Annotated in this window: 45 protein-coding genes and 1 pseudogene (1 of these 46 only partly in view); 30 read left to right on the top strand and 16 right to left on the bottom strand. The window is 63.9% G+C overall.

All coding sequences use genetic code 11. The features are described from left to right. Positions 1 to 213: 213 nt before the first annotated feature. The 4 genes from QCM77_RS10050 to QCM77_RS10065 all read right to left on the bottom strand — a co-directional run bounded on the left by QCM77_RS10050 (position 214) and on the right by QCM77_RS10065 (position 2,684). On the bottom strand, positions 214 to 471 hold the full coding sequence (locus QCM77_RS10050; RefSeq protein ID WP_279683193.1) for a DUF3297 family protein: 258 nt from the start codon (positions 469 to 471) through the stop codon (positions 214 to 216). Next, positions 468 to 944: a glutathione peroxidase gene (locus tag QCM77_RS10055; protein ID WP_279659525.1), complete on the bottom strand. Its 477-nt coding sequence runs from the start codon at positions 942 to 944 to the stop codon at positions 468 to 470. Before QCM77_RS10055 ends, QCM77_RS10050 begins: the two co-directional genes overlap by 4 nt. Before the next feature lie 2 nt (positions 945 to 946). After that, a complete protein-coding gene (locus tag QCM77_RS10060) occupies positions 947 to 2,347 on the bottom strand; it encodes an amidase family protein (RefSeq protein ID WP_279659524.1) in 1,401 nt (466 codons plus the stop codon). 79 nt (positions 2,348 to 2,426) lie between these two features. Then, positions 2,427 to 2,684, bottom strand: coding sequence for a DUF6894 family protein (locus QCM77_RS10065; protein ID WP_279659523.1), 258 nt, complete (start codon positions 2,682 to 2,684; stop codon positions 2,427 to 2,429). Positions 2,685 to 2,932: 248 nt separating this feature from the next. Between QCM77_RS10065 and pqqA the strand changes: the two genes are divergently transcribed. From pqqA to QCM77_RS10115, 10 genes are all read left to right on the top strand, one after another. Continuing rightward, positions 2,933 to 3,013 carry a pyrroloquinoline quinone precursor peptide PqqA gene (gene pqqA / locus QCM77_RS10070; RefSeq protein WP_007595659.1) on the top strand — a complete coding sequence of 27 codons (81 nt, stop codon included), beginning with the start codon at positions 2,933 to 2,935 and terminating at the stop codon, positions 3,011 to 3,013. A 118-nt stretch (positions 3,014 to 3,131) separates the two neighbouring features. Next, positions 3,132 to 4,061, top strand: a complete 930-nt coding sequence (gene pqqB / locus QCM77_RS10075) for a pyrroloquinoline quinone biosynthesis protein PqqB (protein WP_279659522.1) — start codon at positions 3,132 to 3,134, stop codon at positions 4,059 to 4,061. Continuing rightward, positions 4,058 to 4,837 carry a pyrroloquinoline-quinone synthase PqqC gene (gene pqqC / locus QCM77_RS10080; protein WP_279659521.1) on the top strand — a complete coding sequence of 260 codons (780 nt, stop codon included), beginning with the start codon at positions 4,058 to 4,060 and terminating at the stop codon, positions 4,835 to 4,837. The genes pqqB and pqqC overlap by 4 nt, the downstream gene beginning before the upstream one ends. A gap of 10 nt (positions 4,838 to 4,847) precedes the next feature. Then, positions 4,848 to 5,159: a pyrroloquinoline quinone biosynthesis peptide chaperone PqqD gene (pqqD, locus tag QCM77_RS10085; RefSeq protein ID WP_279659520.1), complete on the top strand. Its 312-nt coding sequence runs from the start codon at positions 4,848 to 4,850 to the stop codon at positions 5,157 to 5,159. Further along, a complete protein-coding gene (gene pqqE, locus QCM77_RS10090) occupies positions 5,156 to 6,355 on the top strand; it encodes a pyrroloquinoline quinone biosynthesis protein PqqE (protein WP_279683196.1) in 1,200 nt (399 codons plus the stop codon). Before pqqD ends, pqqE begins: the two co-directional genes overlap by 4 nt. Beyond that, a complete protein-coding gene (gene pip, locus QCM77_RS10095; protein ID WP_279683198.1) occupies positions 6,345 to 7,331 on the top strand; it encodes a prolyl aminopeptidase in 987 nt (328 codons plus the stop codon). Before pqqE ends, pip begins: the two co-directional genes overlap by 11 nt. 15 nt (positions 7,332 to 7,346) lie before the next feature. Then, entirely contained in the window at positions 7,347 to 8,024 is a 678-nt protein-coding gene (locus tag QCM77_RS10100; protein WP_279683201.1) for a DUF4286 family protein, read from the top strand. 236 nt (positions 8,025 to 8,260) lie between these two features. After that, positions 8,261 to 10,060, top strand: a complete 1,800-nt coding sequence (locus QCM77_RS10105) for an FAD-dependent oxidoreductase (RefSeq protein WP_279659516.1) — start codon at positions 8,261 to 8,263, stop codon at positions 10,058 to 10,060. Further along, positions 10,030 to 11,877, top strand: a complete 1,848-nt coding sequence (locus tag QCM77_RS10110) for a 2-oxoacid:acceptor oxidoreductase subunit alpha (protein WP_279659515.1) — start codon at positions 10,030 to 10,032, stop codon at positions 11,875 to 11,877. Before QCM77_RS10105 ends, QCM77_RS10110 begins: the two co-directional genes overlap by 31 nt. After that, positions 11,874 to 12,929 (top strand): 2-oxoacid:ferredoxin oxidoreductase subunit beta, encoded by a 1,056-nt coding sequence (locus QCM77_RS10115; RefSeq protein ID WP_279659514.1) that lies wholly within the window; start codon positions 11,874 to 11,876, stop codon positions 12,927 to 12,929. The genes QCM77_RS10110 and QCM77_RS10115 overlap by 4 nt, the downstream gene beginning before the upstream one ends. Before the next feature lie 4 nt (positions 12,930 to 12,933). Here QCM77_RS10115 and QCM77_RS10120 read toward each other — a convergent pair whose 3' ends face one another. Together QCM77_RS10120 and QCM77_RS10125 are read right to left on the bottom strand one after the other, a co-directional pair. Beyond that, entirely contained in the window at positions 12,934 to 13,377 is a 444-nt protein-coding gene (locus QCM77_RS10120) for a DUF4399 domain-containing protein (RefSeq protein ID WP_279659513.1), read from the bottom strand. 17 nt (positions 13,378 to 13,394) lie between these two features. Then, positions 13,395 to 14,951, bottom strand: coding sequence for an SUMF1/EgtB/PvdO family nonheme iron enzyme (locus QCM77_RS10125; protein WP_279659512.1), 1,557 nt, complete (start codon positions 14,949 to 14,951; stop codon positions 13,395 to 13,397). A 304-nt stretch (positions 14,952 to 15,255) separates the two neighbouring features. On the opposite strand from QCM77_RS10125, the gene QCM77_RS10130 reads away from it, so the two are divergent. The 6 genes from QCM77_RS10130 (at position 15,256) to QCM77_RS10155 (ending at position 18,098) form a co-directional block, all read left to right on the top strand. Further along, positions 15,256 to 15,876, top strand: coding sequence for a hypothetical protein (locus QCM77_RS10130; protein ID WP_279659511.1), 621 nt, complete (start codon positions 15,256 to 15,258; stop codon positions 15,874 to 15,876). 48 nt (positions 15,877 to 15,924) lie between these two features. Next, positions 15,925 to 16,374 carry a DsrE family protein gene (locus QCM77_RS10135; RefSeq protein ID WP_279683202.1) on the top strand — a complete coding sequence of 150 codons (450 nt, stop codon included), beginning with the start codon at positions 15,925 to 15,927 and terminating at the stop codon, positions 16,372 to 16,374. Positions 16,375 to 16,634: 260 nt separating this feature from the next. Continuing rightward, positions 16,635 to 16,958 (top strand): ArsR/SmtB family transcription factor, encoded by a 324-nt coding sequence (locus QCM77_RS10140; protein WP_279659509.1) that lies wholly within the window; start codon positions 16,635 to 16,637, stop codon positions 16,956 to 16,958. Continuing rightward, the gene (locus QCM77_RS10145; RefSeq protein WP_279659508.1) at positions 16,955 to 17,386 is read left to right on the top strand and encodes an SRPBCC family protein; all 432 of its coding nucleotides are present in this window, start codon (positions 16,955 to 16,957) and stop codon (positions 17,384 to 17,386) included. The genes QCM77_RS10140 and QCM77_RS10145 overlap by 4 nt, the downstream gene beginning before the upstream one ends. Before the next feature lie 56 nt (positions 17,387 to 17,442). Further along, positions 17,443 to 17,655 (top strand): hypothetical protein, encoded by a 213-nt coding sequence (locus QCM77_RS10150; protein WP_462676022.1) that lies wholly within the window; start codon positions 17,443 to 17,445, stop codon positions 17,653 to 17,655. Then, the gene (locus tag QCM77_RS10155) at positions 17,652 to 18,098 is read left to right on the top strand and encodes a DUF1801 domain-containing protein (RefSeq protein WP_279659506.1); all 447 of its coding nucleotides are present in this window, start codon (positions 17,652 to 17,654) and stop codon (positions 18,096 to 18,098) included. Before QCM77_RS10150 ends, QCM77_RS10155 begins: the two co-directional genes overlap by 4 nt. A gap of 231 nt (positions 18,099 to 18,329) precedes the next feature. Here QCM77_RS10155 and QCM77_RS10160 read toward each other — a convergent pair whose 3' ends face one another. The 4 genes and pseudogenes from QCM77_RS10160 to QCM77_RS10175 all read right to left on the bottom strand — a co-directional run bounded on the left by QCM77_RS10160 (position 18,330) and on the right by QCM77_RS10175 (position 24,053). Next, positions 18,330 to 19,865, bottom strand: coding sequence for a SpoVR family protein (locus QCM77_RS10160; protein ID WP_279659505.1), 1,536 nt, complete (start codon positions 19,863 to 19,865; stop codon positions 18,330 to 18,332). Next, complete coding sequence (locus QCM77_RS10165; protein WP_279659600.1) at positions 19,862 to 21,139, bottom strand: YeaH/YhbH family protein; 1,278 nt, start codon at positions 21,137 to 21,139, stop codon at positions 19,862 to 19,864. The genes QCM77_RS10160 and QCM77_RS10165 overlap by 4 nt, the downstream gene beginning before the upstream one ends. A 19-nt stretch (positions 21,140 to 21,158) precedes the next feature. Continuing rightward, positions 21,159 to 23,102, bottom strand: a complete 1,944-nt coding sequence (locus QCM77_RS10170) for a PrkA family serine protein kinase (RefSeq protein ID WP_279683203.1) — start codon at positions 23,100 to 23,102, stop codon at positions 21,159 to 21,161. Positions 23,103 to 23,401: 299 nt separating this feature from the next. Beyond that, positions 23,402 to 24,053 (bottom strand): annotated as a pseudogene (locus QCM77_RS10175) (STM3941 family protein). A gap of 306 nt (positions 24,054 to 24,359) precedes the next feature. On the opposite strand from QCM77_RS10175, the gene QCM77_RS10180 reads away from it, so the two are divergent. From QCM77_RS10180 to QCM77_RS10205, 6 genes are read left to right on the top strand one after another with little or no spacing between them, the layout of a single operon-like run. Then, on the top strand, positions 24,360 to 27,209 hold the full coding sequence (locus tag QCM77_RS10180) for a bifunctional transaldolase/phosoglucose isomerase (protein WP_279683205.1): 2,850 nt from the start codon (positions 24,360 to 24,362) through the stop codon (positions 27,207 to 27,209). A 13-nt stretch (positions 27,210 to 27,222) separates the two neighbouring features. Next, positions 27,223 to 28,221 carry a phosphogluconate dehydrogenase (NAD(+)-dependent, decarboxylating) gene (gnd, locus tag QCM77_RS10185; protein WP_279659501.1) on the top strand — a complete coding sequence of 333 codons (999 nt, stop codon included), beginning with the start codon at positions 27,223 to 27,225 and terminating at the stop codon, positions 28,219 to 28,221. A 38-nt stretch (positions 28,222 to 28,259) separates the two neighbouring features. After that, positions 28,260 to 29,771 carry a glucose-6-phosphate dehydrogenase gene (zwf, locus tag QCM77_RS10190; RefSeq protein WP_279659500.1) on the top strand — a complete coding sequence of 504 codons (1,512 nt, stop codon included), beginning with the start codon at positions 28,260 to 28,262 and terminating at the stop codon, positions 29,769 to 29,771. After that, on the top strand, positions 29,771 to 30,520 hold the full coding sequence (pgl, locus tag QCM77_RS10195) for a 6-phosphogluconolactonase (protein ID WP_279659599.1): 750 nt from the start codon (positions 29,771 to 29,773) through the stop codon (positions 30,518 to 30,520). The genes zwf and pgl overlap by 1 nt, the downstream gene beginning before the upstream one ends. Beyond that, on the top strand, positions 30,507 to 31,037 hold the full coding sequence (locus QCM77_RS10200) for a gluconokinase (protein ID WP_279659499.1): 531 nt from the start codon (positions 30,507 to 30,509) through the stop codon (positions 31,035 to 31,037). Before pgl ends, QCM77_RS10200 begins: the two co-directional genes overlap by 14 nt. A gap of 33 nt (positions 31,038 to 31,070) precedes the next feature. Continuing rightward, a complete protein-coding gene (locus QCM77_RS10205) occupies positions 31,071 to 31,883 on the top strand; it encodes an HAD family hydrolase (protein ID WP_279659498.1) in 813 nt (270 codons plus the stop codon). A 1-nt stretch (position 31,884) separates the two neighbouring features. Here the strand turns inward: QCM77_RS10205 and QCM77_RS10210 are convergent, their stop codons facing one another. Together QCM77_RS10210 and malQ are read right to left on the bottom strand one after the other, a co-directional pair. Then, positions 31,885 to 33,690, bottom strand: coding sequence for a glycoside hydrolase family 15 protein (locus QCM77_RS10210; protein ID WP_279659497.1), 1,806 nt, complete (start codon positions 33,688 to 33,690; stop codon positions 31,885 to 31,887). A gap of 44 nt (positions 33,691 to 33,734) precedes the next feature. Continuing rightward, complete coding sequence (malQ, locus tag QCM77_RS10215) at positions 33,735 to 35,696, bottom strand: 4-alpha-glucanotransferase (RefSeq protein ID WP_279683206.1); 1,962 nt, start codon at positions 35,694 to 35,696, stop codon at positions 33,735 to 33,737. 203 nt (positions 35,697 to 35,899) lie between these two features. Here malQ and QCM77_RS10220 point away from each other — a divergent pair, with 203 nt between their 5' ends. The 6 genes from QCM77_RS10220 to treY are packed head-to-tail and all read left to right on the top strand — an operon-like array spanning position 35,900 to position 49,900. Further along, positions 35,900 to 37,846: a maltotransferase domain-containing protein gene (locus tag QCM77_RS10220; protein WP_279683207.1), complete on the top strand. Its 1,947-nt coding sequence runs from the start codon at positions 35,900 to 35,902 to the stop codon at positions 37,844 to 37,846. A gap of 11 nt (positions 37,847 to 37,857) precedes the next feature. Further along, positions 37,858 to 41,151, top strand: a complete 3,294-nt coding sequence (gene treS / locus QCM77_RS10225; protein WP_279683209.1) for a maltose alpha-D-glucosyltransferase — start codon at positions 37,858 to 37,860, stop codon at positions 41,149 to 41,151. Beyond that, complete coding sequence (glgB, locus tag QCM77_RS10230) at positions 41,144 to 43,282, top strand: 1,4-alpha-glucan branching protein GlgB (protein ID WP_279683211.1); 2,139 nt, start codon at positions 41,144 to 41,146, stop codon at positions 43,280 to 43,282. The genes treS and glgB overlap by 8 nt, the downstream gene beginning before the upstream one ends. A gap of 3 nt (positions 43,283 to 43,285) precedes the next feature. Further along, on the top strand, positions 43,286 to 45,364 hold the full coding sequence (gene glgX / locus QCM77_RS10235; RefSeq protein WP_279659492.1) for a glycogen debranching protein GlgX: 2,079 nt from the start codon (positions 43,286 to 43,288) through the stop codon (positions 45,362 to 45,364). Next, complete coding sequence (gene treZ / locus QCM77_RS10240; RefSeq protein ID WP_279659491.1) at positions 45,361 to 47,112, top strand: malto-oligosyltrehalose trehalohydrolase; 1,752 nt, start codon at positions 45,361 to 45,363, stop codon at positions 47,110 to 47,112. Before glgX ends, treZ begins: the two co-directional genes overlap by 4 nt. Position 47,113: 1 nt before the next feature. After that, the gene (gene treY / locus QCM77_RS10245) at positions 47,114 to 49,900 is read left to right on the top strand and encodes a malto-oligosyltrehalose synthase (RefSeq protein ID WP_279659490.1); all 2,787 of its coding nucleotides are present in this window, start codon (positions 47,114 to 47,116) and stop codon (positions 49,898 to 49,900) included. Between the two features lie 3 nt (positions 49,901 to 49,903). Here the strand turns inward: treY and QCM77_RS10250 are convergent, their stop codons facing one another. Then, complete coding sequence (locus QCM77_RS10250; RefSeq protein WP_247442824.1) at positions 49,904 to 50,221, bottom strand: polyhydroxyalkanoic acid system family protein; 318 nt, start codon at positions 50,219 to 50,221, stop codon at positions 49,904 to 49,906. Between the two features lie 180 nt (positions 50,222 to 50,401). Here QCM77_RS10250 and QCM77_RS10255 point away from each other — a divergent pair, with 180 nt between their 5' ends. Beyond that, positions 50,402 to 50,566 carry a DUF3309 family protein gene (locus tag QCM77_RS10255; RefSeq protein WP_007595743.1) on the top strand — a complete coding sequence of 55 codons (165 nt, stop codon included), beginning with the start codon at positions 50,402 to 50,404 and terminating at the stop codon, positions 50,564 to 50,566. A gap of 134 nt (positions 50,567 to 50,700) precedes the next feature. Here QCM77_RS10255 and ligD read toward each other — a convergent pair whose 3' ends face one another. Next, the gene (gene ligD, locus QCM77_RS10260; protein ID WP_279659489.1) at positions 50,701 to 53,385 is read right to left on the bottom strand and encodes a DNA ligase D; all 2,685 of its coding nucleotides are present in this window, start codon (positions 53,383 to 53,385) and stop codon (positions 50,701 to 50,703) included. Between the two features lie 118 nt (positions 53,386 to 53,503). Between ligD and ku the strand changes: the two genes are divergently transcribed. Continuing rightward, positions 53,504 to 54,391, top strand: a complete 888-nt coding sequence (ku, locus tag QCM77_RS10265) for a non-homologous end joining protein Ku (RefSeq protein WP_279683213.1) — start codon at positions 53,504 to 53,506, stop codon at positions 54,389 to 54,391. A gap of 171 nt (positions 54,392 to 54,562) precedes the next feature. On the opposite strand, the gene QCM77_RS10270 is transcribed toward ku, so the two are convergent. Both QCM77_RS10270 and QCM77_RS10275 read right to left on the bottom strand, forming a co-directional pair. Next, positions 54,563 to 55,252 carry a response regulator transcription factor gene (locus QCM77_RS10270; protein ID WP_279659487.1) on the bottom strand — a complete coding sequence of 230 codons (690 nt, stop codon included), beginning with the start codon at positions 55,250 to 55,252 and terminating at the stop codon, positions 54,563 to 54,565. Further along, positions 55,249 to 57,671, bottom strand: partial view of a DUF4118 domain-containing protein gene (locus QCM77_RS10275; protein WP_279683215.1) — the 3' portion only. The gene runs 301 nt beyond the window's last position; the window shows 2,423 of its 2,724 coding nt (coding positions 302-2,724); the start codon falls outside the window, past its right edge; its stop codon occupies positions 55,249 to 55,251. Before QCM77_RS10275 ends, QCM77_RS10270 begins: the two co-directional genes overlap by 4 nt.

The following is a 57,671-nucleotide window of genomic DNA, read 5'->3' on the forward strand; positions in this document are numbered from 1 at the left end:
CGTCAACCTGAGGTGCGAGCCGTGGGGCGCATCGCGTCCCACGGAGAGCCTCGAAGGATGAACGGCCGAGATGCAGCCGGGCCGTCGCCCTTCGAGGCTCGCCGCAGAGGCGAGCACCTCCAGCGACAACGGCTTCGCCGTTGCGCGGGGGTGACGGTGATCTATTTGGACGCGCAGCGCCTCCACATCGTCATTGCAATGACGGCTTCGCCGTCACTTCTTATCCCTGAAATACGGCTCGACCGGACCGTGCACCTTGATGGTCAGCAGGTTGCCGTGACGATCCTTGGCATTGCCGGCGGTGACGCGGACCCAGCCTTCGCTGATGCAGTACTCCTCGACATTGGTCTTCTCGACGCCCTTGAAGCGGACGCCGACGTCGCGCGCCAGGATGTCTGCGTTGTAATAGGGGCTGTTCGGATTGACCGAGAGGCGGTCCGGAAATTCGTCGCTCATGATTGTCTCGCTCATAACAGGGTCTCGATTTGCTGCCGCAATCCTTCGGGCCGCGCGGTCGGCGCATAGCGCGAAACCACCTTGCCGGCGCGATCCACCAGGAATTTGGTGAAATTCCATTTGATGGAGGCACCGAGCAGGCCGGATTGCTGGCGTTTCAGGTACTCATACAACGGATGCGCATTGCTGCCGTTGACGTCGATCTTCTCGAACAGGGGAAAGGTGACGTCGTAATTGGTCGAGCAGAACGCCTGGATCTCGCTCGCCTGCCCCGGCTCCTGCGCACCGAACTGGTTGCATGGAAAGCCGAGCACCGAGAAGCCGCGCGGCGACAGGTCGCGATGCAGGTCCTCCAGGCCGCGATATTGCGGCGTGAAGCCGCATTTGCTCGCGGTGTTGACGATCAGCAGCACCTGTCCCTCGAAGCTGCGCAGGGCGACTTCTTCGCCGAGAAGCGAGTTGGCCTTGAAATCGTAGATCGCGGACATCGCTAACCCACGGGGTCGATCGGCGACGGCGGCACACCGCCCGCCTCGATCGCTTCGCCGGCGAGGAGACAAAGATCCTCGCGGTAACGGCCGGACACGATATGCACGCCGACGGGCGCCTTGCCGACGAGGCCGGTCGAGACCGCCAGACCCGGCAGTCCCATGAACGGAATCGCGATCTGCGGCAGCTGCGCCTCCCAGACGCGCTTGAAGGAATCATCGTCCTTGCGGTCGAGATGATCCGGGAACGGCAGCTCGCCGGAGACCGGCGTCAGCAGCACGGCATATGTCTCGAAGAACAGCATCCATTCGCGGGTCAGCGTGGCGCGGCGGGTCAATGCCTTGGCGTAGTTCGCCTGGTCCATCGGCGTGACCCTGGCGCGGTTGCCGCGCAGGCACGCCAGCGCGCCGGGATCGCCCTCGCGCTCGGCCATCTCGAGCTGCGCCTCGTAGCCGTCGCCGAGCCAGAGTTTTATCTGCCATTCGACCGCCTCGCGCATCGGCGGGGTGTTCTCGATCACATCGACAGTCCAGCCCGCGCGTTCCAGCCGCTTGCCGGCATCGATGACGGCCGCCTTCACCTCGGGGGCTGTCGCAAGGCCGTCCGGATTGAGGCAGAGCGCGGCGCGCTTGGGCCGCGCCGGGCCTTCCAGCGGCACCGGCACGAACCAGGGATCGCGGATGTCGCGGGCCGACATCGCCGCGAGCGAAATCCTGATGTCGTTGACGGTGCGCGCCAGCGGTCCCGACACCGCCATGATCTGCGGCCCGATCGGGCGCTCCGGCAGCGCCGGGTTGAAGGCCGGGATGCGGCCCAAAGTCGGACGCAGGCCATGCACGCCGCAGGCATAGGCGGGATAGCGGATCGAGCCGGCGATGTCGGTGCCGTGGGCGATATGGCCGATGCCGGCCGCGACCGCCGAGCCGGCGCCGCCGGACGAACCGCCCGGCGTCAGCGAGGCATCGCGGGGGTTTTTGGTGTCGCCGTGGACCAGATTGGTGGTGAACCAGCGATAGGAGAAGGCCGGGCAATTGGTGCGCCCAAGGAGAATGGCGCCGGCCTTGCGGAAATTGGCGACCACCGGATTGTCCTCGCGCGCGATCAGGTCGCGCTGGAGTTTCAGGCCGTTGGTGGTGGCAAAGCCCTCCTGGTCGACATTGGCCTTGATGGTGACGGGCACGCCGGCCAGCACGCCGGGGTCCTCACCCCTCGCAATGGCGGCATCGACGGCGTCAGCCTGCTTGAGCACGTCCTCCGGCCGATGGTCGATCACCGCGTTGAGGCTGGGATTGACGGCGTCGAGCCGGGCAAGGCCGGCCTGCGCGGCCTCCCTGGCCGAGACCTTTTTGGCTTTGACGAGATTGGCGAGGTCGGCGGCCGACAGGCGCCAGAGATCTTGCATGGCTTGCTCCGTATAACCGGCGTCTTTTAGCGCCGGGAACGCGGCAAAGCCATGCGGATTTCGCAGGGGCGAAGGGGGTTTAATGCCGGGTCGCGGACTGGTCCGGCATATCGAGGAGCGCCTCGGTGAAGGGGAATTCGAGCACGACCTCGCCCTCGACGTCGGTGACCTCGATGACAGCCTCGAGCAGGGCCGGCTGGGTGCCTTCCGATTTCAGGACCTCCAGGATCATCTGGCGGGCGACCTCCCAGGCGCGATCGGGATTGCGCAGGTCCTCTCCTTCGGGATCCACGATCAGTTCGTTGCCGATACGGGTGTTGAAGAAATATTTGGGCATCACCGAGATCCAATTGGGTCGCCTGTACCGGATTGAAAGCTGCACTGCACTCACAACTGCTTTATCAGGACAGGGTTCGCGACCGAATACGCCTGGCCGCAAGACTGCCTCACCAAAAGCGGTGTTCCAACCCGATATTTCGCGGCGCAACATGGCTTTCTCGGGAAGATTTCACTAGCGAACTTTTCCGCCCGCATTACTTTAACCGCTGGGCGGACACGTCCGAGTTCGCGAAATGGAGAGCCAAAATGGCCTGGAAAGCCCCCAAGATCGTCGAAGTGCCGTGTGGCATGGAAATCAACATGTATGTGAGCGCCACCCGCAAGTAAGCGGATGGTCAGTTTGCGTTCAGCGCAGGTGGATCTTTCGGTCACGACAGGTTTCCGAACGACGGAAACCGTGTCGGCCTGAGATCCACCTCGCAAGGTTATTTCCAGGAGACGGATCATGCTTCGCGTCGTCGTCCTGGGCGCCGCAGCCGGCGGCGGAGTGCCGCAATGGAATTGCGGCTGCGAGGGCTGCCGGACGGCCCGTGAAAACGGCCAAGAGCTGCAGAGAACCCAGGCCTCGGTCGCCTTCAGTGGCGATGGCGAGCACTGGTTCCTGATCAACGCCTCGCCCGATCTTCGCCAGCAATTGAATGCCACGCCGCAGCTGCATCCGAAGGCAGGGGCGCTGCGCCATACGCCGATCGCAGGCGTGATTCTAACCAACAGCGAAGTCGATGCGGTCGCAGGCCTGCTGTCGATGCGCGAGGGCTCGCCCTTCACGGTCTTTGCGCATGAGAAGGTGCTGGCGATCCTGAAGGCCAACAGCATCTTCAACGTGCTGAACGAGAAGAATGTGCGGCGCCAGCCGATCGACATCAATGAGCCGTTCGAGCCGCGGCTGCCGGATGGCGCGCGCGCAGGGCTAGAGGTGCTGCCCTTCGCGGTGCCGGGCAAATCGGCCTGGTATCTGGAAGGCAAGGCGCATCCGGGCGGCGAGAGCGGCGACGGCGATACGCTGGGGCTGAAGATCACCGACAAATCGACCGGCAAGTGCTTCTACTTCATCGCCGCCTGCGCCGAGGTCACCGACGCGCTCAAGGTCGAGATCGACGGCGCCGCGCTGGTGTTCTTCGACGGAACGGTGTGGCAGGACGACGAGATGATCAGGTGCGGGCTCGGCCACAAGACCGGCAAGAGCATGGGACATGTCGCGATGTCCGGCGAACACGGCGCCATCGCGCGGCTTGCCGATCTCACACTCGACAGGAAGATATTTCTGCATATCAATAACTCGAATCCGGCGCTGCTGCCCGCATCACCCGAGCGCAAGGCCGCTGAGCAGGCGGGCTGGCAGATACCCGCTGACGGAACGGAGATCGTGCTGTGAATGCCGCGTCACTGACTGGAATGACTGCGCTCTCGATCGGCAAGGACATCAAGCTCAACTCGGCCGAGGAGCTGGAGGCGACGCTGCGCCATATCGGGGCGACGCGCTATCACAGCCTGCATCCGTTCCATAAGCTGCTGCACGGCGGCAAGCTGAACAAGGGCCAGGTACAGGCCTGGGCGCTCAACCGCTACTATTACCAGAGCACGATCCCGATCAAGGACGCGGTGGTGATCTCGCGCTTCCGCGACCGCGCCACGCGGCTGGAATGGCGTCACCGCATCGAGGACCATGATGGCGATATTGGCAGCGAAGGCGGCATCGAGCGCTGGCTCAAGCTGACCGAAGGCCTCGGGCTCGACACGGCTTACGTGGAATCGACCGAAGGCATCTTGCCGGCGACGCGCTTTGCGGTCGAAGCCTATGTCCACTATTGCCGCGAGAAGAGCCCGCTGGAAGCGATCGCCTCCTCGCTGACCGAGCTGTTCGCGCCGAACCTGCACGAAGAGCGCATCTCCGGCATGCTGGAGCACTATGATTTCGTCAATCCTGACATCATGAGCTACTTCAAGCGCCGACTGGCGCAGGCGCCGCGCGATGCCGGTTTTGCGCTCGACTATGTCAAGGCGCATGCGCGGACGCCGGAAGAGCGCGCGTCGGTCTGCAACGCGCTGATCTTCAAGACCAACGTGCTGTGGGTGCAGCTCGACGCGCTCCAACACGCCTATGTCGAAGGCCACATTCCGCCGGGCGCGTTCGTGCCCAAAGCGAGCTGAGGAACAATCGATGGCCGGGCCGCGTAACATCAGCGTCAGCGAGACGAGCCGGCCGGTTCTGCCGCGGCACGCCAAGCTGAAATATGACGAGACGCGGAAAGTCTGGGTGATCCTGGCGCCCGAACGCGTGCTGGCACCGGACGAGATCGCGGTCGAGGTCTTGCAGCTTTGCAACGGCGAGCGCAGTGTCGGCGACATCTCCGATCAGCTGGCCGCGAAATACGCCGCGCCGCGCGATGCGATCCTCACCGACGTCATCGTCATGCTGCAGGATCTCGCCGACAAGGGCTTTCTCACGGAGGCCCGGGAGAAGACGTCATGAGCGATGTGCTTGGCAATCCCACCATCCCGCCCGACGCCAGCGACAGCCTCGCGGTGCTGGAGAAGCAGCGCTCGACGGCGGAAACGTTCGGCATTCCCCTCGCCGTGCTGCTCGAAATCACCCATCGCTGCCCGCTGCAATGTCCCTATTGCTCCAACCCGGTCGAGCTCGACCGCTCGAGCAAGGAGCTGACGACCGAGGAATGGAAGAAGGTGTTGAGCGAGCTCGCCGAGATCGGCGTGCTCCAGGTGCATTTCTCCGGCGGCGAGCCGACGGCGCGCAAAGACCTCGTCGAGCTGGTCAAGCATGCCAGCGACGTCGGCCTCTACACCAACCTCATCACCTCGGCCGTGCTGCTGACGCGCGAGCGGCTGAGCGGGCTTGCGGACGCAGGCCTTTGCCATGTGCAGATCAGTTTCCAGGGCGTTGAAGAAGGCCTCGCCGATCGTGTCGCCGGCTACAAGAACGGGCACCGCAAGAAGCTCGAAGTGGCAAAATGGACGCGCGAGCTCGACCTGCCGCTCACCGTGAACGCGGTAATGCACCGGCAGAACCTGCACCAGCTTCCTGATATCATCCAGATGTCGGTCGATCTCGACGCCGACCGGCTCGAGGTCGCCAACGTCCAATATTACGGCTGGGCGCTGAAGAACCGCGCCGCGCTGATGCCGACGGTCGCGCAGCTCGACGAGTGCACCCGTATCGTCGAAGAGGCGCGGGAGCGGCTGAAGGGAACCCTCGCAATCGACTATGTCGTGCCCGACTATTACGCGCTGCGGCCGAAGAAGTGCATGGGCGGCTGGGGCCGGCAGTTCTTCAATATCTCGCCGGCCGGCAAGGTGCTGCCCTGCCACGCCGCCGAGAGCATCACCGGGCTCGACTTCGAATCGGTGCGGTCCAACCATTCGATCGCCTGGATCTGGCAGAACTCGGACGCCTTCAACCGCTATCGCGGCACCGGTTGGATGAAGGAGCCGTGCAAGTCGTGCGAATTCCGCGAGATCGATTTCGGTGGCTGCCGCTGCCAGGCTTTCGCGCTGACCGGTGACGCCGCCAACACCGATCCCGCCTGCGCGCTGTCGCCGCTGCACGAGACCATCTTCAAGCAGGCCGAGCGCGAGGCCGAGGGCGGAACCAACCGCTTCCTCTATCGCAATTTCGCCGGCGGCACTCTGGAATCCGAGAATGGTGCCTGACGCCGCCGTGGCCGCTTCGGCCAAACGCGCCGATCCCTTTGCGCCGCTGACCTCGGAAATGCTCGATGTCGGCGACGGCCACGAGCTCTATGTCGAGAGCGCCGGCCGCACTGACGGAATCCCTGCGGTCTATCTGCATGGCGGCCCCGGCAGCGGTTGCCAGCCCGACCATCGCCGCCTTTTTGATCCGGACCGCTTCTGCGCCGTGCTGTTCGACCAGCGCGGCTGCGGCCGCAGCCGGCCGAAGGGATCGCGCCAGCACAACACCACGGCGCACCTGGTCGCGGACATGGAAAAAATCCGCGAAAAGTTCGGCTTCGACCGCTGGATGGTGGTCGGCGGCTCCTGGGGCGCGACGCTGGCGCTGGCGTATGCGGAGGCGCATCCCGAGCGGGTCTCCGGCATTGCGCTCCGCGCGACGTTCCTCGGCACGCGTGCCGAGGTCGAGATCGCCTTCACCTCGCGCCTGTCGCAGTTCTATCCCGCGCTCTACGAGGATTTTCTGAGCGTGCTGCCGGTCGAGGAGCGCGGGCGGCCAGTGGACGCCTATTGGCGCCGCATCCTCGATGCAGATCCGGCCGTGCATGGCCCCGCATCGCGCGCCTGGCACGACACCGAGCGCGCCTTGTCGGAGCACAAGGCGGCAAAGACGCGGCTGGATCTGGCGTCGCTGAACGTCTGGCGCACATTGCCTGCGACTCCGTTCATGGAGGCGCATTATTTCGTCCACGACAGCTTCATGACGAAGAACCAGTTGTTGCGGAACGCCGACAAGCTCAGTGGCATTCCCGGCATCATCGTCCAGGGCCGCTACGATCTGTTGTGTCCTCCTGAGACATCTCAAGCGCTCGCGAAACTGTGGCCGGGTTCCGAGATTCGCATCGTGGAAGAAGCCGGACATTCGCTCTATGATGCCGGCGTGCGGGACGCGGTCATGAAGTCGATCGCGGATCTTGCTTCGAAGGCCGCGCGATAACAGGACAACAAGAAAATGCCGCTCGCCGGGACAGGCATGCTGCTGACGTCGATGAACATCGACGCGGCTGATGAAGCTGATTTCAACCGCTGGTACGATCGCGAGCATCTGGAAGAGCGCGTCGCGATCGACGGCTTTCTGGAGGCGCGGCGCTATGTCGCGCACGCCGCCAATCCCAAATATCTCTCGCTGTATTCGACCGAGACGCTCGACGTGCTGGACAGTCCCGCCTACCGGACACGGCTCGCCAATCAAACTGAATGGTCGCGGCGGACCATGGCTCATTTCAAGGACATGCTCCGCGTTGTCGCCCGCATCACGGTCAGCAACGGTACCGGTCGCGGCGCTGCGCTCGGCGTGGTGCGGCTGCGGCCGACGCCTGAGAATGCCGTGGCATGGCGTGATGCGCTGCAAGAAAAGCTGGCGCCGGAAACGCGCGAGGGCATCATCTCCATGCATCTGCTCGAGAGCGAACCCGAATTGTCGGGCGCGACCGCGGACATTCCGGCGGTGCGCAACGAAGGCGCGCGCGACTGGTTCGTGCTGGTCGACGGCACGCGTGTCGGCGCGGTCTCGGCTGTCATCGCCGAACGCTTCACCGGCCCTGTCGCGGCGCCCTTCCCGCTTCCCGTGTCCGTCGGCACTTATTCGCTGATGTGGGATCTCGCGAAGAGCGATATCGCGCACAGTTGAAGCAGCTATCCGCATCGCAACATGCTGCACCGCCGCATACCGCGCGCCGCCGTTAATGCTGTGCGCGCGTAGCTCCCATGAAAGCCGGTGATCACCCAAATTTGCCGTTGTACTTCGGAAGGGTTCTAATAAGCTAACCTAATGACGTCATTCAGAAACCAGATCGACGCGCGTTAGCGTTCGCCAAGCTCAAGAAAAGGCCGCGGGGTCTTTGAGCCTGCGCGGACAGGGTAGGAATGAAACCGACCGATATCGCGGCCCCTGACTACTTTCACAAAGTGGTCGATTGCCAATGGGCCTGTCCTGCACACACCCCGGTTCCCGAATACATCCGACTGATCGCCCAAGGCCGCTACAGCGACGCCTACATGATCAATTGGAAATCGAACGTGTTTCCCGGAATTCTGGGACGCACCTGCGATCGTCCCTGCGAGCCGGCGTGCCGCCGCGGACGCGTCGAGGAGACCCCGGTCGCGATCTGCCGCCTGAAGCGCGTCGCCGCCGACTTCAAGGACGACATCACGCAACGTCTGCCGCGGCCCTCGGCCAAGAACGGCAAACGCGTTGCATTCGTCGGCGGCGGCCCCGCCTCACTGACAGTCGCGCGCGACCTGGCGCCACTCGGCTACCACTGCACCGTGTTCGACGGTGATCCCGAAGCCGGCGGCATGATGCGATCGCAGATCCCGAAATTCCGCCTGCCCAATTCGGTGATCGACGAGGAGACCGGCTACATCCTCAATCTCGGCGTCGACTTCAAAGGCGGCCACCGCATCGAGAGCATGAAGGCGCTGCTCGCGGAGAAGTATGACGCGATCTTCGTCGGCTCCGGCGCACCGCGCGGCCGCGAGCTCGACATTCCTGGCCGAAAAGAGGCCGCCGCCAACGTCCATATCGGTATCGACTGGCTGTCCTCGGTCTCGTTCGGCCATACCGACAAGATCGGCAAGCGCGTCATCGTGCTCGGCGGCGGCAACACCGCGATGGATTGCTGCCGCACCGCCCGCCGGCTCGGCGGCGAAGAGGTGAAAGTCGTCGTGCGCTCCGGCTTCGAGGAGATGAAGGCTTCGCCCTGGGAGAAGGAAGACGCGCTCCACGAGGACATCCCGATCCTCAACTTCCTCGTCCCCGTCGCCTTCGTCCACGACAACGGCAAGCTCACCGGCATCACGTTCCAGAAGGTGAAGGCCGAATACGACGCCAAGGGGCGCCGCAACCTCGTGCCCTCGGGCGAGCCCGACCAGACCATCGAATGCGACGACGTGCTGGTCGCGGTCGGCCAGGAGAACGCCTTCCCCTGGATCGAGCAGGATTGCGGTATCGAGTTCGACAAATGGCACATGCCCAAGGTCGATCCGAAAACATTCGTCTCGACCAACCCAAAGGTGTTTTTCGGCGGCGACGCCGCGTTCGGGCCGAAGAACATCATCTGGGCGGTGGCGCAGGGCCACGACGCCGCGTTGTCGATCCACAAGCTGCTCTCGGGCGAGGACATCACCGAGCGACCGCTGCCGGAGGTACACATCTCCTCGCAGAAGATGGGCATCCACGAATGGAGCTATGACAACGACATCTCCAACGACAAGCGCTTCAAGGTACCGCATCGCGACAAGGTGATCGCGCTGAAGGACATCCGCACCGAGGTCGAGCTCGGCTACGACGTCAAGCTCGCACTGGGAGAGGCCGAGCGCTGCCTGAACTGCGACGTCCAGACCGTGTTCTCGACCTCGCTCTGCATCGAGTGCGATGCCTGCGTCGACATCTGTCCGATGGATTGCATCACCTTCACGGGTAACGGCGAGGAGACTGATCTGCGTCAGCGCCTGAAAGCGCCCTCGCCGCATCCGGACCAGGACCTTTATGTCTCCAGCGACCTCAAGACCGGACGCGTAATGGTCAAGGACGAGGACGTCTGCCTGCATTGCGGGTTGTGCGCCGAGCGCTGTCCCACCGGCGCCTGGGATATGCAGAAATATTTCATCGAGATGACTCACGCAGGTTCAGCATGCCCGACAAAAAGCCGATCAGCAGCGTAAACGACTTCGTCGTCCGCTTCGCCAACGTCAACGGATCGGGCTCGGCCAGCGCCAACGAAATGTTCGCGCGCGCGATCCTGCGCCATGGCGTGCCGGTGAGCCCGCGCAACATCTTCCCCTCCAACATCCAGGGCCTGCCGACCTGGTACGAGGTGCGGGTGACCGAAGCCGGCCATCTCGGCGCCCGCGGCGGCGTCGACATGATGGTGGCGATGAACCCGCAGACCTGGGACAAGGATGTCGCCGGCATCGAGCCCGGCGGCTATCTGTTCTACGATTCCACCAAGCCGATGCCGTCGACGAAATTCCGCGATGACATCACCGTGATTGGTGTTCCCCTGACAGCGATCACCAACTCGACCTACACCGATCCGCGCCAGCGCCAGCTGTTCAAGAATATCATCTATCTGGGCAGCCTCTCGGCGCTGCTCGACATGGATCCGAAACTGATCGAGCAGCTGATCGGCGAGCAGTACAAGGGCAAGGAGAAGCTGTTGTCCTCCAACGTCCACGCCCTGCATCTCGGCCGCGACTGGGCGCTGCAAAACCTGAAATGCCCGACCGGGCTGCGGGTGAAGAAATCCGACAAGGTCGGCGACCGCATTTTCATCGAGGGCAACAGCGCCGCCGCGCTCGGTGCCGTCTATGGCGGCGCCACGGTGTGCGCCTGGTATCCGATCACGCCGTCCTCGTCGGTGGCGGAGGCTTTTACCGCGCACTGCAAGAAGTACCGGCACGATCCCGCGACCGGAAAGGCGAAATACGCGATCGTGCAGGGCGAGGACGAGCTGGCCTCGATCGGCATCGTGATCGGCGCCTCCTGGAACGGCGCGCGCGCCTTTACCGCAACGTCCGGCCCCGGCATCTCGTTGATGACGGAGTTCATCGGCCTCTCATACTTCGCCGAGATTCCGGCCGTGATCATGAACATCCAGCGCGCCGGTCCCTCCACGGGCATGCCGACCCGCACCCAGCAATGCGACATCATCGCCTGCGCCTATGCTTCGCATGGCGACACCAAGCATGTGCTGCTGTTCCCGGAGGATCCGGCGGAAGCATTCGAGTTTGCGGCCGCCGCCTTCGATCTCGCCGAGCGGCTCCAGACCACCATCTTCCTGATGCTCGACCTCGACATCGGCATGAACCACCGGCTCTGCCGTCCGCTGAAGTGGGACGACGCCAAGCAATATGACCGCGGCAAGGTGATGACCGCGGAGATGCTGGACGAGGGCCGCGATTTCGGCCGTTATCTCGACGTCGACGGCGACGGCATCCCCTACCGCACCTATCCCGGCACGCATCCGACCAAGGGCTCCTATTTTACCCGCGGCACCTCGCGTGATCGCTATGCGCGCTATTCCGAGGAAGGTACGGTCTACGCCGACAACATGCAGCGTCTGGTGCGCAAGTTCGAGACCGCGCAGGATCTGGTGCCGCGACCGCTCCAGGCCAATGCAGAACGGCCGACCAAATACGGCGTGATCTATTTCGGCTCGACCACGCCCGCGATGGACGAGGCGATCGGACTTTTGGAGGCACGGGGCCATCAGCTCGACCGCCTGCGCATCCGCGCCTTCCCGTTCCACTCGAGCGTGGCGAGCTTCCTCGCCGAGCACGATTTCGTCTACGTGGTCGAGCAGAACCGCGACAGCCAGCTGCGCCAGCTCATCGTCAACGAGAACGGCATCGACCCGGTGCGGCTGGTGCCGATCGTGCATTACGACGGCTCGCCGATCACCGCCCGTTTCATCGCAAAAGCCATTGGCGACCACCAGGATCACCTCAAGGTGACCCCGCTCCGCAAGGCCATGTCATGACCTACATTGCAAAGCCGAAATTCCATCATCCCGGGCTGAAGAAGAACGAGCTCGGCTACACCCATCGCGACTACGAGGGCAAGATCTCGACGCTGTGCGCCGGCTGCGGCCACGATTCGATCACGGCCTCGATCATCGAGGCCTGCTATGAGCTCTCGATCGAGCCGCACCGGGTGGCGAAGATCTCGGGTATCGGCTGCTCGTCGAAGACGCCGGACTATTTTCTCGGCAATTCGCACGGCTTCAACTCCGTGCACGGCCGCATGCCGTCCGTGCTGACCGGCGCCAACCTCGCCAACCGCGACCTGATCTATCTCGGCGTCTCCGGCGACGGCGATTCCGCCTCGATCGGCTTCGGCCAGTTCGCCCATTCGATCCGGCGCGCCGTCAACATGACCTATATCGTAGAGAACAACGGGGTCTACGGCCTGACCAAGGGCCAGTTCTCGGCGACCGCCGACCGCGGCTCGAAATCCAAGAAGGGCGTCACCAACACCGACAACGCCATCGACCTCGTCGCGATCGCCCTGCAGCTCGGCGCCACCTTCGTCGCGCGCTCGTTCTCCGGCGACAAGACCCAGCTGGTGCCGCTGATTGCGGCCGCGATCCGCCACAAGGGCGCGTCGTTCATCGACGTCATCAGCCCCTGCATCGCCTTCAACAACCATGCCGGCTCGACCAAGAGCTTCGACTATGTCCGCGAGCACAATGACGCGGTGAACCGGCTCGACGTGCTGGTCGGCCGCGATCCCATTGCGGTGGATTACGCGCCAGGCACGGTGCAAATGGTCGAGCAGCATGACGGCAGCAAGATCGCGCTGCGCAAGATCGACGCGGACTACGATCCGCATGACCGGCTCGGCGCCCAGACCTTCTTGCAAAAGCACGCCGCAAAGGGCCAGATCGTCACCGGCCTGCTCTACGTCGATCCCGACGCGGAAGATTTGCACGAGCACCTCAACACGGTGGAGACGCCGCTCAACACGCTGGAAGCGGACACGCTCTGCCCGGGCTCGGCGGTGCTGGACAAGTTCAACGCCAGCCTGCGATGATCGCCTACCGCGCTGTGGCGGGCTGCCTGACGCGTACGGTGATCTTCTCCGAAACGATGGGCGGCTCGAACGGATAGTGCTTGGCATCGCCCAGCACGAGTTGAAGCGTGTGCGTCCCGGGCGGAAGCTCGAGAAGCGTTTCGGTCTGCCCTGCCCCGAAATGCAGATGCGACTTGTCCTGCAGGATCGGCTCCTTGGGATCGACGGGATCGTTGACGTCGATCAGCAAATGATGATGACCGGCGTTCTGATACTCGTCGCCGGCATGGGTCACTCCCATGTTGCGCAAGCCGAACCGGACCCAGAATCCGCCGCGGACTTTCTGCCCGTCATGCGGGGTGATGAAATAGAGCTTTGCGTCCTTGGGAGCTGTCTTGCCTTGCGAAAAGGCTACCCCCGGAAGCAATGCCAGCGCCGCCGCCAGCGCGGCGCAACCAAGGATTTGCATCAAACCAACTCCAGCACTTAAGGACTGAGCGCCACGCGGAATCCGTGCGTCGGATAACGAACATTGGTGTCGTAGCCATCGCGGTTGGACGGCCGCACATATCTCGAATCGTTCTTCCAGGAGCCCGAGCGCAGGACATGGGCGCTGCAGTCCCCGCTGCTCCATGCCGAGCCGTCACCGGGCGCGCCCTGATAGGTCTTGTGCCAGCAGTCCTCGACCCACTGATCGACACCGCCGCCCATGTCGTGGAGCCCGAACGGATTCGGCCTGAAGCTACCGACCTTCGCTGGCTGCTCGGCCGCGAGATCACCGCAATCCTTGCAACCGGCCACGCCCGGCTGCAGCTTGTCGCCCCACCAATATTTAGTCTGCGTTCCGCCCCGCGCGGCATATTCCCATTCGGCTTCGCTCGGAAGCCGATAAGTCTTCTTCGTCGCCTGAGCGAGATAAGCCGCATATTGCCGCGCGTCTGTCCAGCTCACATTGCTGGCCGGCGCATCGTCCTTGCCGATGGCCGTGAAGCCGCACGCCTTTGCAGCGGCGCACTCGTTCCATTCCTGCACGGTCACCGGATATTTGCCGATCGAGAACGGCTTGATCGCAACCTGGTGGACAGGACGCTCGGTCGGGTCGTCATTGCTTCCCATCGCAAAGCTGCCGCCGCGAATGGCGACCATCTCGGGTTCACGGACGGCAGTCGCCGACTGACTTGGCGATTGACTCGGCGATTGACTTGGCGCCGAAGCGGGCGACGGAGGTAACGAAGCCGACGAGGGAGAGGGCTGCGGCGTCTGCGTCGCCGCTTCGCGCGGCGGAGGCTGCGGGCTCGGTGATGCGGCCGGAGAAGCGGTAGGCACGGGCACGGCGGCCTGCTCGTTCACCCTGCCCGGCGCCTGAGCCAGCAGATACCACAGCACACCGGCGGCAATCACCGACAGCGTGATTCCCAGGAGAAAGATCAGAGTATTCTCGCGCCGCCCCCGCGTCCTGCCGACCGCATCTGCATCCGGCAGCACGCGATAGACGCGCACGGGATCGGTGATGTTCTTGACTTTGCGGTCCCCGAGCGACTCGTAACCGCACACAACCTTGTGCTTGATCTGCTCGTAGATCGCGCCGGAGACATAGACCTGGCCTGGCTCGGCGATGCCCTCGATGCGCGTGGCGATGTTGACGCCGTCGCCGTAGACATCATCCGGCTCTACGATGACGTCACCGAGATTGACGCCAATCCGGTACTCGATCCGGGAATGCTTCGGAAGCGAGGCGTTGCGGCCGATGAGATTCTGCTGGATGACGATGCTGCATCGCACGGCCTCGACCGGACTGTCGAAAATCGCGATGAAGCCATCGCCCGTCGTCTTCACCAAACTTCCATGGTGCTCGACGATGCTAGGCTGGATGAGATCCCGCTCGATCCGCTTGACGCGGACGTGCGTGCCCTCCTCGTCGGCCTGCATCAGGCGGCTGTAGGAAGCGATGTCACCGACAATGATGGCCGCGAGACGACGAGGCATTGGGCCGTGGGGAGGCGGCTCGTCATTCCCGGATCTGAAGTTGCGAATTTCGCCCATTGCGGGGGACTCCACAAACTTGCAAAGGCAGCCCCAGCCTACGACCGCCAAAGGCGATCGTCTGTGAAGGCTATCACATCGATGAAATGGGGCAATGTCGAAGGAACCGTAGGCGTCGAGTTCCGAAGGGCGATGGTGTCACATCGGTTGAACCTTCATGACCCCACCGATGACTAATGCCCCGCACTGAACCAATCACCTCGCTCCGCCCTGCGATGATCATGTCAGGGATGTGCGAAGGTTGAACGCGTTGCACCCAGGCCGCGTCTACAGTGTACAGCTCAGCTGCTAGCTCGAGGCCATCATGAAGCTTTCTCTCTTTTCTGCCGTCTTCTTTGCCGCGCTCGGCGGCGCCGTCCACGCCGAGGAGGCTGACGACATCCGCGAGGCGAGCAAGACTGAGGCCGAGACCTTCAACGCGCGGATGTATGCGGGCACGCCCGGCAACAAGGCCTATGCCTGCTTCGTGCGCCGCTACGATGCCGAGCATCTGGCGCGGCATCCGAAGCAGAAGGTCGCCTCGATGAAGCTGCTGGTCTCGGCGGAATTGGACACGGAGGACCAGCAGCTCCACAACTCCTTCCGCCTCGGCTTCAAATACCGTCACCGCTCCGGCGATTTCGACTCCAGCGGCTCCTGTCATCACGTCGTGTTCGCCAAGGACGGCACCGAGCTCCGCCTCGGCTGCGGTGTCGACTGCGAGGGCGGCGGCCTCGGCGTGGCGCTCTCAAAGGACGACAGATCGGCGATCGTGCGGCTGGCGCGGGTCAGGGTCTGGCAGAACAACAAGCCGGATGACGACGCCGAGCAATCGCTGGTCGCCGGCGCCGACGACGGGATTTTCCGCCTCGACCGCACGGACAACAGGGAGTGCGCCTCGCTCGTGACCGACCGCAAGGAACTCGCCGCGCTCCGCCACAAATGACAAATGATATGTGTCCGGCGAAGTCAGGTTTAGTCGAGGAAGATCGCCATGAACCGCCGGAACATCTTGTGGAGCGCCGTCTCGGCTTTGGGCGCGGCGCTTGGCGCCTCCGGCGCGAAGGCCGCGGCGGAAGCCGGCACGGCGAATAAGCTCAAGGTGGTCTATCACCTCAGCGACGCCGAGAAGGTCAATTTCGTGCTCGGCAACATCCAGAACCACATCGACGGCGTCGGCGGTCCGGACCATGTGACGATCGCGCTGGTGATCCACGGGCCGGCGCTGAAGGCGTTTCACTGGGCGCAGGCCAACCCCGACATCAGCAAGCGCGTCGGCGATTTTTCCAAGGACGGCATCGAGCTCGCCGCGTGCGGCAACACGATGAAGGCGCAGAACGTCACCCTCACGGATCTCTTGCCGGGCTTCCTCAGCGCGGAAAAAGGCGGCGTGGTCCGTTTGGCCGAGCTCCAGTCGCAGGGCTATCTCTATCTGCGGCCGTAGGCAGGCTGCTGCGAAAATTGTGCGCTCCCTCCCCCGCTTGCGGGGGAGGGTCGGGGAGAGGGTGTCTCCGCAATCGAGAACCCCAAGAGGAGAGAGCCCTCACCCGGCGCTGCGCGCCGACCTCTCCCGCAAACTTGCGGGAGAGGTGCACCGGTGCCCGCAGCAAGTACCGAATCCAGCAGAACCTCTCTCTGTCGCCCTTGACTTATCCATAACTCCACGGTTATGAGTTGAGCCATAACTCATGGGTTATAGATTGTATGTCCGCCGCTCACGATCTCCTGTTCAGGACGCTCGCCGACCCCACCCGGCGGGCAATCTTCGAGCGGCTGTGCCGCGAAGGGGAACAGACAGTCGGGGCACTGACGGCATTATCAGGCGTTTCCCAGCCGGCGGTCTCGAAACATCTCGGCGCGCTGAAGCAGGCTGGCCTCGTGCGCGACCGGCATCAAGGACGCCAGACCCATTACAGCGCGCAGCCCGGCGCGCTCAATCCGCTGATCGACTGGACCAGCCAGATGGCCGGGTTCTGGCAGACCCGGCTCGACGCACTCGACGATCTCCTGAAGAGGATGGACCAATGACCGAAGCTGCCGCCGAGATGCGTTCTGTCGTCATCGAGCGCGAATTTGCCTTTCCGGCAGAGCGGATCTGGCGCGCGCTGACGCAGCCGCATCTGATCGAGGAATGGCTGATGAAGAACGATTTCAAGCCGACCGTCGGCCATCGCTTCAACCTTCGCGGCGAGTGGGGCGGCGTACTGGACTGCGAGGTCCTCACCATCGAACCGCAGAAGACGCTCGCCTACACCTGGAATTTTTCGCATGACGACGCGGCGTTCGATCTCAAGAGCGTCGTGACCTTCACGCTGACACCGACAGGAGCAGGCACGCATCTGCGCGTCGAGCAAGCCGGCTTCAGCCCGACGCAGAAGCAGGCTTTTGGCGGCGCGCATGCCGGCTGGAAGCAGTTTTTCGCCAAGCTGGACGAGCTGCTGGCGCGGGCAGACTAGCTCGGCCACCGGCCTTCATTCGATCATCTCAAGAGGAGGTTTCATTGACCGGGAATATGTGGGTTCGGCAGATCCATCGCTGGCTGTCGATCGCGTTCACGCTCGCCGTCATCGCCAACATCGTCGCCATGACCATGCAGCTCCAGGCCGTGTGGATCGGCCTGCTGGCGCTCGTTCCGCTGATCCCGTTACTCGCGACCGGGCTCTACATGTTCGCGCTGCCCTATCTCGGCCAGCGCGACGACGTGCGACGCGAGGCGAGATCATGAAGAAGGCCGTGACCGCGACAAAGAGCAGCGCGAAGGACGCGAATGGGCCGTCACCCTCCAAGCTGATCGACGGCAGGATCAAGGAGCTCGGCGACTGGCGCGGCGAAATGCTCGGGCGAATCCGCGGCCTGATCAAGGAGGCCGATCCCGAAATCGTCGAGGAATGGAAGTGGCGCGGTGTTCCCGTTTGGGAGCACGACGGCATCATCTGCACCGGCGAAACCTACAAGGCCGTCGTGAAGATGACCTTTGCCAAGGGCGCGGCGCTGGAGGATCCCGCAGGCCTGTTCAATTCGAGCCTCGAGGGAAATGTGAGGCGCGCGATCGATTTCCAGGAGGGCGCGAAAATCAACGAGAAAGCGTTGAAGGCACTCATTCGTGCCGCTGTGGCGCTGAACGCGTCCAAAGCCAAGAAGAGGCCGGCGAAGAAGCGATCGACTTAGAGCACCTCGGGTCGATACAAATTCTCGGCGGCGGCCAGAGCAAGCGCCTCGTCCTTCGAGACGACCGCTCCGCGGTCTCCTCAGGATGAGGCTAGGCAGCGTCCCTATCTGTCGAAATTGCAGCCGCAGACTCCGTCCTCATCCTGAGGGCCCGCCAACGGCGGGCGTCTCGAAGGATGGGCCGCGGGCGAGCTGTCCGCCACATCGATGCTCCAGGTGTAGACGCCGAAGTCAGGCTACCGCCGAGATCGGGCGCGGGCTCACGACATATTCGCGCAAGACCTTGTCATTGGCGTCGACCTCGATCAACGCGACGTCGTAGGTCCAGAGATCGGCCAGATGCTGGAGCACGCGCTTGGCGTCGGTCTCGTTGAGTTGCGAGCCCTTGATCACGTGGTGATGCAGGATCAGCCGCCGGTCACCGGAGAGATCGACGTCGACCACCTCGATATTGGCGTCGATGTAGCCGACATCGTGCTGCCGCGCCAACTCGCGCCGGACGCGGCGGAAGCCGCGCTCGTCGTGAATGGCGTCGACCCGGATGCCGGCGCGTTCTTCGGGATCGTCGTGCAAGTGGAACATGCGGAGGTGCCGCATCAGCTTCGGGCTCAGGAACTGGGCGATGAAGCTTTCGTCGCGGTAGTTGGCCCAGACGTCGCGCAGCACGCCCATCACGTCGTTCTTGCCGGCAATGTCCGGGAACCACTCCCGGTCCTCGTCTTCCGGCCGGGTGACGATGCGCTCGATGTCCTGCATCATGGCAAAGCCGAGCGCATAGGGGTTGAAGCCGGAGAAGCGCGGATCATCGAATTCGGGCTGGAACACCACATTGGTGTGCGATTGAAGGAATTCGAGGAAGTTGCCGTCGGTGATACGGCCCTGCTGGTGCAGCTTGGTCATGATGCGATAGTGGACGTAGGTCGCCGTCCCCTCGTTCATCACCTTGGTCTGGCTCTGCGGATAAAAATATTGCGCGATGTGGCGGACGATGCGCAACAGCTCGCGCTGCCAGGGCGCCAGCCGCGGCGCGCTCTTCTCGAGGAAGTAGAGCAGGTTCTCCTGCGGCAACCCGAGCAGCTTGCGGCGGCGTTCGATGCTGATCGCGGACCGGGTCTTGCTCTTCCCTGCCGGCACGGTGCGCCAGAGGTCGTTGAAGACCTCTTCCTCGTGCTGGCGGCGGCGCCCTGCCCGCTTTTCCTCGGCGCGGAGGTCGAGTTTCTTCTTTCCGGGATAGCGGTCGATGCCGTGCGACATCAGCGCATGCGCGGCATCCAAAGTACGCTCGACCTCGATGCGACCGTAGCGGTCCTCGCAGCTCATCACGTATTTCTTGGCGAAGTCGAGATAGTCCAGAATACCGTCAGCGTCGGTCCACTGCCTGAATAGATAATTGTTCTTGAAGAAGTGGTTGTGGCCGAAGGCGGCGTGGGCGATCACCAGCGTCTGCATCGTCGCCGTGTTCTCCTCCATCAGATAGGAGATGCAGGGTGAGGAGTTGATCACGATTTCATAGGCGAGCCCCATCAGGCCCTTGCGATAGGACGCCTCGTGGAACGCGAACTGCTTGCCGAACGACCAGTGCTTGTAGAACAGGGGCATACCGACCGACGAGTAGGCATCCAGCATCTGCTCGGCGGTGATCACCTCGATCTGGTTCGGATAGACGTCGAGCCCGAGATCTTTCGTCGCCACCTCCTCGCAGGCATCGGTGATGCGCTGCAAGGTGTGAAAATCCCAATCGGCGCCTTCGAACAAGCGTTCCGTCATGGAGCGGTCTTCTCCTGGGAAGTTTCGCGGCGCTGGAACAAGTCGTGGAACACCGGGAAAATCTCGCTGCGCTCGCTGACCTTGCGCATCGAGAGCGGTGCGCCGCTGTTGCGCAGGCGCTCATAGAGGGTCCAGAGCGAGGAGTCGGAGAGATCGAAGGCGCTGCCGCCGGACTCGCCGACCTCGAGATAGGCGAAGAACTGGCAGACCGGCAGGATATTGTCGGTCAGCAGCATCCCCGTGAGCTCGCCGTCCGAATAGGAATTGTCGCCGTCGGAGGCTTGCGCGGCGTAGATATTCCAGTCCGACGGGTTGAAGCGTTCGCGCACGATCTCGTGCATCGCCTGCAGCGCGCTGGAGACCAGCGTGCCGCCGGAAGCCGGGCCGTAGAAGAAGGTCTGCTCGTCCACCTCCTCGGCGCGGTCGGTGTGGCGGATGAAGACGATATCGACATGCTTGTAGCGGCGCTTCAGGAACACGTAGAGCAGCATGTAGAAGCGCTTGGCGAGATCCTTCATGTGCTCGGACATCGAGCCCGACACGTCCATCAGGCAGAACATCACGGCCTGGGCAACGGGCTTGGGCACCGTCTCGAAGCGGCGATAGCGGATGTCGAGCGGGTCGATGAAGGGAATGCGCTTGGTCTTCGCTTTCAGCTTTTCCAGCTGGTCGAGAAGCACCACACGCTCGTCCTCATCCGTGCATGCCGCGATCGCGGCTTCCAGCTCCTCGATCTCGTCCTTGCGGGGACGCTTGAGCGCGATGCGGCGTGCTAGCGCGAGCCGCACGGTTCGGCTGACCGAAATATTGGCCGGCGAGCCGGTCATGGTATAGCCGGCGCGCTGGATGCCCTCGCTCTCGGTGTGCGCGATCTTGCGCTTGGCAAGGTCCGGCAGCTCGAGATCGTCGAGGAAGAGATCGACGAACTCGTCGCGGCTCAGCACGAAGCGGAAGGCGTCCTCGCTGTCGCCTTCGCCCGGCCCGGAATCCTTGGCGCTGCCCTGGCCGGAGCGCTGGAGATAGTCGCCCTCGATGAACTTCTTGTTCCCGGGCAATACCATGTCGCGGGTTCCGCCGTCGCGGCGGAAACGCGGCTCGTGCATGCCATCGAGCGGGATCGTGACCTCACCACCCTCCAGGACATCCTTGATGTCGCGTTCCTGCGAGGTCTTCTTGACGGCGCCCTGCACCAGAGATTTGGCCCGACGCAAGAACCGCTGCCGGTTCTCAAGACTCTTGCCGCCTGGATTCAGGCGCCTGTCAATAATGTGAATGGGCACTTTTCCATCCGCCTCAACCGGCCTGCTTCACGCGCATGTACCACTCGACGAGCCGGCGAACCTGACGCTCGGTGTAGCCGCGCTCCACCATGCGTGCGACGAATTCGCCGTGCTTCTTCTCCGTCTCGCCGTCCTTCTTCGACCCGAAGGAGATGACCGGAAGCAGGTCCTCGACCTGGGAGAATATCCGCTTTTCGATCACATCGCGAATCTTCTCGTAGGAGATCCAGGTCGGATTCTTGCCGCCGTTCTGGGCGCGCGACCGTAACGAGAATTTGACCACCTCGTTGCGGAAATCCTTCGGGTTGGCGATGCCCGCCGGCTTCTCGATCTTGGTCAGTTCCTGGTTCAAGAGATCGCGATCCAAGAGCTGGCCGGTGTCGGCATCCTTGAAATCCTGGTCCTCGATCCATGCATCGGCATAATCCACGTAGCGGTCGAACAGGTTCTGGCCGTAATCCGAGTAGGATTCGAGATAGGCCTTCTGGATCTCGTTGCCGATGAACTCGGCGTAACGCGGCGCCAGATCCGCCTTGATGAATTCCAGGTAGCGCTTCTCGACTTCCTCGGGCAGCTGCTCGCGCTTGATCGATTGCTCCAGCGCGTACATCAGATGCACGGCGTCGGCGGCGACCTCCTGCGGATCGTGGTTGAAGGTGGCAGCCAGGATCTTGAAGGCAAAGCGCGTGGAGACGCCGTCCATGCCCTCGTCGACGCCGGCGGCATCGCGATATTCCTGGACGCTGCGCGCCTTCGGATCGGATTCCTTCAGGCTTTCGCCGTCATAGACCCGCATCTTGGCAAACACCGTGGAATTTTCGTGCTTGCGCAGACGCGACATCACCGAGAACCGCGCCATCGTCTCCAGCGTCGAGGGCGCGCACGGCGCGGCCGCGAGCTCGGAGCCCTGGATCAGCTTCTCGTAGATCTTCTGCTCTTCCGTGATCCGCAGCACGTACGGCACCTTGATCACGCAGATGCGGTCGATGAAGGCTTCGTTGTTCTTGTTGGCCTTGAAGCTCGACCACTCCGCCTCGTTGGAGTGCGCGAGGATCACGCCGGTGAACGGGATCGCGCCGATATTCTCGGTGCCGATGTAGTTGCCTTCCTGCGTCGCAGTGAGCAGCGGATGCAGCATCTTGATCGGCGCCTTGAACATCTCGACGAACTCGAGGATGCCCTGGTTGGCGCGGTTGAGGCCGCCCGAATAGCTGTAAGCATCGGGGTCGTTCTGCGCGTAGGTCTCGAGCTTGCGGATATCGACCTTGCCGACCAGCGAGGAGATGTCCTGGTTGTTCTCGTCACCGGGCTCGGTCTTGGCGACCGCGATCTGGCGCAGCCGCGACGGCTGGATCTTGGCGACGCGGAATTGCGAGATGTCGCCGCCGAAGGCCTCGAGCCGCTTGTAGCACCACGGGCTCATCAGGCCGGTGAGGCGCCGGCGCGGAATGCCGTACTTCTCTTCCAGCATCGGGCCGAGCTGATCCGGATCGAACAGGCTGAGCGGGCTTTCGAACACGGGCGAGAGCTCGTCACCGGCCTTGAGCACGTAGATCGGATGCACCTCCATCAGCGACTTCAGCCGCTCGGCGAGCGAGGATTTACCGCCGCCGACCGGACCGAGCAAATAGAGGATCTGCTTGCGCTCTTCGAGGCCCTGCGCCGCGTGACGGAAGAAACCGACGATGCGCTCGATGGTTTCTTCCATGCCGTAAAAGCCGGCGAAGGCCGGATAGGTGCGGATCGTGCGGTTCAAAAAAATACGGCCAAGGCGTGGGTCCTTGGCCGTGTCAATCGTCTGGGGCTCGCCGATCGCTGCTAGCAGTCGTTCGGCCGCGTTCGCGTATTTCATGGGATCGCTTCGACACGATTCCAGATATTCCGCCATCGACATGTCGTGTTGGCTTCTCGCCTCGAACGACTTAGCGAAAGCGTTGAATAGAGAATCGTTGTACATGATCCCTCTCCGCGTGAGTTCCGCTACACAACTGAACGAAAGCAGCGACCGGACCGTTCCTTAGCGCCACTCTCGAATCAGCGTGAGCACATGACGATCATTCGACACCCGGGCGCCTTCTCGGCGCAACGCACAACGTAGGCACAGGGTGAGTTACGAACAGGCACCTGCCTGATATTTGAGCGAATCTCCGTCTATATTGGCTCATTTCCAGAAAATGTCACTTGCTCGCAACATCCGGGCGTTACCGGGGATGAGCCCATCCGGCACCGCAGCATAGCCGTCTGCGAACGGCGATCTTATGACGCTTGTACGGCGAAGCCTTGGGTGCCGCGTTCATCTTCCTGCTGCAATGCAGTGCGCGGACTGCTGGCAGCGTGACGATCGCGGCAAGCGCGCAGCAATGTCTCAAAATCGGTCGCCAGGCCCGCCGACCGGATGACAATCCGACCGTTCTGCCGATCGGCCTGCGCACAACGGGCCAAGCCGCGGATGGCGCAGAGCTGCCGCTGCAAGGCCGGCGTCGGCGTCAGCACGATCATCTTGCGCCCGCGGCGTTCTTCAGCCGAAATCTTCGCGATCGAGTCCCACAGCAGAAATTCATTGCCGATGCGGAGATCGCGGATGCCGTAGGGGGTGACGATCACCACCGGTCCCCGTTCGGCGGGGAGCATCCAGATCAGCCGGATGGTCATCAGGGCGAACACCAGGATGCCGGCATAGCCGACCATCGTATTATGATCGCCGAGACCGTCCCACCAGTCGAGGACGAGGGTCGCGCTGAGCAGCGTCATGGCGAACCAGCAGCCGCAGCTGAGTCTTGCACAGACTGATTTCGAGATCGTTGGACGCGTCGACGCATCCGGCCGACGCGACCGATTGCGGGCTGTCAGCGACGGCGAGCGTCAGGCCGTCATGATGTGCGTGCATGCTTTCCCCCAGCATGGCCATTCGCGACCGAGCCACCATGCATCAGGCGGACCGGAATCCGCTGATCGTACTCCGCGCAGCCACTAGCGACGAGGCGAGGCAGCTGACGTACGCAACGAGGCCCCGGCCGATTCCTTACGGCCAACGACTTTTTACGCAACTCGGCTCCTTCTACCGGGATCGCCATGATCGCGACGGAGTTACACTGGAGGGTATGACGCCCATACCCTTGATTGGTTCCCTCAAGGAAGCATGTAAGCTAGAGGATAGCGCGTCAGGACCGGCGCGGAAACCCCTCGCCCGCAGGCTTGGAGATAAATAAGCATCATGAATCCCGTCAAAGAACTGGAAAAGCACGGACAAGCCGTCTGGCTGGACTTCCTGGCCCGTGGCTTCATCGCCAAGGGCGACCTGAAGCGGCTGATCGAGACCGACGGCGTCAAGGGTGTCACCTCCAATCCATCGATCTTCGAGAAGGCGATCGGCAGCTCGGACGAGTACGACGCGCAGATCGGCAAGGCGTTGAAGCGCGGCGATCGGTCGGTCGCCGACCTGTTCGAGGCTGTCGCGGTCGAGGACATCCAGAACGCCGCCGACGTGCTGCGCCCGGTCTATGACCGCCTCAGGGCAGGCGACGGCTATGTCAGCCTGGAAGTCTCGCCGTATCTGGCGATGGACACCGCCGGCACGGTCGCCGAGGCGCGGCGGCTCTGGAAAGACGTCAATCGCAGGAACCTGATGGTGAAGGTCCCGGCGACGCCGGAGGGCCTGCCGGCGGTCGAGACGCTGATCGGCGACGGCATCAGCATCAACATCACGCTGCTGTTTTCGAAGGCGGTCTACCTTCAGGTGGCCGAAGCCTATCTTGCCGGTCTCGAGAAATACGTCGCCGGTGGCGGCGACCCCTCGCATGTCGCGAGCGTGGCGAGCTTCTTCGTCAGCCGCATCGACTCGATGGTCGACAAGCAGCTCGACGAGAAGATCGCCCGTGCCAACGACCCCAGCGAGAAGGAGCGGCTTGCCGCGCTGAAGGGCAAGGTCGCGATCGCCAACGCCAAGGTCGCCTATCAGGATTACAAGCGCCTGTTCTCGGGTGCGCGCTGGGACAAGCTCGCCGCCAAGGGGGCCAAGCCGCAGCGCATGCTGTGGGCCTCCACCGGCACCAAGAACAAGGACTACAGCGACGTCCTCTATGTCGAGGAGCTGATCGGTCCCGATACCATCAACACCATGCCGCCGGCGACGCTCGATGCGTTCCGCGACCACGGCAAGCCGCGCGACAGCCTGGAGGAGAATCTCGAGGATGCCTATCGCGTGCTCGAAGCGCTGGAGCGCTCCGGCGTTTCGCTCGACGCCATCACCGAGGAGCTTGTCAAGGACGGCGTCAAGCAGTTCGCCGACGCCGCCGACAAGCTCTATGGCGCGGTCGCCCACAAGCGCGCCACCGTGCTCGGGCCCGCGATCGACCGCCAGCTTCTCTCGCTCGGCGACGGTCTCGGCAAGGCCGTGGCCAAGAGCACCGAGGAATGGCGCGCGTCGGCAAAGATCCGCAGGCTGTGGCAGCGCGACAAATCGGTCTGGACCGGCAGCGACGAGGACAAATGGCTCGGCTGGCTCGACAGCGCCGCCAAGGCCGACGTCGCCGATTATGAGGACTATGCCAGCCGCGTGAAGGGCCAGAAATTCTCCGACGCCGTCGTGCTCGGCATGGGCGGATCGAGCCTTGGCCCTGAGGTGCTGGCCGAGACGTTTGCACGGAAGCCCGGCTTCCCGAAGCTGCACGTTCTGGATTCCACCGATCCGGCGCAGGTGCGGGCGATGGAGGCCAGGATCGACATCGCCAACACCGTGTTCATCGTCTCCAGCAAGTCCGGCGGCACCACCGAACCGAATGCGATGAAGGATTATTTCCACGAGCGCGTCGCGCAGGCGGTCGGGCCGAAGGTCAAGACCGGCCATCGCTTCATCGCGGTGACCGATCCCGGCTCGTCGCTGGAGAAGGCGGCGAAGACGCTGAACTATGCGCGCATCTTCCACGGCGAGCCCTCCATCGGCGGACGTTATTCGGTGCTCTCGCCGTTCGGCCTCGTGCCGGCGGCAACCGCGGGCATCGATATCAAGACCTTCGTCAAGCACGCCCTTGCGATGGCCCGCTCCTGCGGACCGGACGTGCCGCCAAGCCAGAACCCGGGCGTGCAGCTCGGCCTTGCCATGGGCCTCGCGGCGCTCGAAGGCCGCGACAAGGTGACGATCCTGTCGTCGAAGAAGATCGCCGACTTCGGCGCCTGGGCCGAACAGCTCATCGCGGAATCGACCGGCAAGGACGGCAAGGGCCTGATCCCGATCGATGGCGAGCCGCTGGGCGAACCCTCGATCTACGGCAGTGACCGGCTCTTCATCGACATCCGTATCGAGGGCGAGGCGGACGCCGCCCATGACTCCAAGCTTGCCGCGGTCGAGGCGGCCGGCCATCCCGTGGTGCGCATCGTGATGAAGTCGGTCGACCATCTCGGCCAGGAGTTCTTCCGCTTCGAGATGGCAACGGCCGTGGCAGGCAGCATCCTCGGCATCAACCCGTTCGACCAGCCGGACGTGGAAGCGGCCAAGATCAAGACCCGCGAGCTCACCACGTCGTTCGAGAAGACGGGTTCGCTGCCGGCCGAGCAGCCGGTGATCAGCACCGCCGACGTCGATCTCTACACCGACGAGACCAATGCCGCGGCACTGCGCGCCGCCGGCGCCAACGGCGACCTCACCTCCTGGCTGAAGGCGCATCTCGCCCGCTCCAACCATGGCGACTATGTCGCCCTGCTCGGCTACATCGCGCGCGACAAGGCGACGATCGACGCACTCCAGACCATGCGGCTCGAAGTGCGCGAGAAGCGGCACGTCGCAACCTGCGCCGAGTTCGGACCGCGCTTCCTGCACTCGACCGGGCAGGCCTACAAGGGCGGTCCCGACAGCGGCGTGTTCCTCCAGATCACCGCCGACGATGCCAGGGACTTGTCCGTGCCGGGCCAGAAGGCCAGCTTCGGAATCATCAAGGCCGCGCAGGCGCGCGGCGACTTCGACGTGCTCACCGAGCGCGGCCGGCGCGCGCTCCGCGTCCACCTGAAGGGCGGGCTCAAGAAAGGTCTCGCGGCGCTCAATGCGGCGCTTAACGACGCACTGAATTAAGGGAATTCCTCAAATGCAACTCGGCATGATCGGCCTCGGCCGGATGGGCGGCAACATCGTTCGCCGGCTGATGCGCCACGGCCATTCGACCGTGGTCTACGACAAGGACGCCAAGGCGGTCGCGGGCCTTGCCGCAGACGGCGCGGCAGGCTCGGCGACGCTCGAAGAGTTCATTGCGAAACTGGAGCGGCCGCGCGCTGCCTGGGTGATGCTGCCGGCCGGCCACATCACCGAGACCACGATCGACACGATCGCGGGCGTGATGCAGGAAGGCGACGTCATCATCGACGGCGGCAACACGTTCTGGCAGGACGATGTCCGTCGCGGCAAGGCGCTGAAGGCGCGCGGCATCCACTATGTCGACGTCGGCACCTCCGGCGGCGTCTGGGGCCTCGACCGCGGCTATTGCATGATGATCGGCGGCGAGAAACAGGTGGTCGACCGGCTCGATCCGATCTTCGCCGCGCTGGCACCCGGCGCCGGCGACATTCCGCGCACGGAAGGACGTGAGGGGCGCGATTCCCGCATCGAGCAGGGCTACATCCATGCCGGCCCGGTCGGCGCCGGGCATTTCGTCAAGATGATCCACAACGGCATCGAATACGGCCTGATGCAGGCCTATGCCGAAGGTTTCGACATCCTCAAGAACGCCAACATCGAGGCGCTGCCTGCCGATCATCGCTACGATTTTGACCTTGGCGACATCGCCGAGGTGTGGCGGCGCGGCTCCGTGATTCCGTCCTGGCTGCTCGACCTTACGTCGACTGCGCTCGCGGATAGCCCTGCACTGGCGGAGTATTCCGGCTTCGTCGAGGATTCCGGCGAAGGGCGCTGGACCGTGAACGCGGCGATCGACGAGGCGGTGCCGGCCGAAGTCCTGACCGCGGCGCTCTACACGCGTTTCCGGTCACGGCAGCAACACACCTTCGCCGAAAAAATTCTCTCCGCGATGCGCGCGGGTTTTGGCGGCCACAAGGAGCCGAAGCAGCCGGACGCTCCGAAGCCGAAATAAGAACCAGTCAAGCGTAACAAAGCGAAGGCCAATCGTTCGTGACAAAAGACCAGCAGCCCAAGCGCAAGCCGGAAAATTGCGCCTTCGTCATCTTTGGTGTCACCGGTGATCTCACGCACCGCCTGGTGATGCCGTCGCTGTACAACCTCGCCGCGGAGCACCTGTTACCGGAAAAATTCTGTGTCGTCGGCGTAGCCCGCAGGGGCCAGTCGGACGACGAACTGCGCGACAGCCTGATGAAGGGCCTGCGCCAGTTCGCGACCCGGCCCGTGGACGACGACATCGCCAAGAAGCTGCTGGAATGCGTGACCTTTGTCGAGGCCGACGCAAAGGACCCGCCCTCCTTTGATCGCCTGCGCGAGCATCTGGATTCACTGGAATGCGCGCAGGACACCGGCGGCAACCGGCTGTTCTATCTGGCAACGCCGCCCGCTGCGTTCGCGCCGACCGCGCGCGAGCTCGGCCGCACCGGCATGATGAAGGGGAACGGCGCTTGGCGGCGTCTCGTCATCGAAAAGCCGTTCGGCACCGACCTCGCCTCGGCCAAGGCGCTGAATGCCGAGCTGCTAAAAATCATGGACGAGCACCAGATCTACCGGATCGATCATTACCTCGGCAAGGAGACGGTGCAGAACATTCTCGTGCTGCGCTTTGCCAACGGCATGTTCGAGCCGATCTGGAATCGCAACCACATCGACCACGTCCAGATCACGGTGGAGGAGAAGCTTGGCGTCGGCCATCGCGGCGGCTTTTACGACGCCACCGGCGCGCTGCGCGACATGGTGCCGAACCATCTGTTCCAGTTGATGTCGCTGGTCGCGATGGAGCCGCCGGCGCGTTTCGACGCCCATTCCGTGCGCTCGGAAAAGGCGGAGGTTCTCACCGCGATCCAGCAGCCGGATGCAGAGGAAGCGTTGAAAAGCTCGGTGCGCGCGCAATATCTCTCGGGGCGCATCGGCGACGATGAGATCCCGGACTATCGCAAGACCGAGGACGTCAAGCCCGGCAGCACCACCGAGACCTTTGTCGCGCTGAAACTGATGATCGACAATTGGCGCTGGGCCGGCGTCCCCTTCTACCTGCGAACCGGCAAGGCGCTGGGCCACAAGCGCACGGAGGTCGCGATCAAGTTCAAGCAGGCGCCACTGTCGATGTTCTCAGGCACGACGGTCGACCGGCTCTCGCAGAACTTCCTCACCATCGGCATCGCGCCGACCGAGACCATCGAGCTTCAGTTCAACGCCAAGATTCCGGGGCCGAGCATCACCATCGACGGCGTCGAGATGAAGTTTCGCTATGGCGACTATTTTCGGGCCGATCCCTCGACCGGCTACGAGACGCTGATCTACGACTGCATGATCGGCGACAACATCCTGTTCCAGCGCGCCGACGGCATCGAAGCCGGTTGGCAGGCGGTGCAGCCGTTCCTGGACGCGTGGAAGAACGCGGGCACCAACGGCATCGAGACCTATCAAGCCGGCAGCGACGGCCCCGCCTGCGCCGATGAGCTGCTCCGCCGCGACGGCCGAAGCTGGCGGAAGTTTTCGTGATGCCAGCGGCCGGACAGCCGAAGCTGATCGTCGAGGCCGACGCCGAGTCCCTCGCACAAAGCGCGGCAGAACGGGTGATGGCGCGGATCGCCGCCAATCCCGGGCGGATCGCGATCTGCCTCACCGGCGGCTCCAGCCCAAAGAAGCTCTATCAGCTGCTTGGCAGCGACGCCTGGTGCGGAAAAATCCCGTGGGGGCGCGTGCACTGGTTCATCAGTGACGAGCGCTTCGTGCCCGAAGGCGACCCCCTCAACAACATGACAGTCGCACGCGCGACCTTTCTCGATCGCAACGCGCCCTCCGGCCATATTCACCCGATCCCGACCACGGCTGAAAATCCGGATCGAAGCGCCGAAGCCTATGCACGCGAGCTGCAGTCTTTCTACGGCGCAGAAAGCCTCGATCCGGCACGGCCGCTGTTCGACATGGTTTTGATGGGCGCGGGCCCGGATGGCCACACGGCTTCGCTCTTCCCGGGCTATCCCGCGGTCGAGGAGACCGGACGCTGGGTCCTCGGCGTCCCCAAGGCCAATGTTGCCCCCTTCGTGCCGCGGGTCTCGCTCACCCTGCCCGCGCTGGCCTCATGCCGCGAAATGCTGTTCGAGATTGCCGGGCACGACAAGCAGCCGATCTTGACGCGCCTGCTCAATGGCGAGACTCTGCCGGCTGAACGCGCGCGCTCGAATGGTGAGACCGTCTGGCTGGTCGACCAGGCCGCGCTTCCGGAGGGAATTCGTGGCGGGCGTTGAAGCACCTTGTGCATTGATCGTGATGGGCGTGTCGGGCTCGGGCAAGAGCACGGTTGCAGAAGCGCTCGGCGATCGCCTCGGCTGGCGTTTCGAGGACGGCGACAGCTTTCACCCCGCCAGCAATGTCGAGAAGATGCGGGCCGGCCATCCCCTCACCGACGAGGACCGCTGGCCCTGGCTCAACGCCATTGCCGACGAGATCGCGCGGGTCTGTGACAAAGGCGAGCACGTCATCATTGCCTGCTCGGCGCTGAAGCACGCTTATCGTGACGTGCTCTTGTGTGGACGCAACGACGTCCGCTTCGTCTTCCTGAGGGGCACGAAGGAGCTGATCGCCGCTCGCCTCGCGCAGCGCAAGGGGCACTTCATGCCGCCCGGGCTGCTGACGAGCCAGTTCACGACGCTGGAGCCGCCCGAGGCGGGCGAGCACGTGATCACCGTCTCGATCGACGAATCCGTCGAGGCGATCGTGGACGGGGTTGTACGGCAGCTGAAACTGGGCGTCACGAAACGCTGAGGCCAAGAACCTCAGGAAATCCAAGGTCCTGCCATGACGAAAATCTCACTCGTAGTCTCCGATGTCGACGGCACGCTGCTGACCAAGGACAAGACGCTGACCGACCGCGCGAGGTCCGCGGTGCAGCGGCTGCACCAGGCCGGCATCGGCTTCACGATTACGTCGAGCCGCCCCGCGATCGGCATGCGCTTCCTGATCGAGCCGCTGGCGCTCTGGCTGCCGGTCGGCCCGTTCAACGGCTCCTCGATCGTCGATCCCGAGATGAATCCGGTCGAGCAGCATCTCATCCCGGCCGGCGCGGCCGAGCGAAGCTTGCAGATCCTTCGGGACTTCGGCGCCGACATCTGGCTGTTCACCACCGACAAATGGCTGATCGATAACCCGAGCGGCAAATACGTCGCGCATGAGCAGCACACCATCCGCTCCGACCCGACCATCGTGACGGACTTCTCGCCCTACCTTGCGAGCGCCTGCAAGATCGTCGGCGCCAGCGCCGATGCGGCGGGCCTCGAAGCTTGCGAGAAGGCGATGCAGGAGGCGCTCGGCAGCGAGGCGACCGCAGTGCGCTCGCAGACCTATTATCTCGACATCACCCCGCCCGGCTTCAACAAGGGCACATTCGTGCAAGCCATGGCCAAGCGCCTGGGCATTTCGACCGACGCGGTCGCCACCATCGGCGACATGCAGAACGACCTCGCGATGTTCCGCGTCAGCGGCGTCTCGATCGCCATGGGCAATGCGGCCGACAACGTCAAGGACCAGGCCACCCACGTCACCGCGTCCAACGAGCAGGACGGTTTTGCCGAGGCGATGGAGATGATCATGAAGCGGAGCGGGGTCGCGTAAGTTACTGCTTCGACCGCTGCACCGCCGGTTTCTCGCTCCCCTGTCTCGCCGCCGACAGATTGTGCGCGGTGTTGACCAGCGCGATATGGGTCAGCGCCTGCGGGAAGTTTCCGGTCTGGCGCCGAGCGCCTGAATCGTATTCCTCGGCCAGCAATCCCACGTCGTTCGCAATACCCGTCACGCGGTCGAGCAAGACTTGCGCCTTGTCCAGATCACCCGATAGCACATGGGCATCGGCGAGCCACAGGCTACAGGCGAGGAACGCGCCTTCGAGCGGCGGCTGTCCCGCAGGCACCTCGCGCGGGTCGTGCCGCAGCACGAAACCGTCGCGCATCAGGTGTTGTTCGACAGCCGCGATGGTGCCGCGGATGCGCGGGTCTTCCGCCGGCAGGAAGCCGACGGCCGGCAGCAGCAGCACGCTGGCATCGAGCAGTTTCGAGCCGTAAGATTCGACGAAGGCGTTCTCCCCGGCGTCGAAGCCGTTGTTGCAGACGTCGCGATGAATGGCTTCGCGCAAGGCGCGCCAATGCAAGAGCGGCGCCTTGAAGCCAAAAGTCTCGGCGCTCTTGATGCCGCGGTCGAAGGCGACCCAGGTCATCACCTTGGAGAAGACGTAGTGCCTGGGCAGCCCACGCCGCTCCCAGATGCCGTGATCGGGCTGGTCCCAGACCTCGGCGAGATGGTTGAGCACGTTGCATTCCAGTGCCCAGGTCGTTTCGTCGTCGAGCTTGAGCTTGGCCATGCGCGACTGATGGAAGGCGTCGATCAATTCGCCGTAGACGTCGAGCTGGAGCTGCGCATGCGCGGCATTGCCGATACGCACCGGCTGCGCGCCCTCGTAGCCGTCGAGCCAACCCGCTTCCCATTCCAGCAATCGCCGCTGGCCCCAGATGCCGTACATGATCTGCATATTCGACGGCGAGCCGGCGGCCGCGCGCAACAGCCAATTGTGCCAGGCCAGGGCTTCCTCGGTATAGCCGGAGTTCATCAGCGCCAGCAGCGTGAAGGTGGCATCGCGCAGCCAGCAGAAACGGTAATCCCAGTTCCTGCTGCCGCCGAGCTTCTCTGGCAACGAGGTGGTGGGCGCGGCGACGATGCCGCCGGTCGGGCCAAAGGTCAGCGCCTTCAGCGTGATCAGCGAGCGCACGATCAGCTCGTGATAGCCGCCGTCGCGATTGCAATGGCTGCACCAGTCCTGCCAGAATTTTTCGGTCTCCTGGAGCGCGAACTCCGGATCGATCGGCTTCGGCGGTTCGAGATGCGAAGGGCCGTAGGTCAGCACGAACGGCATGGTCTCACCGGCCTCCACCTCGAAGTCGGCGACCGTCGTCAGATCCTCACCGCGGGTCTCGACCGGCGTGCGCAGCACCGTCATGTCCTGGCCGCAGATCGCGAGCAGGGAATGGTCGATCCGCCGCACCCAGGGAATGTCGGTGCCGAAGCCGAAGCGGATCACGAACTCCATCCGCATCTTCACCGTGCCGTTGACGCCGCGGACCAGCCGCACGATGTCGGAGGCCTTGCCGCGCGGCGGCATGAAGTCGATCAGCGCAACGGTGCCGCTCTTCGTCTCAAAGCGCGTCTCGAGGATGAGAGTGTCGCCGAGATAGCGGCGCGAGGTGCTGGTGACGTCGTCGCCCGGTGCGATCAGCCAACGGCCGTTCTTGGGCGTGCCGAGGATCGCGGCAAAGCAGGCATCGGAATCGAAGGCCGGCCAGCACAGCCAGTCGATCGAGCCGTTGCGCCCCACCAGCGCTGCGGTCTCGCAGTCGCCGATCAGCGCATAATCCTCGATCCTCTGAGCCAATGTCGTGCGAGCCTCGAAAACGGCGTCCTGCAAGACCCCGGCGATCAACGCCCGCCGGGCAAGGAGCGTTCCCGCGTCGCGGCCTTCAAAGCCGCGAGATCGACCTTCGAGGCGATCTTATCGAGCGTAACAGGCAGGCGCTGGCGCCAGTTCGGATGCTCGTCGATCGTGCCGGGAATGTTGGGCTGGTCGATCACGCCGAGCAGATCCTCGAGCGACACCGCGAGCAGCCGCGACGGCGTGCGCGACAGGAAGGCGAGCACCGAATAGAGGTCGTTGGCGTTGATGCCGTTCTGGCGCAGGATCTCGTCGAGCTGGCCCAGCGCATTCCAGCGCGCCTGGTCGTCCTCGCCGGGGTCGAGCCCGAGCGAGACCTTCATCCTGAGATCGCTGAAGGTGCGCCAACCGGCATAGGTGCACAGATCATGCGTGTTCAGCGTGACCAGCGCGTTGGGCCGGTAATGATCGGTATCGCGGAAATGCCCGGAATCGTCGCGCTCGAACATCATGACGAGGTAGGACCAGATGCCGAAATCCTGCATGGTCTCGCGGAAACCTTCCGGCACGGTGCCGAGGTCCTCGCCGATCACGATGCATTTGTTCGCCGCGCTCTCGCGCACCACGGCGCCCAGCAGCGCCTCGAACGGCATCTGCACATAGGCACCATTGTCCGGCTTGAAGCCGCGCGGCACCAGATACAGCCGCTTCAAGCCCAGCACGTGATCGAGCCGGATCGCGCCGGCATGCCGCATCGAGGCGGCCAGCATGTCGGCGAACGGCACGAAGGACTGGGCCTCCAGGCCGCCGGCATTGAAGCCGGCAAGGCCCCAGTCCTGTCCGACCGTGTTGAGCACGTCGGGCGGCGCGCCGACGGCGAGATGGCGGGAAATCGCCATCTGCTCATTCCAGGCATCGAAGCCGTTGGACTGCACGCCGACGGCGACGTCGAGATAGAGGCCGACGCGCATGCCGAGCTGGCCGGCCAGCTCCTTGGCGGCATGCAATTGGCTATCGGCGGTCCATTGCACGAATTCGACGAACTCGACGTCGTGCTTATCGGGCCCGTTGCGCAGCCCGGCGCATTTCGCCTCATCCGGCTGCTGCCATTCCAGCGGCCATTCCCACCACGGCGCCGTGAAGCGATGGCGCAGCACCTCAAAGCAGGCAAAACGGGACAACAGCGGCGCGCGAGCCGCGCGGAAGGCGTCGAACTGGTTGCGGCGGACGCCGCTCGCGCTTTTCACGAAGCTGTTGAAGGCGGCACGCAGGCCGAGCCATTTCAAGGCCGCCATGTCCGCATAGGGCACACGATCGCCTTCACGGAGCCGCGCGGCGGTCGCAGTCGCATCGGGGACGAGGTCGGCGGAAAATTCCGGGATCGCCTCGACGTCGATATAGAGCGGATTGAGAAACAACCGGCTGTTCGGCGAATAGGGGCTGCAATCGGCCGGATGGTTGTCGAACAACACATGCAGGGGATTGAGCCCGACGCCGTCGGCTCCCAACTGCTTGGCGAGCCGGACGAGATCGGCCAGGTCAGTGAAATCGCCGATACCCCAATTGCGGTCCGAACGGACGCTGTAGAGCTGCACGGCAAGCAGCCAGCCGCGGTCGAAATCGCCGCCAAAGGCCCGTTCGGGCGCCACGATCATCGGCACCTCTTCCGTCACGCCTTCGGCATCGGTCAGCGTCAGGCGGTGATAGCCGAGCGGCAGGCCGGCGGGCCAGGCAATTAGGGGCTCGCGCGTCTCGCCTTGCGCGATCACGTTAGCGTTGCCGGTCATCTTCCATTTGAGCGGCGGCGCCCCGATTGTCACCAATTCAGTGCGCGGGTGTCCCAAGGCGCGTACCACCACAGGCCCGCTGACGAAGCGGTAAACCCGCTTCGCCGGCAGGGCGTCGAGGATGGATTTGAGGGCCGCGGGATCGGTGATCCGCAGCTTTCCGAGGGCATCGACGAATTCGGATTGAACGCCCTTGATCCGGGCTTGAGCTAAAAGATCCATTCGGCACGCAGCTTGCAGGCCATTCTTTGGCCGGGGGCATCGATTTTAACGAGGTCGCGGAAGAGGTTAGTCGGGGTTAAGTCGCAAACCGCGCCTGCCGTTCCCAAGGGAACCAATGACACACAAGCGGCTTTCTATATAGGTATCAAGCGTAGGTTCCCGATAGGGAAACGGGCTCCTGCTTTCTTGTCAATGGCATCACCGTGAACAAGACAATTCAAACTGTCGAGAGTGCAGCAGCTGGCAGCGCTTTCCTCATCGAAGACGTTTATCCCTTGATCGACGGCGGCCGCTTCCCCGTGAAGCGGATCGCGCGCGAACGGGTCGAGGTCTGGGCCGACATCTACCGCGACGGCGACGCCGTGATCGGCGCAGCGCTGATCTGGCGACAAGAGCAGGACCGCGAATGGCGGAGCGAGCCGATGATCCCTCACGGCAATGACCGCTGGTCCGGCGCGTTCACACCCGTCGAGCCCGGCCAATATGTCTATGCGATCGAAGCCTGGACCGACGAGTTTGCGACGTGGTCGCATGGGGTTGCGCGCAAGCAGCGCACTGGTGCGGATGTCAGCCTCGATGCGATCGAGGGTGCCGGTCTCCTGACCAAGGCGCATGGCGCGCAGCAGGACGCCGCGGCTGTGATCGTCAGGCAATGCGAGGACTATCTTCAGACCGGCGACGTCGCCCCGCTGCTTGCAACCGAGCTTGGCGAAGCCATGGCCGAGAGCCAGTCGCGGCCTGATCTCACTCGCTCGGCGCCCTTCCCGCTTATCGTCGACCGCGACAAGGCGCGCTTTGGCGCCTGGTATCAGATGATGCCGCGCAGCCAGAGCCGGATCCCAGGCCGGCACGGCACGCTCCGCGACTGCATCGCGCGCGTACCCGACATTGCCGCGATGGGCTTTGACGTGCTCTACTTCACGCCGATCCACCCCATTGGCCGCACCCGCCGCAAGGGCCGCAACAACGCGCCGGTAGCGACCGAAGGCGATCCCGGCTCGCCTTATGCGATCGGCGCCACTGAGGGCGGCCACGATGCGCTGCATCCGGAACTCGGCACGATCGAGGATTTCCGCGCGCTGGTCGCGACTTGCCTGGAATACGGCCTCGAGCTCGCGCTCGACTTCGCCGTGCAATGCTCGCCGGACCACCCGTGGCTGACGCAGCATCCGGAGTGGTTCAGATGGCGGCCGGACCGCTCGGTACGGACGGCGGACGGGCCCTATTCCGATATCGTCATCCCCGATTTCACGTCCGTCGACCGGGCCGGACTGTGGAACGCGTTTCGCGATGCCATGCTGTTCTGGATCGACCACGGCGTCACCATCTTCGCCATCGACAATCACGACACCGCGCCGCTCGCTTTCTGGGAGTGGCTGATCCGCGACATCCGCCGCCGGCATCCCGAAGTGATCCTGTTCTCCAAGACCTTTGCGCGGCCAAAGCTGATGACGGGCCTCGCCAAGCTCGGCTTTGCGCAATCCTTCAGCTATTTTCCGTGGCGCACCGCGAAGTGGGAGCTGGAGCAATATCTCGGCGAGCTGACGCGTTATCCCGAACGTGACTTCTATCGGCCGAACCTGTTCGTGAGCACGCCCGACCTGCTGCCCTATCAGCTCCAGGGCGGCGAGATCTGGGAGTTCAAATCGCGCGTCGCGCTGGCCGCGACATTGTCCGGCAATTACGGTGTCTACAGCGGGTTCGAGTTGCTGGAGCACGACGCAATTCCCGGCCGCGAGGAATATCTCGACTCCGAGAAATACCAGATCAAGCAGCGCGACTGGGACAAGCCCGGCAACATCAAGTCCTACATCACGGAGCTCAATCGCATCCGCAACGAAAACGTAGCCCTTCAGCAGACGGCGAATCTGCGCTTCCTCGGCATCGAGGACGGCGAGACGATCGCCTTCGTGAAGGAGGCGACCGACCCGGCCAACATCGTCGTGGTCCTGATTGCGCTGTCGCGCCACGTGCGCGAATTCTGGCTGCCGCTCGGCGACGTCACGGTTGACGCCGGCGGGCAGCGACACCATGTGTCGGCACTCGAAAACCTCCTCACCGGCGAACAGTCCCGCATCGAATGGGGCGGGATCAGGTTGCGTATCGATCCCGACCGCGATCCGGCGCTGCTGTTCCGCTGCCTGGCGTAAAGGCGCACGCCATGAACGTATTGCCTTCCGTCGACACCAAGAAAGCCGAGGCTGCTGAGATCGTGGATGAGCTCTGGTACAAGGACGCGATCATCTACCAGCTCCACGTCAAGGCATTTGCCGACAGCAACCATGATGGCATCGGCGACTTCGCCGGACTGACCGAGAAGCTGGCTTATCTTCAGGAGCTCGGCGTCACCGCGCTGTGGCTGTTGCCGTTCTATCCCTCGCCCGGCCGCGACGACGGCTACGACATCGCCGACTACGGCGCGGTCAATCCCGATTTCGGGACAATGAAGGATTTCAAACGCTTCATCCAGGAAGCGCAGAAGCGCGGATTGCGCGTCATCACCGAGCTCGTCGTCAACCACACCTCGGACCAGCACAATTGGTTCAAGCGCGCGCGCCGTAGCCATCCGGGCTCGAGCGCCCGCAACTGGTATGTCTGGAGCGACACCGACCAGAAATACCAGGGCACCCGCATCATCTTCACCGACACCGAAAAGTCGAACTGGACCTGGGATCACGAGGCCGGCGCCTTCTACTGGCACCGCTTCTTCTCGCACCAGCCGGACCTCAATTTCGACAATCCGCGCGTCGTCAGCGCCCTCATCCAGGTGATGAAGCGCTGGCTCGATGCCGGCGTCGACGGCTTCCGCCTGGACGCCATTCCCTATCTCTGCGAGCGCGAAGGCACCTCGAACGAGAACCTCCCGGAGACGCATGCGATCATCAAGCGCCTGCGCCAGGAGCTGGATTCCTACTCCAAGGGCAAGCTGCTGCTGGCCGAGGCCAATCAATGGCCGGAGGACGTGCAGGAATATTTCGGCCGCGGCGACGAGTGCCACATGGCCTACCACTTCCCGCTGATGCCGCGCATCTACATGGCGATCGCACAGGAGGACCGCTTCCCGATCACCGACATCCTGCGCCAGACGCCGGACATTCCGGCAAGCTGCCAATGGGCGCTGTTCCTGCGCAACCATGACGAACTGACGCTGGAGATGGTGACCGACGTCGAGCGCGACTATCTCTGGACCACCTACGCCAACGATCCGCGGGCGCGCATCAATGTCGGCATCCGCCGGCGCCTTGCGCCGTTGATGGACAACGACCGGCGCAAGATCGAGCTGATGAACTCGCTGCTGCTGTCCTTCCCCGGCACGCCGATCATCTATTACGGCGACGAGATCGGGATGGGCGACAACATCTATCTCGGCGACCGCAACGGTGTGCGCACACCGATGCAGTGGAGCCCGGACCGCAACGGCGGCTTCTCGCGCTGCGACCCGGCGCGCCTCTACGCGCCGCTGATCATGGATCCGGTCTACGGCTACGAATCGGTGAACGTGGAAGCGCAGTCGCGCAGCCTGTCCTCTCTGCTCAGCGCCACCAAACGGCTGATCTCGGTGCGCAAGTCGACGCTCGCCTTAGGCCGCGGCACCATGACCTTCATCCGCCCGGCCAACCGCGCCGTGCTGGCCTATGTCCGGCAGTACCGCGACGAGGTGATCCTCTGCGTCGCCAATTTGTCGCGCGCGGCCCAGGCGACCGAGCTCGATCTGTCGCCATGGGCGGACCGCATCCCGCAGGAGATGCTCGGCCGCACGCGTTTTCCGGCGATCGGCGAACTGCCTTACATGGTCACGCTGGGGCCCTATGGCTTCTACTGGTTCCAGCTCACCGAGCGCGACAAGTCCGAGCCGGTGACGCCGCGCGCGGTGCCGGAATTCGAGACGCTGGTGGTGCCGGTGAACTCGACCTGGGTGTCACTGGCGCGCGAGCGCGGCGTGTTCGAGCACGAGGTGCTGCCGGGATTCCTGTCGCGCACGCGCTGGTATCCGGAGCAGAATCCAAAGCACATCAAGCCCACGCTGACCTCGGCGGTGCCGTTCTGCGACATCGGCGACAACAGGCCCTGGATCGCGTTCTTCGAGGCGGCGCAGGACGACGTCACCACGCGCTACGTGCTGCCGATGCAGATCGAGTGGGTGCGCTTCGACCGCGAACGCTTCAACCCGAGGGCGCTCGCCGCCGTGCGCCAGGGTGCCCGCGAAGGCACGTTGCTGGATGTGGCAACCGAGCAGATCTTCATCGGCCTGTTCCTGCGCAACCTGTCGCAGAACCTGGTGGTGGAAGAGAACAATCTGCGGCTGGAGTTCAAAGCGACCAGCCGGTTTGCCGACTACACCATCAAGGAGCCCGAACGCATCCGCGCGATCGAGCAATCGAACAGCACCGCGCTGGTCGACAACCAGTATGTCGCCAAGATCTATCGCCAGCTCGAAGGCGGCATCAATCCCGAGATCGAGATCGGCTCCTACCTCACTGAAATCGCCCGCTTCGCCAACACGCCGGCGCTGCTCGGCAGCGTCGAGCTGGTCGAAGGCGACAGCCGCAGCGCGCTCGGCGTGCTGCACGCCTATGTCGAGAACCAGGGCGACGGCTGGGCCGTCACCGCGGGCTATCTCGACCGCTATATCGACGAGCAGCGGGTGCTGCCACCGGGCGAGATGCCCGGCGAGACCCAGGAGCAAGCGCCATATCTGCACTTCATGGCGCAGATCGGCCGGCGGCTCGCCGAGCTGCATGTGGCTCTGGCCGCCGCAAAGCCCGACGACCTCGCGCCGGAGCCGATCGGCTCCGTACACATCAAGCGCTGGACATCCGACCTCAAGGCACGTGCCGAGCGGGTTTTCGAGCGGCTGGCCGACAGGCGCGACGGCCTGCGGGAGGCGGACCGGCCGCTGATCGATCAGCTCGCCGCGGTGCGCGCATCCTTGTCCGGCCGGCTGAATGCACTATTGCCTTCCGGGATCGACGGGTTGAACATCCGTCATCATGGCGACTTCCGCCTCGGGCAAACGCTGATCGTGAAGGACGATATCTTCATCATCGACTTCGACGGAGATCGGCGTTTGCCGCTGGCCGACAAGCGGCGCAAGCTGCCTGCTGCGCGCGACGTCGCCGGCCTGATCCGTTCGATTGATCTTTCGGTTAACGCGGCGCTCAACCGTGCGCTCACGGGCGCCTCCGACGAGCAGGACCGGCTCGCGGCTGCGCTCGGCGAATGGCGCGAGCGCGCCACCGCGACGTTCCTCACCGCCTATCGTGAAGCCATGACCGATCGGCGGCTGTGGCCGGAAGATCGGCAATGCGCGGCAGGCCTGTTAAGGTTTTTCCTGCTTGATCAAGCGTTCGACGAAGTAGAGTACGAGCTGTCCCACCGGCCTGAGGGGCTCCATGCGCCGCTGTCCGGACTGCTTCGCATTCTGTCCAGTACCGAGAGCGAAGCCTATGCCTAAACTCCCTGCCGAGGCCTATGCGATCATCGAGGGCCGCCACTCCGACCCCTTCCACTATCTCGGGCTGCATCCCGAGGGCGGCAAAAGCGTGGTGCGCGCGTTTCTGCCCGAAGCCTCCAATGTCGAGGCGGTGGGCGAGCACGGCGAGGTGGCGAAGCTCGACCGCGTCCATGATTCCGGCCTGTTCATCGGCGCCCTGCCGAACGGCTCGAAGCGATATCAGCTCCGCGCGAAGTTCGGCAACAACGTCGTCGAATTCGAGGACGCTTATCGCTTCCCGCCGATCCTAACCGATTTCGATCTCTATCTGCTCGGCGAAGGCACCCACCAGCGCCTTTACGACAAGCTCGGCGCCCATCCGATGCGGCTCGAAGGCATCGACGGCATCGGCTTTGTGGTGCTAGCGCCAAATGCGCGGCGCGTGTCAGTAGTCGGCGACTTCAACTTCTGGGACGGGCGGCGCCATCCCATGCGGGTGCGCGGCGCCGGGTATTGGGAGTTGTTCATCCCGCACGCCAAGGCCGGCGACCACTACAAGTTCGAGATCGTCGGGCCGCACGGCCACTTGCTGCCACTGAAATCCGACCCGATGGCGTTTGCGAGCGAGGTGCGTCCGAAGACCGCTTCCATCGTGTTCGACGAGGCGCATCTGCCGCGACCTCGCCCGGCGCCGGACGGCATCAACGCACTCTCGGCGCCAATGTCGATCTACGAGGTCCATCTCGGCTCGTGGCGACGCAAGAACGGCGACGAATGGCTGACCTATCGCGAACTGGCCGAGCAACTGCCGGCCTATGCCCGCGACATGGGCTTCACCCATCTCGAATTCCTGCCCGTCAGCGAGCATCCGTTCGACGGCTCCTGGGGCTATCAGCCCACCGGCCTTTACGGGCCGACCAGCCGCTTCGGCACGCCGGAGGATTTTGCCGCGCTGGTCGATGCCTGCCACCGCGAGGGCGTCGGCGTTCTGCTCGACTGGGTGCCCGGCCACTTCCCCGACGATCCGCATGGGCTGGGCAGTTTTGACGGCACAGCGCTGTACGAGCACGCCAACCCGCTCCAGGGCCGTCACCTCGATTGGGGCACGCTGATCTACAATTACGGCCGCACCGAAGTGACGAACTTCCTGGTGTCGAACGCGCTGTTCTGGCTCGAACGCTACGCGATCGACGGGCTACGCGTCGATGCGGTCGCGTCCATGCTCTACCTCGACTACAGCCGTCCGCCCGGCGCGTGGATTCCGAACCAGCATGGCGGCCGGGAGAACATCGAGGCGATCGCGTTCCTGCGCCGCTTCAACACCGAGCTGTTCGCGCGCTTCCCGCAGGCGACCACGGCCGCCGAAGAGTCCACCGCCTGGCCGCAGGTCTCGCGTCCGGTCGAATTCGGCGGGCTCGGCTTCGGCTACAAGTGGAACATGGGCTGGATGCACGACACGCTGAACTACATCAGCAAGGATCCGATCCACCGCAAGCATCATCACGGCGACATCCTGTTCGGCCTGCACTACGCTTTCTCGGAAAATTTCATCCTGCCGCTGTCGCATGACGAGGTCGTACACGGCAAGCGCTCGATCCTGGGGCGTATGCCCGGCGACGAATGGCAGCGCTTTGCGAATTTGCGCGCCTATTACAGCTTCATGTTCGGCCATCCCGGCAAGAAGCTGCTGTTCATGGGCGCCGAGATCGCGCAAAGCCGCGAATGGAATCACGACCAGTCGCTCGACTGGCACCTGCTCGAGTACAAGACCCATTCCGGCATCCAGGCGCTGATCCGCGACCTCAACCGGCTCTATCGCGCGGTGCCCGCTCTGCACCAGATGGACTGCGACCAGGCCGGTTTCGAATGGCTGGTCACCGACGACGCCAACCGCAACGTGTTCGCCTGGCTGCGCAAGGGATTTGACGAGCACGCCCGGTGCATGGTGATCGTCAACTTCTCACCCAACGTCTATCGCAACTACCGCGTTCGCGTACCCTTCGGCGGCAAATGGAAGGAAGTGTTCAACTCGGACTCCGCCCATTACGGCGGCAGCAATGTCGGCAACATCGGCGAAGTCCATGCCGTCAATGGCGAGCTCCGCCTCACCATTCCGCCGCTCGCCGCGATCTTCCTCGTTCCGGAAAGCTGAACGATGCGCCTGACTGCTGGATCGCCCGCACGCCTCGGCGCAAGCTGGGACGGACGCGGCACCAATTTCGCGCTGTTCTCCGCCAACGCGCAGAAGGTCGAGCTGTGCCTGTTCGACACGCAAGGCCGCCGCGAACTCGAGCGCATCGAGCTGCCGGAGCGCACCGAGGATGTCTGGCACGGCTATCTCAACGACGTCTCGCCCGGCCAGCTCTACGGCTACCGCGTGCATGGTCCCTACGAGCCCGAGCAGGGTCATCGCTTCAACGCCAACAAGTTGCTGCTCGACCCCTATGCCAAGCGGCTTTCCGGGCGGCTGGTCTGGAGTGACGCGCATTTCGCCTATCGCACCGGAAGCCCGCGCGAGGACCTGTCCTTCGACCGGCGCGACAATGCGCGCGGCATGCCCAAGGCCGTCGTCGTCGACGAGACCTTCAACTGGGGCCGTCGCGAGATCCGGCCCAACATCCCCTGGGAAGACACCATCATCTACGAGGCCCACATCAAGGGGCTGACGCAGAAGCGCGACGACGTGCCGCCGAATTTGCGGGGCACCTATGGCGGCCTGTCCTCGCCGGCGATGATCGAGCATCTGAAGAAGCTCGGCGTCACCACGGTCGAGCTTCTGCCGGTGCACAGCTTCGTCGACGACCGCATATTGGTGGAGAAGAAGCTCGCCAATTACTGGGGCTACAACACCTTGTCCTTCTTCGCCCCTGAACAGCGCTACGCCCAGGACAACGCGCTCGATTCCTTCCGCACCACGGTCGCGCGCCTGCACGATGCCGGCATCGAGGTGATGCTCGACGTCGTCTACAACCACACCGCCGAGGGCAACCATCTCGGCCCGACGCTGTGCTACCGCGGCATCGACAACGCCTCCTATTACTGGCTTAACCGCGAGAACCCGCGCTATTACGACGACTTCACCGGCTGCGGTTCGTCGGTGAACCTTGCCCATCCGCGCGTGCTGCAGATGGTGATGGATTCGCTGCGCTACTGGGTCGAGGTCTGCCATGTCGACGGCTTCCGTTTCGACCTCGCCACCACGCTGGCGCGCGGGCCGAACGGATATGATCGCGGCATCTCGTTCCTCACCGCGATCCGGCAGGATCCGGTGCTGGCGAGCGTCAAGCTCGTCGCCGAACCCTGGGATCTCGGCCTTGGCGGCTACCAGGTCGGCGCATTCCCCTCGCAATGGTCGGAGTGGAACGACCGCTACCGCAGCGCCATGCGCCGCTACTGGAGCGGTGAAGGCAGCCTGATCGGCGACATCTCCAGCCGCATGACGGCGTCTTCCGACCTGTTCAACCACGATGGACGGCGACCGCGCGCCAGCATCAACCACATCACCGTCCATGACGGTTTCACCCTCGCCGATCTCTTCAGCTACAACGAGAAGCACAACGAGGCCAACGGCGAGGACAATCGCGACGGCTCCAACGACAACCACAGCAACAATTGCGGTGTCGAGGGTCCGACCGACGATCCCCAGATCCTCAGCTTGCGCCGACAGCTTCGCAAGAACGTGCTGGCCTGCCTCATGCTGGCGCAGGGCATTCCGCTGATCCTCGCCGGCGACGAGGTCGGGAATTCGCAATCCGGCAACAACAACGCCTATTGCCAGGACAACGAGGTCGGCTGGGTCGGCTGGGACAATCTCGGCAAGGACGGCGACGACATGGTCGATTTCGTCGCCGAACTCGCCGATATCCGCCGCCGGTTCTCGCAGCTTCGCAGCCATCGCTGGCTCGACGGCCGCCCCAAGGACGGCATCTCCTACGGTGCGCTGTGGCTGACGCCGGCCGGCGACGAAATGACGGAAAGCGACTGGAAATTCCCCGAAGGGCGGTTTCTCTCCTATGTGATGGGGCCGATGGAACCGGGCAGCGCCGCGATCTTTATCGTACTGAACGCCGCCCCCGAAGAGATCGCATTCAAATTGCCCAAAATGACCGAATACAAGAGCTGGCAGCAGATCCTGAACACGACCGACGCCAAGCTGAACACGATCGACTTCCCGCCCGGAAGCGACAGCAAGGCGCCGCCGCGCTCCGTGCTCGCTTTCGCGGGGGCGCTATGAGGCCATCCTTCGGCGCGAGGCCGACGACGGACGGCGTGTCGTTCCGGCTGTGGGCGCCCGCCGCGCGCCGTGTCGATCTCCTGCTCGACAGACGACACACGATGCAGCGCCGGCAGGATGGCTGGTATGTCGCCGAGATTGCCGGCCTGGCCGTTGGCAGCAACTACAAATTCAGGATCGACGACGAGATCGACGTGCCCGATCCGGCGTCTGCATTCCAGGCCGAGGACGTGTTCGGCCCGAGCGAGGTGATCGATCATGACGCCTTCGCCTGGCGCGCACGCGATTGGCGCGGCCGTCCCTGGGAGGAGACGGTGCTGATCGAAACGCATGTCGGCACCTTCACCGCGGAAGGCACCTATGGCGCCATGGTCGACAAGCTCGATCATCTCGTCGCGACCGGCATCACCGCGGTCGAGCTGATGCCGCTGGCTGATTTCGCCGGTCGCCGCGGCTGGGGTTATGATGGCGTGCTGTGGTACGCCCCCGACAGCGCCTATGGCCGTCCCGATGATTTGAAGATGCTGATCGACGAAGCACATCTGCGCGGGCTGATGGTGTTCCTCGACGTCGTCTACAATCATTTCGGCCCCGAGGGGAATTACCTCGGTCGCTATGCGCCGGCCTTCTTCACTGACGCGCACACCCCCTGGGGCAGCGCGATCGATTATCGCGTGCCGCAGGTCCGCGCTTTCGCCGTCGAGAACGCGCTGTCGTGGCTCAGCGACTACCGCTTCGACGGCCTGAGGCTGGATGCCGCCAATCACATCATGGCAATCCCCGGCGAGCAATCGATGCTGCAAGACCTCAGCGTCGCCGCAGGCGAGCTTGCCAAGGCGACGGGGCGGCATATCCATCTCGTGCTGGAGAACGGCGACAATCGCGCGAGCCTGCTCGACGCCGCGCAGGAGCCCCCGAACGGCAAATATCGCGGACAGTGGAACGACGACTACCACCACGCCTGGCACGTGATGCTGACCGGCGAGCTCGCCGGCTATTACGCGGACTATCAAACGCCGCGCCTCGATCTCGCACGCGCGCTCGCTTCCGGCTTCGTCTATCAGGGCGAGATCTCGGAATTCTGGGGCAAGAAGCCGCGCGGCGAGAAAAGCGGCGAGCTGCCGCCGGCGACCTTCGTCAACTTCCTGCAAAACCATGACCAGATCGGCAACCGACCGCTCGGCGATCGGCTCGAGAGCCTGACATCGCCCAAGCAGATCGAAGCCGCGCTTGCGGTGACCCTGCTCGCGCCGATGGTGCCGATGCTGTTTCAGGGCGAGGAGTGGGGCTCGACCGCACCCTTCCCGTTCTTCTGCGACTTCCAGGGCGAACTGGCTGATGCCGTCCGAAAGGGGCGCAAGCAGGAATACGCCTGGGCCTATGAGAAGTACGGCGACGAAGTGCCCGACCCGCTCGATCCGGCAACGCTGCACTCGGCCGTGCTTGACTGGACCGGCCACACGCCGGAGCAGGACGCGCGTCTCGCGCTGGTGCGGGAGCTGCTCGCACTCCGCCGCAAAGAGATCGCCCCGCGACTGAAAGGTGCGCGCTTCGGTGATGCCGCCGCAGCCGATGGCGGCCTGCTCACCGCACATTGGCGCATGGGAGATGGCGCGACGTTGCGCCTCGTCGCCAATCTGTCGGATCATGAGATCACGTCCCATGTCGGCATGGGCACCCCGATCTGGGGCAGCGCGGCCGACGATCGGCTTCGGCCCTGGTCGGTGGTCTGGCGCCTCGGAGGTTGACATGCCTCCAGCCGTTCCTCTCGCAACCTACCGGCTTCAGCTCACCGCGGATTTCGACTTCGACAAGGCCGCCGCGGTGGTGCCCTATCTGAAGGCGCTGGGGATCACGCATCTCTACACCTCGCCGGTGATGAAGGCCCGCAAAGGCTCGACGCACGGCTATGACACCGTCGATCACAGCCAGTTCAATCCGGAGCTCGGCGGCGAGGCCGGCTTCGCGCGGCTGAGCGAGGCGCTGACGCAGAACGACCTCGGCCTCATCATCGATTTCGTACCGAACCATGTCGGCGTGCACTTCGCCGACAATCCCTGGTGGCTGGACGTGCTGGAATGGGGCCAGACTTCGCCGCACGCAGTTTCCTTCGACATCGACTGGGATCTGCTGCCCTACCGCGCCCGCGACGGCGTGCTGCTCCCGATCCTCGGCGCCTCCTATGGCGAGGCACTGGAACGCGGCGAGATCGAGCTGCGCTACGATTCCGGAGAAGGCAGCTTCTCGGCCTGGTATTTCGAGCACCGCCTGCCGATCGCGCCGGAGCGCTATGGCGAGATGCTGCGGATGATCGCAAAGGAAGCGGACGCGGCCGAGACAGAAGCCGGCAAGCGCCTGCTATCGCTTGCGGCGCGCTACACGGGACTGCGCCGCCCCAACCGCAAGGAAGCGCCCGGCTTCAAGGCGGAGCTTAAGGAGATCGCAGGCAGCGCCGACATCATCGCGCGCGGCCTTGGCGCCTATCGCGCCGCCAAGGACCGCCCCGCGCAGACGCTGGCGCTGCATCACCTGCTGGAACGCCAGCACTACAAGCTCGGGCACTGGCGGCTTGCCTCCAGCGACATCAACTATCGCCGCTTCTTTGACGTCAACGGGCTCGCCGGACTGCGCGTCGAGGACCCCGGCACGTTCGCCGCCACGCACCGGCTGGTGAAGCAACTCATTGCCGAGGGCAGACTGCAGGGCATCCGCCTCGACCATATCGACGGCCTGCGCGATCCCGCGCAATATTGCCAGCGGCTGCGCCGGCTGGTGCGCGACGCGCAGGGCACGACGAAGCCGTTCTATACGGTGATCGAGAAGATCCTGTGCGAGCACGAGCGCCTGCCGCACTTCGCCGGCATCCAGGGCACCACCGGCTATGAGTGGATGAACGCCATCACTCACGTTCTGGTCGACGCCAAGGGGCTTGTGGCCCTGGACGAAACCTGGCGCCAGATCAGCAACCAGCCGCCGCGGCTCGCGCCTTACGTCAAGGACGCCAAAAGGCGCGTACTGGAGACGCTGCTGACCAGCGAATTCACGGTTCTGACCCGCCTGCTTGCGCGCATCGCCAACGGGCATTACTCGACGCGCGACTTTTCAGCCGACAGCCTGCGGCAGGCGCTCGAGCTCTATGTGCTGCATTTCCCGGTATACCGCACCTACCTGACGACGAGCGCGCCAACGGCGAACGATCGCAAGCTGATCGAGGGCACCATCGCGCGCGCTCGCGCGGAATGGTTCGCCGCGGACGAAGGCATTTTCGACTTCCTGCGCGACGCGCTCACCATGGACCTGCTCAAGCCTGGCCGTCCCCCGCACAGCGCCCGGCGGGTGCGCCGCTTTGCGCTGAAGGTGCAGCAGTTCACCGGGCCGATGATGGCGAAGTCGCTCGAGGACACCGCGTTCTATCAATTCCACCGGCTGCTCGCGATGAACGAGGTCGGCGGCAATCCCGCGAGCAACGGCCTCGCCGTTTCCGCTTTCCACGAGACCATGCAGGCCCGCGCCAAGGAATGGCCGCAAGGGATGACGGCGACCGCCACGCATGACACCAAACGCGGCGAGGACGCCCGCGCACGGATCGCAGCCCTGAGTGAAATTCCCGGCGAATGGACCAGCGCGGTGGCACGTTGGAAAATCGTGAACGCACCGCACATTGCGCTCGAAGGCAATCTGCGTGCCCCGTCGGCGACATTCGAATACATGCTCTACCAGACCCTGCTCGGCGCCTGGTCGCTTGGGGAGACGGCCGATGCCGGTTTCGTCGAGCGTATCCAGGCCTATGCCCTCAAGGCCGCGCGCGAGGGCAAGGAGGAGACGAGCTGGCTCAACCCGCATGAGACGTATGAGAACGGCGTCAAGAGCTTCATCGCGAAGATCCTCGATCCGGCGCAATCCAGCGAATTCCTGGAGGCGCTGCAAACCCTGATACGCCGCGTCGCGCTGCTCGGCGCGCTGAACGCGCTAAGCCAGCTCACGCTCAAGGCGACATTGCCGGGCGTGCCCGACTTCTACCAGGGCACCGAATTCTGGGACCTGTCGCTGGTCGATCCCGACAACCGCCGCCCGGTGGATTTTCCCGCGCGACACGCGGCGCTGGGCACGCTGGACAATCCGGATTGGAATGATCTGATCAAGAGCTGGCCGGACGGCCAGCTCAAGCTGGCCTGGACGCGGCACCTCCTCAAGCTGCGCAACGAGCTCCCCGATGTTTTCGCTCGAGGCGACTACCAGCCGCTTCAGGTGCGGGGCGCAGATGCCGATCATGTCGTCGCCTTTGCTCGCCGTCATGGCCGCGCCGCAGCGATCGTCGTGGTCGGGCGCCAGTTCGCACCCTTCACGCAGGCGGGACGCGAATGGCCGACGCTCGATGGTTTCGACGCCACCATCGACGTCACAGGCTACAATTTGCCGGATCTCGCGGGCAACGATCTGCCGCTCGCGCAGGCTCTCCGCGGTTTTCCCGCTTCTGTCATCCCGGCGCGCCCCGCGGGTGCGGCGAAGCCGGTGCGACAGCGCACCCGCGCTTGAACGCTAGCTTTTCTCGTCTTTGCCCAACAGCAACTGGCCGCGCTTGCGGATCGTGGCCTGCGCCATCTCGGCAAAGCGCTGCAACAGCCAGGGCAGCACCACCTGCACCTTGACATGGTCGTCGGCGACGTCGACCTGGCCGCTCGCAATCTGCCCCAGCGCGCGGATACGAAAATTCATGCTGTCACCGCTCCAGCGCTCCTCCTCGACCTGCATCACGGGAATGCTGGCCGCGGCGCGGCCGAGCCCGGTCTTGAGCCGGCGCACCGCCTCCTCGCGGCCGAGACGGTGGGGAATGGAGACAACAAGCGGTGCTGACATGGACCTGCCTGTGGGTGGTTGATCCTCACATAATTATGCCGGCCCGTGCGCCAAAGGTTCCATGCAAGTTGACCGTGCAACCGCTGTTTCATCGGTGGAACTTTAAAACCTGCGGCAAGTTGCCCCCAACAACGGGACAGGTGCAACGACCCTTTCGACAAAGGGCTGGAGGAGATTCACATGTCTATCGGTACGATCATTCTGATCATTCTGGTCATTGCCTTGCTCGGCGGCTTCAGCGGCATCGGCGGCGGCCCGTTCTACGGCACCGGCTATTATGGCGGCGGTGGCCTCGGACTCGTCATCGTCATCCTGCTGATCTTGCTGCTGCTGGGGCGGATCTAGCCGAGGCACGTAGGGAGGGTCAGCCGCCGTGCGGCTGCACGAAGCGCGGTATGAAGCGCGGTCCGCTCCGCGCAAACCACCTCTTTCGCTTCCGCAGACACAGAAGTGGTGGGTTATGCCTTCGGCTGACCCACCTACTTCATTTTCCCAGCCAGCTTCTTGATCGCCGCCTTGATCGATGCGGCTGCATCGTCGTAGCCATCCCACGCCTTCGATCGCGCCAGCAAGCCGGGCACCGTCCGCACCGTGTACCGCCTCGGATCGAGATCGCTCTTCACCTGCGCCCAAGTGACGGGCATCGACACGGTGGCGCCATCTCGCGCGCGGGGGGACAGCGGCGCCACCGCCGTCGACATCCGATCGTTGCGCAGATAGTCCAGGAAGATCTTCCCGTTGCGCAGCTTCTTCGACATGTTGAGCAGATAGCGCTCGGGATCGCCGTCCGCCATCCATTGGCAGACCCCTTGCGCGAAGGCTTTCGCCTCCTTCCAGCTCACCTTGTCCCGCGCGCCGTGGAGCAGCGGCACCACCACGTGCAGGCCTTTGCCGCCGGTGGTCTTGCAAAAGCTCTCCATGCCGACATCGGTGAGGCGCTTCCGCATCTCCCTGGCTGCCTCTACGACATCCGCAAACTCAACATCCGGCGCGGGATCGAGATCGAACACCAGCCGGCCCGGCGTGTCATAAGCGCCGGGCGCGCAATTCCAGGGATGCAGCTCGACGCCGCCGACCTGCGCAACGGCCGCGAGCCCCTCGACGCGATCGATCTGCAGATAGGGTTTGCGATCGCCTGAGACCTTGGCCAGCTCGATCAGGTTCGAAGTGCCCTGCATGGCGTGGCGCTGGAAGAATTTTTCGCCGCCGATGCCATCAGGCGCACGCACGATCGAGCAAGGACGTCCCTTCAGATGCTCGATCATCCAAGAACCGACGGCCTCGAAATAGCGCGCGAGATCGAGTTTTGTCACGCCCTCGCCGTCGCCGCCGTCCGGCCACAGCTCCTTGTCCGGCTTGGAGAGCACGACGCCCATCACCTCGGCGCCGCCGCTTGCCTTCGACCGGGCGGCAGGCTTGGCTCTGGCCCGGGACCTGGCGGAAGGCTCGGCCAGCTCGGTATCCACGGGCGCTTCCGCCTCGACCTCCTCCGCCGGCTTGTCCTGCCGCAGCCCCTTGAATGCTGCCTGGCGGATATTGCCGTCGGCGGTGAAGCCGGCGAACTCGATCTCCGCGACGAGCTCCGGCTTCAGCCAGTGCACCTCGCGCGCCTTTTTCGGTGCGTTCTTGCCGCCGAAGGGATTCTCGTTCGAGGCCACTTCTTTCAACAGCGGCATGATGCGCTTGACCTTGTCGGCGCCGAAGCCGGTACCGACCATGCCGACGAAGGCGAGATGATCACCGCGATGCACGCCGGCCATCAGGGAACGGAATTTGCCATTAGTGGTCTTGTAGCCGCCGATCACGACCTCATGGCCGGCCCGGCATTTTGCCTTGGTCCAGCTTTCTGTCCGCCCCGAATGATAAGGCGCATCGAGCTTCTTCGACACCACGCCCTCAAGCTCGAGCTTGCAGGCCGATTGCAGCACGGCGTCGCCGCCGCTCTCGAAATGCTCGACATAGCGGATCTGGCTCGATTTGCGCTTGCGCGCCTCCAGCAGCTCCTTCAGCCGCGCTTTGCGTTCGCTGAGCGGCAGACGACGATAGTCGAGGCCTTCCGCAAACAAGAGGTCGAAGGCAAAGAAGATGAGCTCTTCGGTCTTGCCGTCCGATAGCGCGGCCTGGAGCGAGGAGAAGTTCGGTGCCCCGTTGTGGTCGAGCGCGACGATCTCGCCATCGATCATGGCGTCCGGCAGCGAATCCGCCTCTTTCGCAATCGAAGCAAACTTGTCGGTCCAGTCGAGTCCCTTGCGCGTTTTCAGCGTCGCTCCGCCGTCCTCGACGCGGAGTTGCACGCGATAGCCGTCGAACTTGATCTCGTGGCACCAGCCATCGGCGCCCGGCGGGCGCTCGACCGGCGTGCAGAGCTGCGGCGCCACGAAATCCGGCATCTCCGAGACTTTGCTGGCGCTCGTGGCCGTCGTGACTTTCTTCTTGACAGCCCTGTCATTGAACATCCTGCCGCGCTTCAGCGCCGCGCGTGGCGCCAGCTTGACGGTGCGCCCCTTCGGCTCCTCCGCGCGGTTGGACTGCCAGACCGCATCTGCCTTGCCTTTGGCGCCCGTCGCCAACATGAAAGGCTTTGGCGCACGGCCCCTGCCACCGGCGATCTGCGCCATCGCGCGGCCGGACGCCACAGACTTGTCTTCGCTGAGAATATCCTCGTCCTCGCTGGCATATTCGTCGCGGTGCTTGATCAGCAGCCAGTTCGTTCGCTTGCCGCCGCTGCGGTCATGACGCATGCGCACCAGCACCCAGCTGCCGTGCAGCTTGTCGCCGTGAAGCGTAAACTTGAGGTCGCCCTTCTTGAAACCGCGTTCGGGATCCTCGGATTCCCAGGTGCCGCGGTCCCACAGCATGACCGTCCCGCCGCCGTACTGGCCCTCCGGAATCGTGCCCTCGAAATCGCCATAGTCGAGCGGGTGGTCCTCGACCTCGACGGCCAGCCGCTTGTCGTGCGGATCGAGCGAGGGCCCCTTCGTCACCGCCCAGGACTTGAAGACGCCGTCGAACTCGAGCCGTAGATCGTAGTGCAGCCGCGTCGCATCGTGCTTCTGGATCACGAAGCGCCGTTGCTTCGAGGGCACCACTGCCGTTTTGCCCGACGGCTCCGGTGTCTTCTCGAAATCGCGTTTCTGTCGGTAAGTAGAGAGTTTCCGCAGCACGACCGGTCCCGCATTCTCTTTCGGCGTTGCAGCCTATCACAGCAAAAGTCCCACCCGGAACCAAAACCCCACGGGACGGTTGGGGTTCCAAAATGCCTTGAAAACGCTGGAGAACCGAATGGCCCCGCGCGCCTATTGGAAGGGAACGTTGAAGCTCTCGCTGGTCAGTTGCCCGGTTGTGCTTTTTCCGGCGACCACCGCCGCCGAGAAGACGCGGTTTCACATGATCAACCGCGAGACTGGCAACCGGTTGAAGCAGCAGATGATCGACGCCGAAACCGGCGACGTCGTCGAGAGCGACCAGAAGGGACGCGGCTACGAGCTGCGCAAGGGCAAATACGTCGAGATCGAACCGGAGGAGCTCGAAGCCGTCCAGATCGAAAGCAATCACACCATCGACATCGAGAGCTTCGTGCCGAGCGAGGAGATCGACCAGCGCTACCTCAACCATCCCTATTATATCGCGCCCGACGGAAAGGCTGCGATCGATGCCTTTGCCGTGATCCGTGATGCCATGAAGGACCAGGATCGCGTCGCGCTCGCCAAGATCGTGCTCACCAATCGCGAGCATATCATTGCGATCGAACCGCTCGGCAAGGGCCTGCTCGGCACCACGTTGCGCTTCCCCTACGAGCTGCGCGACGAGGACCAGTTCTTCGACGACATCAAGAGCCCGAAGATCACCAAGGACATGGTGGAGCTGGCCGGCCATATCCTCCACAGCAAGGCGGCGCATTTTGACCCCAGCAAGTTCAAGGATGAATACGAGAACGCGCTGAAGGCGCTGGTGAAGCGCAAGGCCAGCGGCAAGACAATCGAGCTGCCGGAGCCCGAAGAGCGCCCGAGCAACGTCGTCAGCCTGATGGATGCGCTGAAGCAGAGCTTGAAGGGACGCGGCGGGGGAAAAAAGACGGCGGCGAAGTCCCACGCGCGCCGTGCGCCGGGGCGACAGCGAGCCACGAAGAAAGCGCACCGGTCGACGTCGCGGCAGAGGAAAGCGGGTTAGCTCTCCGCCGCGCACTTCACTCTCTCCCCTCATGGTGAGGAGGGCGCGAAGCGCCGTCTCGAACCATGCAGGCCCCCGCTGCAGCAGTCGGGCCTTCATCCTTCGAGACGCGCGTTCCGCGCTCCCAGCGACAACGGCTTTGCCGTTGCGCAAGGGATGAGGGATACAGCGTCAATCCCCTGCCTTTAACCGATACCCGATGCCCGTCTCCGTCAGCACATATTGCGGTCGCTCCGGATCGGCCTCGATCTTCTGGCGAAGCTGGCGGACATAGACGCGCAGATATTGAGCGTCGGTAAACTCGTCCCAGAGCTCCTTGAGCAGGAAACGGTGGGTGAGCACCTTACCGGCGTGCTGAACCAGCACACGCAGCAGATCGTATTCCTTCGGCGACAGTTTGACGTCGCGCTCGCCGACCTTGACGATCCGGCGTACCAGATCGACGGAGAGATCGCCGGCACGGAACACCGGACGCTCGCCCTGGACCTGGAGCTGGTGCCGCAGCGCGGCGCGCAGACGTGCCAGAAGCTCGTCCATACCGAACGGCTTGGTCAGATAATCGTCCGCACCGAGATCGAGCGCCTGCACCTTGCCGGCCTCGTCGCCGCGGCTCGACAGCACCACGATCGGCACAGCTTCATTGCGGGCGCGGATCGTGCGCAGCAGCTCATGACCCTGGATATCGGGCAAGCCAAGATCGAGGATAATCAGCGCAGGTTCTTCCGCAAGCTTCTCAAGCGCGGTCTTGCCGTTCGGCGCCTCCAGGATCTCATAGCCCTGGGTCGAGAGTCCCATCCGCAGCAATTTGCGGATCGGCGGCTCGTCGTCGATGACCAGCACCTTGATCGGGGCGGCGCTCATGCGGCGGTATCCAATGCGTGGGTCTGGGCCGGAATGGGCAGACGGATGGTCAGCACCGCGCCGCTCCGGTCGCTGCGATTCGCGGCCGAGATGGTGCCCCGCATCGCCTCGACGAAGCCGCGGGAGATGGCAAGCCCGAGCCCGGTGCCGGGACGGACACGATCCCCCTTCTGCGCGCGATAGAACTTGTCGAACACGCCCTCGAGCTCGTCGGGCGGGATGCCGTCACCCTCATCGCCGACCTGAAGCACCACGTAATCACGATCGCGCTGGCTCCTGATCGAGACCGTCGTGTCGGGCGGCGAATATTTGGCGGCGTTGTCGAGCAGGTTGAACAGCACCTGCTCGAACAGCACCGCATCGAGCTGGAGCATAGGAAGGTCTGCGGCCAACACCAGCTCGACCTTGTGGGCAGCGAGGATCTTGGCTGCACGCCGGAGCGCGCTGCCGACGATCTCTCCGAGATCGTGCAACGCGGTGTTGGGCACAATGGCGCCGGATTCGAGCTTGGTCATGTCGAGCAGATTGGCGATGAAGCGATTGAGTCGCTCGGATTCGTCGATCACGGTCGCAAGCAGGTCGCGCTTCTCGGTATCCGACAGCGCCCCGGCCAGATCGCGCATGGTTGAAGCTGCGCCGAGCACGGAGGCGAGCGGCGTCTTCAAATCATGCGAGATTGAGGTCAACAATGCAGAACGCAACCGCTCGGATTCGACGGTGCGCTTGACGCGATCGACGTCTTCGACCAGCAGCACGCGCTCGATCGCCAGTGCACCCTGGTCGACCAGCGCGTCGAGCAGCCGGCGCTGGTCCGGGGTCAGCAACGGGCCGGTGCGATCATTGTCGATGCCGATGACGCCGATCGGACCCCGCCCGGTGCGCATCGGCAGAAACAGCCGTTTTGCGCCCGGCAACGTGTCCGAGCCGCGGCCTGCGGGGCGGTCGTTGCTCCAGGCCCAGTTGGCGGCGGCAAGGTCAGCCTGATCAAGATCGTCCTCGGGGGGATAGCCTGACTTCACCGTGAGCAGACCCTCGTCCGGCAACAGCAGCACCACGCGGACTTTCAGCATCAACGCGATCTGATAGGCGGTCGCCCACAGCACGTCGTCGAGCGTACCGGTGCCGGCGAGCTTGCGGCTGAAAGCATAGAGCTGCTCGGTGGTCCGGATACGGCCGATCGCGGCGTCCGCCTGGGTGCGGACCCGTCCGGCGACATTCGACACCACGAACGCAATCAGCATGAAGAAAAAGAACGCCGCGACATTGGTCGGATCGGTGATGGTGAAGGTATAGACCGGCGGCAGAAAGAAGAAATTGTAGGCGAGCGACGCCGCGACGCTCGCAAGCAACGACGGCCACAATCCGTAGCGCACGGCAACCGTCACCACGGCGGTGAGGAACATCAGGTCGACGTTCTCGATGCCGACATACGGCTTGATGGCCACGGCGGCGGCAAGGCCAAGCGCGGTGATCCCGAGCGCCTTCAGATAGGGCCGGGCATCGAACGGGTCCGATCGCGCTGCGGTCTGCACCGCCGTCTTCGGCGCCGGCTCGCTCGTGAGCTCGTCGCCAGGGATGACATGCACGCTGATATTCCCGGCGCGACGCACCAGGTCGTGGACGACGGAGCCGCGCGTCATCTCGAACCAGCGCGAGCGCGTCGACTTGCCGATCACGATCTGGGTGACGTTGTTGCCCTGCGCGAAGTTGACGACGTCGTCGGCGAGGCGGCGGCCGACGCCCGGAATCGTCAGCGCCTCACCGCCGAGCGATTCCGCGAGCCGCAGCGTATCGGCCAGCCGGTCGCGCTCCTCATCGGACATTTGCAGCGATCGCCGCGTCTCGATCGACACCGCGATGAACGGCGCGTGCAGCCGGTCGGCCAGCCGCTTGGTGTAGCGCACAAGACCGGCCGCGCGCGGATCTTCGCTGACGCAGACGAGCATGCGCTCGCCGGCGGCCCAGGGGCCCGAAATCGCATTCGCCTGCATGTGATTGAGAAGCTGCTCGTCGACCCGTTCGGCCGTACGCCGCAAAGCGAGCTCGCGCAGCGCAGTGAGATTGCCCGGCGAAAAATAATGTTCCAGTGCCCGCTCCGCCTGCTTGGGCACATAGACCTTGCCCTCCTTCAGACGCTGGATCAAATCATCGGGCGTGAGGTCGATCAGCTCGATCGCATCGGCGCGGTCGAATATCGAATCCGGCACGGTCTCGCGCACCCGCACATGGGTGATCTGGGCGACGACGTCGTTCAGGCTCTCGATGTGCTGGATGTTGACGGCGGTATAGACGTCGATGCCGTGTGATAGCAGCTCCTCGACGTCGAGATAGCGCTTGGGATGGCGGCTGCCGACCGCATTGGTGTGGGCGAGTTCGTCGACCAGCGCGATTTTCGGCAGGCGCGCGATCACGGCATCGA

The sequence above is a fragment of the Bradyrhizobium nivariense genome (assembly GCF_029846695.2).
Lineage (GTDB): Bacteria > Pseudomonadota > Alphaproteobacteria > Rhizobiales > Xanthobacteraceae > Bradyrhizobium.

What these genes read in the sequence shown, in the direction of transcription:
- QCM77_RS10255 (WP_007595743.1), top strand. Translation starts at nt 50,402, where the DNA reads ATGTCTATCGGTACGATCATTCTGATCATTCTGGTCATTGCCTTGCTC.
- QCM77_RS10150 (WP_462676022.1), top strand. Translation starts at nt 17,443, where the DNA reads ATGTGGGTTCGGCAGATCCATCGCTGGCTGTCGATCGCGTTCACGCTC.
- pip (WP_279683198.1), top strand. Translation starts at nt 6,345, where the DNA reads ATGGTGCCTGACGCCGCCGTGGCCGCTTCGGCCAAACGCGCCGATCCC.
- QCM77_RS10125 (WP_279659512.1), bottom strand. Translation starts at nt 14,951, where the DNA reads ATGGGCGAAATTCGCAACTTCAGATCCGGGAATGACGAGCCGCCTCCC.
- QCM77_RS10205 (WP_279659498.1), top strand. Translation starts at nt 31,071, where the DNA reads ATGACGAAAATCTCACTCGTAGTCTCCGATGTCGACGGCACGCTGCTG.
- QCM77_RS10055 (WP_279659525.1), bottom strand. Translation starts at nt 944, where the DNA reads ATGTCCGCGATCTACGATTTCAAGGCCAACTCGCTTCTCGGCGAAGAA.
- QCM77_RS10135 (WP_279683202.1), top strand. Translation starts at nt 15,925, where the DNA reads ATGAACCGCCGGAACATCTTGTGGAGCGCCGTCTCGGCTTTGGGCGCG.
- QCM77_RS10145 (WP_279659508.1), top strand. Translation starts at nt 16,955, where the DNA reads ATGACCGAAGCTGCCGCCGAGATGCGTTCTGTCGTCATCGAGCGCGAA.
- QCM77_RS10160 (WP_279659505.1), bottom strand. Translation starts at nt 19,865, where the DNA reads ATGACGGAACGCTTGTTCGAAGGCGCCGATTGGGATTTTCACACCTTG.
- QCM77_RS10130 (WP_279659511.1), top strand. Translation starts at nt 15,256, where the DNA reads ATGAAGCTTTCTCTCTTTTCTGCCGTCTTCTTTGCCGCGCTCGGCGGC.
- pqqA (WP_007595659.1), top strand. Translation starts at nt 2,933, where the DNA reads ATGGCCTGGAAAGCCCCCAAGATCGTCGAAGTGCCGTGTGGCATGGAA.
- treY (WP_279659490.1), top strand. Translation starts at nt 47,114, where the DNA reads ATGCCTCCAGCCGTTCCTCTCGCAACCTACCGGCTTCAGCTCACCGCG.
- glgB (WP_279683211.1), top strand. Translation starts at nt 41,144, where the DNA reads ATGCCTAAACTCCCTGCCGAGGCCTATGCGATCATCGAGGGCCGCCAC.
- pqqE (WP_279683196.1), top strand. Translation starts at nt 5,156, where the DNA reads ATGAGCGATGTGCTTGGCAATCCCACCATCCCGCCCGACGCCAGCGAC.
- gnd (WP_279659501.1), top strand. Translation starts at nt 27,223, where the DNA reads ATGCAACTCGGCATGATCGGCCTCGGCCGGATGGGCGGCAACATCGTT.
- treZ (WP_279659491.1), top strand. Translation starts at nt 45,361, where the DNA reads ATGAGGCCATCCTTCGGCGCGAGGCCGACGACGGACGGCGTGTCGTTC.
- QCM77_RS10115 (WP_279659514.1), top strand. Translation starts at nt 11,874, where the DNA reads ATGACCTACATTGCAAAGCCGAAATTCCATCATCCCGGGCTGAAGAAG.
- pqqB (WP_279659522.1), top strand. Translation starts at nt 3,132, where the DNA reads ATGCTTCGCGTCGTCGTCCTGGGCGCCGCAGCCGGCGGCGGAGTGCCG.
- QCM77_RS10060 (WP_279659524.1), bottom strand. Translation starts at nt 2,347, where the DNA reads ATGCAAGATCTCTGGCGCCTGTCGGCCGCCGACCTCGCCAATCTCGTC.
- QCM77_RS10110 (WP_279659515.1), top strand. Translation starts at nt 10,030, where the DNA reads ATGCCCGACAAAAAGCCGATCAGCAGCGTAAACGACTTCGTCGTCCGC.
- treS (WP_279683209.1), top strand. Translation starts at nt 37,858, where the DNA reads ATGAACGTATTGCCTTCCGTCGACACCAAGAAAGCCGAGGCTGCTGAG.
- QCM77_RS10180 (WP_279683205.1), top strand. Translation starts at nt 24,360, where the DNA reads ATGAATCCCGTCAAAGAACTGGAAAAGCACGGACAAGCCGTCTGGCTG.
- pqqD (WP_279659520.1), top strand. Translation starts at nt 4,848, where the DNA reads ATGGCCGGGCCGCGTAACATCAGCGTCAGCGAGACGAGCCGGCCGGTT.
- QCM77_RS10170 (WP_279683203.1), bottom strand. Translation starts at nt 23,102, where the DNA reads ATGTACAACGATTCTCTATTCAACGCTTTCGCTAAGTCGTTCGAGGCG.
- glgX (WP_279659492.1), top strand. Translation starts at nt 43,286, where the DNA reads ATGCGCCTGACTGCTGGATCGCCCGCACGCCTCGGCGCAAGCTGGGAC.
- QCM77_RS10270 (WP_279659487.1), bottom strand. Translation starts at nt 55,252, where the DNA reads ATGAGCGCCGCCCCGATCAAGGTGCTGGTCATCGACGACGAGCCGCCG.
- QCM77_RS10155 (WP_279659506.1), top strand. Translation starts at nt 17,652, where the DNA reads ATGAAGAAGGCCGTGACCGCGACAAAGAGCAGCGCGAAGGACGCGAAT.
- QCM77_RS10065 (WP_279659523.1), bottom strand. Translation starts at nt 2,684, where the DNA reads ATGCCCAAATATTTCTTCAACACCCGTATCGGCAACGAACTGATCGTG.
- QCM77_RS10100 (WP_279683201.1), top strand. Translation starts at nt 7,347, where the DNA reads ATGCCGCTCGCCGGGACAGGCATGCTGCTGACGTCGATGAACATCGAC.
- QCM77_RS10105 (WP_279659516.1), top strand. Translation starts at nt 8,261, where the DNA reads ATGAAACCGACCGATATCGCGGCCCCTGACTACTTTCACAAAGTGGTC.
- pgl (WP_279659599.1), top strand. Translation starts at nt 29,771, where the DNA reads ATGCCAGCGGCCGGACAGCCGAAGCTGATCGTCGAGGCCGACGCCGAG.
- QCM77_RS10120 (WP_279659513.1), bottom strand. Translation starts at nt 13,377, where the DNA reads ATGCAAATCCTTGGTTGCGCCGCGCTGGCGGCGGCGCTGGCATTGCTT.
- malQ (WP_279683206.1), bottom strand. Translation starts at nt 35,696, where the DNA reads ATGGATCTTTTAGCTCAAGCCCGGATCAAGGGCGTTCAATCCGAATTC.
- ku (WP_279683213.1), top strand. Translation starts at nt 53,504, where the DNA reads ATGGCCCCGCGCGCCTATTGGAAGGGAACGTTGAAGCTCTCGCTGGTC.
- QCM77_RS10140 (WP_279659509.1), top strand. Translation starts at nt 16,635, where the DNA reads ATGTCCGCCGCTCACGATCTCCTGTTCAGGACGCTCGCCGACCCCACC.
- QCM77_RS10050 (WP_279683193.1), bottom strand. Translation starts at nt 471, where the DNA reads ATGAGCGAGACAATCATGAGCGACGAATTTCCGGACCGCCTCTCGGTC.
- QCM77_RS10250 (WP_247442824.1), bottom strand. Translation starts at nt 50,221, where the DNA reads ATGTCAGCACCGCTTGTTGTCTCCATTCCCCACCGTCTCGGCCGCGAG.